General features: G+C 32.1%; 56 protein-coding genes, 6 tRNA genes, 2 pseudogenes and 1 riboswitch. Of the genes and pseudogenes, 49 read left to right on the top strand and 15 right to left on the bottom strand.

The window, feature by feature from the left end; genetic code table 11:
• Window positions 1-251: 251 nt before the first annotated feature.
• Complete coding sequence (murD, locus tag ELQ05_RS07545) at window positions 252-1460, bottom strand: UDP-N-acetylmuramoyl-L-alanine--D-glutamate ligase (protein WP_070316515.1); 1209 nt, start codon at window positions 1458-1460, stop codon at window positions 252-254.
• Entirely contained in the window at window positions 1460-2521 is a 1062-nt protein-coding gene (gene mraY / locus ELQ05_RS07540) for a phospho-N-acetylmuramoyl-pentapeptide-transferase (RefSeq protein WP_134240054.1), read from the bottom strand. The genes murD and mraY overlap by 1 nt, the downstream gene beginning before the upstream one ends.
• Before the next feature lie 79 nt (window positions 2522-2600).
• Here mraY and gpmI point away from each other — a divergent pair, with 79 nt between their 5' ends.
• The 7 genes from gpmI to sdhE all read left to right on the top strand — a co-directional run bounded on the left by gpmI (window position 2601) and on the right by sdhE (window position 9306).
• Window positions 2601-4079, top strand: coding sequence for a 2,3-bisphosphoglycerate-independent phosphoglycerate mutase (gene gpmI / locus ELQ05_RS07535; RefSeq protein WP_070316516.1), 1479 nt, complete (start codon window positions 2601-2603; stop codon window positions 4077-4079).
• Window positions 4063-4161: a hypothetical protein gene (locus ELQ05_RS08515; protein ID WP_032603128.1), complete on the top strand. Its 99-nt coding sequence runs from the start codon at window positions 4063-4065 to the stop codon at window positions 4159-4161. Before gpmI ends, ELQ05_RS08515 begins: the two co-directional genes overlap by 17 nt.
• On the top strand, window positions 4151-4894 hold the full coding sequence (fabG, locus tag ELQ05_RS07525; RefSeq protein ID WP_070316517.1) for a 3-oxoacyl-ACP reductase FabG: 744 nt from the start codon (window positions 4151-4153) through the stop codon (window positions 4892-4894). Before ELQ05_RS08515 ends, fabG begins: the two co-directional genes overlap by 11 nt.
• 6 nt (window positions 4895-4900) lie before the next feature.
• Window positions 4901-5311, top strand: a complete 411-nt coding sequence (locus tag ELQ05_RS07520; protein ID WP_079263854.1) for a pyridoxamine 5'-phosphate oxidase family protein — start codon at window positions 4901-4903, stop codon at window positions 5309-5311.
• A 336-nt stretch (window positions 5312-5647) separates the two neighbouring features.
• Window positions 5648-7483 (top strand): 8-methylmenaquinol:fumarate reductase flavoprotein subunit, encoded by a 1836-nt coding sequence (sdhA, locus tag ELQ05_RS07515; protein ID WP_070316518.1) that lies wholly within the window; start codon window positions 5648-5650, stop codon window positions 7481-7483.
• Window positions 7480-8445, top strand: coding sequence for an 8-methylmenaquinol:fumarate reductase iron-sulfur subunit (gene sdhB, locus ELQ05_RS07510; protein WP_070316519.1), 966 nt, complete (start codon window positions 7480-7482; stop codon window positions 8443-8445). Before sdhA ends, sdhB begins: the two co-directional genes overlap by 4 nt.
• A 3-nt stretch (window positions 8446-8448) precedes the next feature.
• The gene (gene sdhE, locus ELQ05_RS07505) at window positions 8449-9306 is read left to right on the top strand and encodes an 8-methylmenaquinol:fumarate reductase membrane anchor subunit (protein WP_070316520.1); all 858 of its coding nucleotides are present in this window, start codon (window positions 8449-8451) and stop codon (window positions 9304-9306) included.
• A gap of 23 nt (window positions 9307-9329) precedes the next feature.
• On the opposite strand, the gene tenA is transcribed toward sdhE, so the two are convergent.
• A complete protein-coding gene (tenA, locus tag ELQ05_RS07500; RefSeq protein WP_072225850.1) occupies window positions 9330-9998 on the bottom strand; it encodes a thiaminase II in 669 nt (222 codons plus the stop codon).
• A 109-nt stretch (window positions 9999-10107) separates the two neighbouring features.
• On the opposite strand from tenA, the gene acpP reads away from it, so the two are divergent.
• The 5 genes from acpP to ELQ05_RS07475 all read left to right on the top strand — a co-directional run bounded on the left by acpP (window position 10108) and on the right by ELQ05_RS07475 (window position 15406).
• Window positions 10108-10341 (top strand): acyl carrier protein, encoded by a 234-nt coding sequence (acpP, locus tag ELQ05_RS07495; RefSeq protein WP_002854831.1) that lies wholly within the window; start codon window positions 10108-10110, stop codon window positions 10339-10341.
• A gap of 25 nt (window positions 10342-10366) precedes the next feature.
• A complete protein-coding gene (locus tag ELQ05_RS07490; RefSeq protein ID WP_002882383.1) occupies window positions 10367-11581 on the top strand; it encodes a beta-ketoacyl-ACP synthase II in 1215 nt (404 codons plus the stop codon).
• A 1-nt stretch (window position 11582) separates the two neighbouring features.
• On the top strand, window positions 11583-12521 hold the full coding sequence (locus tag ELQ05_RS07485; protein ID WP_002854780.1) for an acetyl-CoA carboxylase carboxyltransferase subunit alpha: 939 nt from the start codon (window positions 11583-11585) through the stop codon (window positions 12519-12521).
• A gap of 133 nt (window positions 12522-12654) precedes the next feature.
• Window positions 12655-14727 (top strand): TonB-dependent receptor domain-containing protein, encoded by a 2073-nt coding sequence (locus ELQ05_RS07480; protein ID WP_096702941.1) that lies wholly within the window; start codon window positions 12655-12657, stop codon window positions 14725-14727.
• Window positions 14728-14809: 82 nt separating this feature from the next.
• A complete protein-coding gene (locus ELQ05_RS07475) occupies window positions 14810-15406 on the top strand; it encodes an NUDIX domain-containing protein (RefSeq protein ID WP_070316522.1) in 597 nt (198 codons plus the stop codon).
• A gap of 31 nt (window positions 15407-15437) precedes the next feature.
• Here the strand turns inward: ELQ05_RS07475 and ELQ05_RS08580 are convergent, their stop codons facing one another.
• From ELQ05_RS08580 to rpmB, 4 genes and pseudogenes are all read right to left on the bottom strand, one after another.
• The gene (locus ELQ05_RS08580) at window positions 15438-15872 is read right to left on the bottom strand and encodes a CZB domain-containing protein (RefSeq protein ID WP_374220062.1); all 435 of its coding nucleotides are present in this window, start codon (window positions 15870-15872) and stop codon (window positions 15438-15440) included.
• 3 nt (window positions 15873-15875) lie between these two features.
• A pseudogene (locus tag ELQ05_RS08575) lies at window positions 15876-16124 on the bottom strand (methyl-accepting chemotaxis protein); the annotation flags it as partial.
• A 420-nt stretch (window positions 16125-16544) separates the two neighbouring features.
• Complete coding sequence (locus tag ELQ05_RS07465; protein WP_002855201.1) at window positions 16545-16760, bottom strand: YdcH family protein; 216 nt, start codon at window positions 16758-16760, stop codon at window positions 16545-16547.
• A 184-nt stretch (window positions 16761-16944) separates the two neighbouring features.
• Complete coding sequence (gene rpmB, locus ELQ05_RS07460; RefSeq protein WP_002854974.1) at window positions 16945-17139, bottom strand: 50S ribosomal protein L28; 195 nt, start codon at window positions 17137-17139, stop codon at window positions 16945-16947.
• A gap of 139 nt (window positions 17140-17278) precedes the next feature.
• On the opposite strand from rpmB, the gene rpe reads away from it, so the two are divergent.
• The 3 genes from rpe (at window position 17279) to thiC (ending at window position 20159) form a co-directional block, all read left to right on the top strand.
• Window positions 17279-17926 carry a ribulose-phosphate 3-epimerase gene (rpe, locus tag ELQ05_RS07455; RefSeq protein ID WP_002859889.1) on the top strand — a complete coding sequence of 216 codons (648 nt, stop codon included), beginning with the start codon at window positions 17279-17281 and terminating at the stop codon, window positions 17924-17926.
• Complete coding sequence (locus ELQ05_RS07450) at window positions 17923-18684, top strand: 3'-5' exonuclease (RefSeq protein WP_070316524.1); 762 nt, start codon at window positions 17923-17925, stop codon at window positions 18682-18684. Before rpe ends, ELQ05_RS07450 begins: the two co-directional genes overlap by 4 nt.
• A 21-nt stretch (window positions 18685-18705) precedes the next feature.
• Window positions 18706-18810: riboswitch (TPP riboswitch) on the top strand.
• 56 nt (window positions 18811-18866) lie between these two features.
• Complete coding sequence (gene thiC / locus ELQ05_RS07445; RefSeq protein WP_070316525.1) at window positions 18867-20159, top strand: phosphomethylpyrimidine synthase ThiC; 1293 nt, start codon at window positions 18867-18869, stop codon at window positions 20157-20159.
• Here thiC and ELQ05_RS07440 read toward each other — a convergent pair.
• The 6 genes from ELQ05_RS07440 to ELQ05_RS07415 are packed head-to-tail and all read right to left on the bottom strand — an operon-like array spanning window position 20151 to window position 24363.
• On the bottom strand, window positions 20151-20669 hold the full coding sequence (locus ELQ05_RS07440) for a hypothetical protein (protein WP_002868197.1): 519 nt from the start codon (window positions 20667-20669) through the stop codon (window positions 20151-20153). The genes thiC and ELQ05_RS07440 overlap by 9 nt on opposite strands.
• Window positions 20659-21186 carry a hypothetical protein gene (locus tag ELQ05_RS07435; RefSeq protein WP_019109158.1) on the bottom strand — a complete coding sequence of 176 codons (528 nt, stop codon included), beginning with the start codon at window positions 21184-21186 and terminating at the stop codon, window positions 20659-20661. The genes ELQ05_RS07440 and ELQ05_RS07435 overlap by 11 nt, the downstream gene beginning before the upstream one ends.
• Entirely contained in the window at window positions 21183-22208 is a 1026-nt protein-coding gene (locus tag ELQ05_RS07430) for a clan AA aspartic protease (RefSeq protein WP_134240053.1), read from the bottom strand. Before ELQ05_RS07430 ends, ELQ05_RS07435 begins: the two co-directional genes overlap by 4 nt.
• Before the next feature lies 1 nt (window position 22209).
• Window positions 22210-22839 (bottom strand): lysophospholipid acyltransferase family protein, encoded by a 630-nt coding sequence (locus tag ELQ05_RS07425; protein WP_002880682.1) that lies wholly within the window; start codon window positions 22837-22839, stop codon window positions 22210-22212.
• Window positions 22823-24124, bottom strand: coding sequence for a tRNA (N6-isopentenyl adenosine(37)-C2)-methylthiotransferase MiaB (gene miaB, locus ELQ05_RS07420; RefSeq protein ID WP_052821683.1), 1302 nt, complete (start codon window positions 24122-24124; stop codon window positions 22823-22825). The genes ELQ05_RS07425 and miaB overlap by 17 nt, the downstream gene beginning before the upstream one ends.
• Window positions 24121-24363 carry an HP0268 family nuclease gene (locus ELQ05_RS07415; RefSeq protein ID WP_002851103.1) on the bottom strand — a complete coding sequence of 81 codons (243 nt, stop codon included), beginning with the start codon at window positions 24361-24363 and terminating at the stop codon, window positions 24121-24123. The genes miaB and ELQ05_RS07415 overlap by 4 nt, the downstream gene beginning before the upstream one ends.
• Window positions 24364-24489: 126 nt before the next feature.
• On the opposite strand from ELQ05_RS07415, the gene nusA reads away from it, so the two are divergent.
• The gene (nusA, locus tag ELQ05_RS07410) at window positions 24490-25578 is read left to right on the top strand and encodes a transcription termination factor NusA (RefSeq protein WP_002859895.1); all 1089 of its coding nucleotides are present in this window, start codon (window positions 24490-24492) and stop codon (window positions 25576-25578) included.
• Between the two features lie 15 nt (window positions 25579-25593).
• Here the strand turns inward: nusA and ELQ05_RS07405 are convergent, their stop codons facing one another.
• Window positions 25594-26781 (bottom strand): MFS transporter, encoded by a 1188-nt coding sequence (locus tag ELQ05_RS07405; RefSeq protein WP_070316527.1) that lies wholly within the window; start codon window positions 26779-26781, stop codon window positions 25594-25596.
• Between the two features lie 73 nt (window positions 26782-26854).
• Here ELQ05_RS07405 and ELQ05_RS07400 point away from each other — a divergent pair, with 73 nt between their 5' ends.
• The 3 genes from ELQ05_RS07400 to recG are packed head-to-tail and all read left to right on the top strand — an operon-like array spanning window position 26855 to window position 30934.
• A complete protein-coding gene (locus ELQ05_RS07400; RefSeq protein WP_070316528.1) occupies window positions 26855-27901 on the top strand; it encodes a dehypoxanthine futalosine cyclase in 1047 nt (348 codons plus the stop codon).
• Window positions 27901-29121 carry a pitrilysin family protein gene (locus tag ELQ05_RS07395; RefSeq protein ID WP_096702947.1) on the top strand — a complete coding sequence of 407 codons (1221 nt, stop codon included), beginning with the start codon at window positions 27901-27903 and terminating at the stop codon, window positions 29119-29121. Before ELQ05_RS07400 ends, ELQ05_RS07395 begins: the two co-directional genes overlap by 1 nt.
• Window positions 29111-30934 carry an ATP-dependent DNA helicase RecG gene (gene recG / locus ELQ05_RS07390; protein ID WP_134240052.1) on the top strand — a complete coding sequence of 608 codons (1824 nt, stop codon included), beginning with the start codon at window positions 29111-29113 and terminating at the stop codon, window positions 30932-30934. The genes ELQ05_RS07395 and recG overlap by 11 nt, the downstream gene beginning before the upstream one ends.
• On the opposite strand, the gene ctb is transcribed toward recG, so the two are convergent.
• On the bottom strand, window positions 30931-31314 hold the full coding sequence (ctb, locus tag ELQ05_RS07385) for a truncated hemoglobin Ctb (protein ID WP_052806201.1): 384 nt from the start codon (window positions 31312-31314) through the stop codon (window positions 30931-30933). The two genes, recG and ctb, sit on opposite strands and share 4 nt — an antisense overlap.
• Window positions 31315-31408: 94 nt before the next feature.
• Here ctb and nssR point away from each other — a divergent pair, with 94 nt between their 5' ends.
• From nssR to mnmH, 30 genes and pseudogenes are all read left to right on the top strand, one after another.
• Complete coding sequence (gene nssR / locus ELQ05_RS07380; RefSeq protein WP_070316531.1) at window positions 31409-32005, top strand: nitrosative stress-sensitive transcriptional regulator NssR; 597 nt, start codon at window positions 31409-31411, stop codon at window positions 32003-32005.
• A gap of 16 nt (window positions 32006-32021) precedes the next feature.
• Window positions 32022-32723 carry an amino acid ABC transporter permease gene (locus ELQ05_RS07375; RefSeq protein WP_002858512.1) on the top strand — a complete coding sequence of 234 codons (702 nt, stop codon included), beginning with the start codon at window positions 32022-32024 and terminating at the stop codon, window positions 32721-32723.
• Entirely contained in the window at window positions 32716-33372 is a 657-nt protein-coding gene (locus ELQ05_RS07370) for an amino acid ABC transporter permease (protein ID WP_070316532.1), read from the top strand. The genes ELQ05_RS07375 and ELQ05_RS07370 overlap by 8 nt, the downstream gene beginning before the upstream one ends.
• A 1-nt stretch (window position 33373) precedes the next feature.
• Window positions 33374-34134 (top strand): annotated as a pseudogene (locus ELQ05_RS07365) (amino acid ABC transporter ATP-binding protein).
• 91 nt (window positions 34135-34225) lie between these two features.
• Window positions 34226-34301, top strand: a tRNA-Thr gene (locus ELQ05_RS07360).
• A 49-nt stretch (window positions 34302-34350) separates the two neighbouring features.
• A tRNA-Tyr gene (locus ELQ05_RS07355) sits at window positions 34351-34436 on the top strand.
• Window positions 34437-34442: 6 nt separating this feature from the next.
• Window positions 34443-34519 (top strand) — tRNA-Gly (locus tag ELQ05_RS07350).
• 104 nt (window positions 34520-34623) lie between these two features.
• A tRNA-Thr gene (locus ELQ05_RS07345) sits at window positions 34624-34698 on the top strand.
• Between the two features lie 68 nt (window positions 34699-34766).
• Window positions 34767-35966, top strand: coding sequence for an elongation factor Tu (gene tuf, locus ELQ05_RS07340; protein WP_002855271.1), 1200 nt, complete (start codon window positions 34767-34769; stop codon window positions 35964-35966).
• A 52-nt stretch (window positions 35967-36018) separates the two neighbouring features.
• Window positions 36019-36177 carry a 50S ribosomal protein L33 gene (rpmG, locus tag ELQ05_RS07335; RefSeq protein ID WP_002793551.1) on the top strand — a complete coding sequence of 53 codons (159 nt, stop codon included), beginning with the start codon at window positions 36019-36021 and terminating at the stop codon, window positions 36175-36177.
• A 12-nt stretch (window positions 36178-36189) separates the two neighbouring features.
• Window positions 36190-36265 (top strand) — tRNA-Trp (locus tag ELQ05_RS07330).
• An 18-nt stretch (window positions 36266-36283) separates the two neighbouring features.
• On the top strand, window positions 36284-36463 hold the full coding sequence (gene secE, locus ELQ05_RS07325; RefSeq protein ID WP_002854985.1) for a preprotein translocase subunit SecE: 180 nt from the start codon (window positions 36284-36286) through the stop codon (window positions 36461-36463).
• A gap of 9 nt (window positions 36464-36472) precedes the next feature.
• Window positions 36473-37006, top strand: a complete 534-nt coding sequence (gene nusG / locus ELQ05_RS07320) for a transcription termination/antitermination protein NusG (protein WP_002851098.1) — start codon at window positions 36473-36475, stop codon at window positions 37004-37006.
• Between the two features lie 25 nt (window positions 37007-37031).
• Window positions 37032-37457, top strand: a complete 426-nt coding sequence (gene rplK, locus ELQ05_RS07315; protein ID WP_002779452.1) for a 50S ribosomal protein L11 — start codon at window positions 37032-37034, stop codon at window positions 37455-37457.
• A gap of 54 nt (window positions 37458-37511) precedes the next feature.
• Window positions 37512-38213: a 50S ribosomal protein L1 gene (gene rplA, locus ELQ05_RS07310; protein WP_002854928.1), complete on the top strand. Its 702-nt coding sequence runs from the start codon at window positions 37512-37514 to the stop codon at window positions 38211-38213.
• A gap of 151 nt (window positions 38214-38364) precedes the next feature.
• Entirely contained in the window at window positions 38365-38844 is a 480-nt protein-coding gene (gene rplJ / locus ELQ05_RS07305; protein ID WP_002858610.1) for a 50S ribosomal protein L10, read from the top strand.
• Window positions 38845-38864: 20 nt separating this feature from the next.
• On the top strand, window positions 38865-39242 hold the full coding sequence (gene rplL / locus ELQ05_RS07300; RefSeq protein ID WP_070316533.1) for a 50S ribosomal protein L7/L12: 378 nt from the start codon (window positions 38865-38867) through the stop codon (window positions 39240-39242).
• Window positions 39243-39350: 108 nt separating this feature from the next.
• A complete protein-coding gene (rpoB, locus tag ELQ05_RS07295) occupies window positions 39351-43487 on the top strand; it encodes a DNA-directed RNA polymerase subunit beta (RefSeq protein WP_072225851.1) in 4137 nt (1378 codons plus the stop codon).
• On the top strand, window positions 43480-48033 hold the full coding sequence (gene rpoC, locus ELQ05_RS07290) for a DNA-directed RNA polymerase subunit beta' (RefSeq protein ID WP_070316534.1): 4554 nt from the start codon (window positions 43480-43482) through the stop codon (window positions 48031-48033). Before rpoB ends, rpoC begins: the two co-directional genes overlap by 8 nt.
• Before the next feature lie 119 nt (window positions 48034-48152).
• Window positions 48153-48539: a 30S ribosomal protein S12 gene (gene rpsL, locus ELQ05_RS07285; protein ID WP_002782934.1), complete on the top strand. Its 387-nt coding sequence runs from the start codon at window positions 48153-48155 to the stop codon at window positions 48537-48539.
• A 69-nt stretch (window positions 48540-48608) separates the two neighbouring features.
• Entirely contained in the window at window positions 48609-49079 is a 471-nt protein-coding gene (gene rpsG, locus ELQ05_RS07280; protein ID WP_002779471.1) for a 30S ribosomal protein S7, read from the top strand.
• 12 nt (window positions 49080-49091) lie between these two features.
• Window positions 49092-51167 carry an elongation factor G gene (fusA, locus tag ELQ05_RS07275; RefSeq protein WP_002779472.1) on the top strand — a complete coding sequence of 692 codons (2076 nt, stop codon included), beginning with the start codon at window positions 49092-49094 and terminating at the stop codon, window positions 51165-51167.
• Between the two features lie 28 nt (window positions 51168-51195).
• Window positions 51196-51272 (top strand) — tRNA-Arg (locus ELQ05_RS07270).
• 17 nt (window positions 51273-51289) lie between these two features.
• Window positions 51290-51439, top strand: a complete 150-nt coding sequence (locus ELQ05_RS07265; protein ID WP_002857548.1) for a hypothetical protein — start codon at window positions 51290-51292, stop codon at window positions 51437-51439.
• 5 nt (window positions 51440-51444) lie between these two features.
• Window positions 51445-52146: a tRNA1(Val) (adenine(37)-N6)-methyltransferase gene (locus tag ELQ05_RS07260; RefSeq protein WP_070316535.1), complete on the top strand. Its 702-nt coding sequence runs from the start codon at window positions 51445-51447 to the stop codon at window positions 52144-52146.
• On the top strand, window positions 52136-52510 hold the full coding sequence (locus ELQ05_RS07255; protein WP_070316536.1) for a YkgJ family cysteine cluster protein: 375 nt from the start codon (window positions 52136-52138) through the stop codon (window positions 52508-52510). Before ELQ05_RS07260 ends, ELQ05_RS07255 begins: the two co-directional genes overlap by 11 nt.
• Entirely contained in the window at window positions 52483-53760 is a 1278-nt protein-coding gene (locus ELQ05_RS07250) for a lipopolysaccharide assembly protein LapB (RefSeq protein WP_002937968.1), read from the top strand. The genes ELQ05_RS07255 and ELQ05_RS07250 overlap by 28 nt, the downstream gene beginning before the upstream one ends.
• Window positions 53757-54533 (top strand): indole-3-glycerol phosphate synthase TrpC, encoded by a 777-nt coding sequence (gene trpC / locus ELQ05_RS07245; RefSeq protein WP_002891821.1) that lies wholly within the window; start codon window positions 53757-53759, stop codon window positions 54531-54533. The genes ELQ05_RS07250 and trpC overlap by 4 nt, the downstream gene beginning before the upstream one ends.
• A 9-nt stretch (window positions 54534-54542) precedes the next feature.
• Window positions 54543-55028: an HIT domain-containing protein gene (locus tag ELQ05_RS07240; RefSeq protein ID WP_070316538.1), complete on the top strand. Its 486-nt coding sequence runs from the start codon at window positions 54543-54545 to the stop codon at window positions 55026-55028.
• Window positions 55018-56022 carry a tRNA 2-selenouridine(34) synthase MnmH gene (gene mnmH / locus ELQ05_RS07235; protein WP_070316539.1) on the top strand — a complete coding sequence of 335 codons (1005 nt, stop codon included), beginning with the start codon at window positions 55018-55020 and terminating at the stop codon, window positions 56020-56022. The genes ELQ05_RS07240 and mnmH overlap by 11 nt, the downstream gene beginning before the upstream one ends.
• Window positions 56023-56490: the final 468 nt, after the last annotated feature.

Here is a 56490-nt window from a genome sequence, read left to right as displayed (position 1 = left end):
GAAGCTAAGCACATCGTGGGTGATGATACTACGCCTTACTGGCAGGGGGAAAGTAGCTCATTGCGGACTTGTTAAATATCTTCATTACTTACTTTATATATAAATCCTATGTTTATTTTTTATTGTTGTTTTAGATGGTGTTTGGAATAGTGTAAAATAAAGATTTACTGTGTGCTTAGGGTTATATTAGAGAATAGGGTGTTTTTAGGGGTTTGGAAGGTTTAATATATTTGTATGAAAAGTAAAATAAATTAAATTTTATTCACACATTCCTTAAAGACTTTTCCACGCTCTGCGTAAGAGTTGAACTGATCTAAACTTGCACAAGCGGGACTTAAAAGAGCTACTTCATTGACTCTTAAGTGATTTGAAATTTCATTTACAGCTTTAGATAAAACTTCACATTTATAGGCTTTCAAATTCGCTTTTTTTGCATAATCAAGCATTTTTTCAGTACTAATACCTATAGCATAGAGTTCTATATCAAATCCTTTCATAAAATCAAATAAATTGCTAAGATCTACACCCTTATCATCTCCCCCTATGATAAGATGGATTTTTTTATCTTTATAGCGACTAAGTGCAGCCATTACAGCACTTTCATTTGTAGCTTTAGTGTCATTTACCCAAAGCCTATTTTGACTGTCTTTAAGCTCTTCGAGTTTATTTTTTTCCATTACAAAGCTATTTAAAAGCTCATAGCTTAAAGCATCAAGTAGAATTTTTTCTATAGCTAAAGCCATGATAGCATCGAGTAAAAAAGGATTTTTAAAGGAAATTTTTTCCGTATCAATGCCAAATTTAACAGCTAGATCTTTTTCATCTTCATAGCTTATTTTATGAGCTTTTGTTGGAGTATTTGCATAAATTTTAGGCAGTATTACTACATCACATTCATTCATTCTTTTTAAAACGCTTAGCTTATCTTGAACATAATTATCAAAACTTCCATGCCAAGAAAGATGATCAGGACTTATAGGTAAAAGTGCATAAATTTCAGGTTTAGCTTTATGAGTGTAGTGTAGGGTAAAAGATGAAGTTTCAAGTATCCAAAGTTTTGCATAAGGATTAAGCTCTGCTAAAGGAGTTCCAACATTTCCACCCATAACAGCACCAATGTGTGATAATAAATGTGTAGCCATTTGAGTGGTAGTGGTTTTGCCATTGGTTCCGCTTATCCAAACGGATTTTGGCATGATATCATAAAAAAAGTCATATTCACTTTGTAAATTTTTTGCTTTTTGAATGAGTTTGTGCTTTGGTGGAAAACCTGGACTAGGAATTTCAATATCGCTTAAATTATCATCAAAATCATTAGGATTTAAAAGTAAATTTCCTAGTGTATCTTTTTTTGTTTCTATAAAATGATCATCATAGATATCAAAAGACCCAAATTTATCTACCAAATTTTCAGCAATAGCGCGTGTGGTTTTTCCATATCCAAAAAGTGAAATTTTCATTATCTTAGCTTTATTGATGCAAGTGCAAGTAAATTTGAAAGTAGGGCTATCATCCAAAAACGCACTATAATTTTATTTTCTACCCAGCCAACTTTTTCAAAATGATGATGAATAGGTGCCATTTTAAATACTCTTTTATTAAAAATTTTAAAACTTCCAACTTGTAAAATTACAGAAACAGTTTCAAGAACAAAAACAAAACCTATGAGTAAAAGTAAAATTTCATTTTTGCTAATGATAGCTAAAAATCCTATGAATCCACCTAAAGCTAAACTTCCACTATCCCCCATAAAAACCTGTGCAGGATAACAGTTGTACCATAAAAATCCCATTAAAGCACCGATTAATGCAGCACAAATAATTACTACTTCACCAAGTCCTTGAATTTTTGGCAAAAGTAAATATTCACTATAATTTAAATTTCCGCTCAAATATAAGAATATCCCTAAAGTAGATAAAGAAAAAATACTTGGAACTGTAGCTAAGCCATCAAGTCCATCGGTTAAATTTACAGCATTAGAGCTAGAAATTAAAACCAAAATCCAAAAAGCAATGGCAAAAATTTCCATATCAAAAAGAGGATGTTTGTAAAAAGGTATAAAAAGTTCTGTGCTAAGTTCTGAACTAAAATATAAAGGTAAGATACAAATAAGTCCTGTGATGATTTGCGCTAAAAGCTTCATTTTTGGGCTAAGTCCTGAATGATTATCTTTTTTTAGAACTTTGCCTAAATCATCTACGAGTCCTATCAAGCAAAAAAGTATCAAACAAAGCAAAGCACTTATAGCAAAAATATTATCAAATTTGATACAAAATAAACTTGCGATTACTGCAGAACTGATGAAAATAAGCCCACCCATGGTTGGAGTATGGCATTTGGTTTTATGAGTTTCTGGGGCATATTCGTAAATAGGTTGACTAGCATTTTTAGCTTTTGCCCAAGTAATAAATTTAGGCATTAAAAATAAAGACAAACATAAAGCGATAAAAAAAGCAAATCCTGCACGCACACTAATATAAGTAAAAAAAGCATAATGACTTAAATCTGAAAGATAATACAAAACCTAGCCTTCTTTTTGGTTTTTAAAAGTTTAATTTTAGTAAAATCTAACCAAAAAAATTCTTATAAAAGAGAGAAAAATGAAGCAAAAATGCGTTTTAATTATTACAGATGGAATAGGGTATAATAAGAATAGTAAGTTTAATGCTTTTGAAGCAGCTAAAAAACCAAGTTATGAAAAGCTTTTTAAGGAAGTCCCAAATTCTTTACTAAAAACGAGTGGTTTAGCTGTAGGTTTGCCAGAAGGGCAGATGGGAAATAGTGAAGTAGGGCATATGTGTATAGGAAGTGGGCGTATTATTTATCAAAATTTAGTGCGTATTAATAAAGCCATTGAAAACAAAGAACTTGAAAAAAATGAGAATTTACAAAAACTTTTAGCAAAATGTAAAAGAGTGCATATTATAGGGCTTTATAGCGATGGCGGGGTGCATTCTATGGATACGCATTTTAAAGCCATGCTTGAAATTTGTGCGAAAAATGGCAATGAAGTTTTTGCTCATGCAATCACTGATGGGCGCGATGTAAGTCCAAAAAGTGGCTTAAATTTCATAAAAGATTTAAAAGAATTTTGTGAAAACTTAGGCGTGCATTTTGCTACGATTTGTGGGCGTTTTTATGCTATGGATAGAGATAAGCGTTGGGATAGGGTAAAAGAGTATTATGAGTGCTTGTTAGGTAAGGCTTATAAAGTGCCAAATTTATTAGAATACCTACAAAAATCTTACGATGAAAATGTTACTGATGAATTTATCAAAGCAGCTCAAAATGAGAATTACAAGGGCATGAGAGAAGAAGATGGCATTATCTTTATCAACTTTAGAAATGATAGAATGAAACAACTTGTTGAAGTGTTAAATTCTAAGGATTTTAAAGAGTTTGAACGCGAAAAAATCTTTGAAAATTTACTTACTATGAGTGTTTATGATGATAAATTTAAACTCCCTGTGCTTTTTGAAAAAGAAAAAATTGAAAATACTTTAGCACAAGTGATTTCTAAAGCAGGGCTTAGTCAGCTTCATACCGCAGAAACCGAAAAATATGCCCATGTAACTTTCTTTTTTAATGGCGGAAAAGAAGAGCTTTTAGAAAATGAAACAAGGGTTTTAATCCCAAGCCCCAAGGTAAAAACTTATGATGAAAAACCCCAAATGAGTGCTTTTGAAGTGTGTGATGCAGTGAAAAAAGGTATAGAAAAGGGTGAGGATTTTATAGTGGTAAATTTTGCAAATGGAGATATGGTTGGACATACAGGTGATTTTAATGCTGCTATAAAGGCTGTTGAAGCGGTGGATACTTGTTTGGGCGAGATTGTAGAATGTGCAAAAAAGCATGATTATGCTTTTATCATTACAAGTGATCATGGAAATTGCGAAGCTATGCAAGATGAAAAAGGAAATTTGCTTACCAATCATACCACTTTTGATGTTTTTGTTTTTGTGCAAGCAAAGGGAGTTTCAAAGATTAAAGATAATATGGGGCTTAGCAATATCGCTGCAAGTGTGCTTAAAATTTTAGACTTAGAAATTCCAAAAGAAATGAATGAGGCTTTGTTTTAGTTTGTTTGCCTTTTTTATAAGAAATTTGTTAAGATTGCAATTTTTAAAATTAAACTTATTAAGGATAGATAATGAAATTTAGCGGAAAAAATGTTTTAATTACCGGAGCAAGTAAGGGAATAGGTGCTTCTATCGCAAAAACTTTAGCGGGTTTTGGACTTAAAGTTTGGATTAATTATCGTTCAAAACCTGAACTCGCAGATGCTTTAAAAGATGAAATTATTGCAAGTGGTGGCGTTGCTGCTGTGATTAAATTTGATGCAAGCAAAGAAGATGAGTTTGAAAATGGTGTAAAAACCATAGTGGAGAGCGATGGAGAGTTAAGTTATCTTGTAAATAACGCAGGCGTTACAAATGATAAACTTGCTTTAAGAATGAAATTAGAGGACTTTAGTGGCGTTGTGGATACGAATTTAAGCTCAGCTTTTTTAGGTTGTAGAGAAGCTTTAAAAACCATGAGTAAAAAACGCTTTGGTGCTGTTGTGAATATCGCTTCTATTGTCGGAGAAATGGGTAATGCTGGACAAGTAAATTATTCTGCTAGTAAAGGTGGAATGATAGCTATGACTAAATCTTTTGCTAAAGAAGGAGCAAGTAGAAATTTACGCTTTAACTGTGTAACTCCAGGTTTTATAAAAAGCGATATGACTGAAGTTTTAAGCGATGAAATCAAACAAGTTTATCAAGATAATATCCCTTTAAAACGCTTTGCAGAACCTGAAGAAGTGGCTAATTGTGTAGCGTTTTTACTTAGTGATTATGCCTCTTATGTGACAGGTGATGTGCTTAAGATCAATGGTGGTTTATATATGTAAGGAAAAATGATGGATTTAAAAGAAATAGCACAATTTTTAGATGATAATGCACCGGCATTTTTAGCCACTTTAGGAACTTGTGGAAATCCTAGAGTGCGTCCTATACAAAGTCCATTGCTTATGGGAGATAAAATTTATTTTTGCACAGCAAACACAAAGGGACTTTTTAAACATATAAAAAATTATAATGGTATTGAATTTTGTTCTTGTGCAAAAGATGGGACTTTTTTAAGACTTAGAGCTAATGCGGTTTTTGAACCAAATTTAGAAGTTAAAAAAATGATGTTTGAAAAATACCCTTATCTTGTAAATCTTTATGAAACTCCACAAAATCCAAAATTTGAAGTTTTTTATCTTGATCATTTAAGCGCTAGAATGCAATTTATGAATGGAGAATTTAAGCTTTTTAAGGCTTAATGATTTGATAATTTTATTAACTATATATTAATTAAGATAAATAATATCTTAATTAATATTAATTTTTTGTTATTTTTTTAAGGTATAATCATTCCATTTAATTTGCAAGGAATAGATTATGATATATTGCAAAAATTTTTTAATATTTATTTTATTATATTCATCTATCTTCTTTGATTGCTTATCTTATGCTTTTTTATATTTATTAAATTATAAATTTGTTTTTAATTCATTTTATATTGAAAAGAGAGTTTGTTTTTGGATTTTTGGCATGCGGTTATGTAAGATTGACTTACATTAAAAATTATTATTAATTTTTTAAATAAGGAGAATGATATGGGTGAATTTTCTAGAAGAGATTTTATAAAAACAGCCTGTATTAGTGTAGGAGCTTTAGTTGCAAGTTCAAGTGGAGTTTATGCCTTAGATGATTCATCTAAGATGGATAAAGATACAAATTTACCTTCTTGTGATGTTTTGGTAATTGGATCAGGTGGAGCAGGTTTGCGTGCTGCAGCCGCAGTGAGAAAAGAAAATCCAAAATTAAGCGTTGTGGTAGCTACAAAGATGATGCCATCGCGTAACGCAACTTGTATGGCAGAGGGTGGAATTAATGGAGTTACTGATTTTTCTAATGGAGATTCCTATAGATTACATGCTTATGATACTATTAAAGGCGGAGCTTATTTGGTAGATCAAGACGCGGCTTTAAAATTTTGCGAATTAGCTGGAAAGGCTATTTTTAATATGGATTTTATAGGAACCTTGTTTTCAAGAAATGAGCAAGGTGGAGTAGCTCAGCGTTTAATGGGAGGAGCTTCTAAGAAACGCTGTAACTATTCTGCAGATAAAACAGGTCATATTTTAATGCATTCTTGTTTAGATGATGCTATTAGTAGTGGTGTGAAATTTTTAATGGATCATGAACTTTTGGATATAGGTGTTGTGGATGGAAAATGCGAGGGTGTCGTTTTAAGAGATATACAAAGCGGTGGAATTTATCCTGTATTATGCAAAGCTTTGGTGATTGCTACAGGGGGATATACAAGGATATTTTATAATAGAACTTCAACTCCTTTTATTGCCACAGGAGATGGCGTGGCAGCTGCTCTTAGAGCAGGACTTGGTTTTGAAGATCCTGAGATGATACAATTTCACCCAACAGGAGTTGCAAATGGCGGAACTCTTATTACAGAAGCGGCGCGCGGTGAAGGGGGATATCTTTTAAATAATCGTGGTGAGCGTTTTATGAAAAATTACCATGAAAAAATGGAGCTTGCACCGCGAGATGTAGTTGCGCGTGCTATAGAAACAGAAATTCGCGAAGGTAGAGGTTATGGTGAGGGACTTGGAGCTTATGTTTTGTGCGATGTACGCCACTTAGGAAAAGAAAAAATTTTAAAAGATTTACCAAAAATTCGTCACACTGCAATGCTTTTTGAAAATATTGATTTAGTAGATGCTCCTGTACCTATCCGTCCAACGGCGCATTATTCTATGGGTGGAATTGAAGTGGCTAAATTTGAAGATATGAGTACTAAAATTGCTGGAATTTATGTAGGTGGAGAAGCTTCTTGTATTTCTATACATGGAGCTAATAGACTAGGGGGAAATTCTTTAGCCGATGCAGTTGTAACAGGGCATTTAGCAGGCATTGGTGCGACAAATTATGCTAAAGATGCAAGTTTTGGAAAAGGAGCAAAAACTCATGAACTTGCTCAAAAATGGCAGGCTAGATTTAAAGAAATTACAAATAATGGCGGAAATGGTCAAGAAATGTATGAATTGCGAGAAGAGCTAGGAAGTCAAAATTGGGATAATATGGGGATTTTTAGAACCCAAGAAAAACTCGATCTTCTAGCAAAAAATTTAGAAGATATACAAGCAAGATATGAAAAAATTCGTATTCCAAATCCTAATGAAGTGATGAATACTGCTTTTACAGATTATGTAGAGCTTGGTAATTTGATTTTACTTTCTCGCTGTGCTTGTTTAGCAGCTAGAAATAGACTTGAAAGTCGTGGGGCTCATACTAGAGAAGATTATCCAAAGCGAGATGATAAAAATTTCTTAAAACATAGCATTGTAAATTTAGAAAATGATGAATTAAAACTTAGTTATAAAGATGTCGTGGTAACTGAGTTTTCACTTGATGGAAGGAGAGTACAATGAAAATTATCATAGATCGTTTTAATGGCAAGGAAAAATATGAACAAAGTTATGATATTGATGATAAGGATATACAAGGAAAAACTCTGCTCTCTCTTTTGCTTTTTATCAAAAAAACAAAAGATATTACTTTAAATTTTACCGCCTCTTGTCAATCTGCAATTTGTGGGGCTTGTGCAGTTCGTGTGAATGGGCATTCTTATCTTGCTTGCGATACTAAAATGCAAGATTTGTTAAAAGAATATGATAATCCTTCAAGTATACGCATTTCTCCGCTTGGAAATTTTAGAGTAATTTCTGATTTAATTGTGGATTGGGAGCCTTCTATAGAAAATTTAAGAAAAATTCGTCCTGCTATGGTGGCAAAAAATGAATTTTCAGCGGAAAAGGGCTGTAAACAAAGTCAAGAAGAATTTGATCGTATTAGCAAGCAATGGGATTGTATTTTATGTGGTAGCTGTGCTTCAGAGTGTAATAAATTAGAAGCAGATAGTAGCGATTATATGCAACCTTTTGTTTTTACTCATGCTTGGCGTGCAGCGGCGGACTCTCGAGGTAAGGATCCTATGTTGCATGTAAAACCCAGCGTAATGAATGGACTTTGGCTTTGTGTTCATTGTCAAGAGTGCGCTGATCGTTGTCCAAAGGGTATAAGTTCAGTAAGTGATATAGCAAATTTAAGAGTGATGGCGATTAAAAAAGGTTTAAATGAAGGCTTAGGGCCTGATCATGCTGAAGCTTTTTATAAAGATTTAGTTGAAGGTTCAGGACGCTTGAATGAAATTTATCTTGCTTTGCGTTCTGAGGGTGTTATAGGTTCTATGGGTAAAACAGATATAGCTTTTAAACTTATGCGTGCAGGAAAAATGAATCCTATGCATGTTTTTGGCGAGGATGAAATAGAAGGGCATAAAGATTTGGTTAAAATGATAAAGGCGGCACAAGAAGCTGCTATTAAGGAGTAAAATATGCAAAAAGAATACGCTTTTTTTCCAGGTTGTGTTTTATCTCAAGCTGCAAAAGAATCTAAAATTTCACTTGAAGCTATTGCACCTATTTTGGGTTGGAAGTTGAATGAAATTAAGGGGTGGAGTTGTTGTGGGGCTTCTCAAGCACAGTGTGTTGATCCTATTGCGACTTTGGTAGCTAATGCAAGAAATATTGCTTTAGCGGAAGAGATGAAAATGCCAATGCTTGCAACTTGTAGTACTTGTATGCTAACTTTAACTAAAGCAAAAAATACTCTTGATAAGGGTGCAAAAGAACGCATCAATACTTTTTTAGCACAAGGTGGAATGAAATATCAAGGTTCAACGCCTATTACAAGTCTTTTGTGGGAGCTTTATGAGGATTTGGATAATTTAAAAAGCAAGGTGAAAAAGCCGCTTTCAAATTTAAAAGTAGCTTTATTTTATGGTTGCCATAGTTTAAGACCTGAAGATACTTTCGGTAAAAAAGAAAGTTCAACCAATCCAAAAAGTTTTGAAAGTGTAGTAGAAGTTTTAGGGGCTAAAATAGTTCTTTTTGAAAAACGCCTTGATTGTTGTGGTTTTCATGCTTCTTATCCTGCAGAAAAATCTGTGAAAAAAATGTCTAGTCAAATTGTCAATAATGCAAGTGAAAATCAAGCTGATTGTGTTGTAACACCTTGTCCACTTTGTCAAATGCAGCTTGATATCTATCAAGAAAGATTTCAAGATTATACTAATTCTAAAGCAAGATTGCCTATTATTCATTTATCACAATTAGTAGGACTTGCATTAGGACTTTCTAAAGAAATGGTTGGTTTGGATTATAATATTATTGATGCAAGTAAAATTGCATAAAAACATGGGCAAAAAGCCCATGTTTAAAGATTTAATTCCATTCTTAAAGAATGCTCCCAAAAAGCCACTTCTAAGCGTGTTACAGTATGAAAAATTTCGCTGAGTTTTTGGAATTTTTGTGCACTAACACTTGAAGTATAAGAATTAACAAAATCTTCAAATTCTTTAGCTTCATTTTGAAAATTTTCACTTCCATAGGTCAAAATCCATTCCTTGTAAGGATGATCTTTTAAATTTTCATTTTTTAAACGATTTATAATTTCAGCACCTATTTTTGCATAGCCTATAGCGCAAGCACTAAGAGCAACTAACATATCTAAAAAATCTCCATTTTCACCTACGCTTAACATATAACGCGAATAGGCTATATTGACTAAACTTTCATCTTTTGCATCGAGTTCATCTGCATTAATGCCAAGAGATAAAATTGCACGATGAAGCTCCATTTCTCCTTCAACTATATAATTTTGAAATTTCATAGCAAAACGAAGTTCTTTTGCGGTATTTGAGTTAAGTGCTAATCTTGCATAACATTTTGCGTAATTAAGCAAATAAATATAATCTTGCTTGAGATAAAAAAGAAAATTTTCTTGCTTTAGGCTTTTATCTTCCAATTTTTTAACAAAATCATGATGTAGATAAGCATTCCAAATTTTTTGATTTTCTTTGATTAAATTAGAGAAAAGCATCATTTTTCCTTTATGTTTTAATATTTTATTTTCAAGTATAATGAAAAACTATAAATATTTTAAGCTTTTTATAGTAAAATACGCTTTATTTTAATTTTTTGAAGGAGAACAAATGGCAACATTTGATGATGTAAAAGCAGTAGTAGTAGAGCAATTAAGTATTGATGCAGATGCAGTTAAAATGGAATCAAAAATTATTGAAGATTTAGGTGCTGATTCTTTAGATGTTGTAGAGCTTATTATGGCTTTAGAAGAAAAATTTGAAGTAGAAATTCCAGATAGTGATGCTGAAAAATTAATTAAAATTGAAGATGTTGTAAATTATATTGACAATCTAAAAAAATAATTTTTTTCTTGCAAGGAGCTTATTCTTGAAAAGAGTTGTAGTTACAGGTATTGGTATGATCAATGCCCTTGGTTTAGATAAAGAAAGTTCATTTAAAGCAATTTGCAATGGAGAAAGCGGAGTAAATAAAATTACTCTTTTTGATGCCACAGACTTTCCTGTTCAAATTGCAGCTGAAGTTAAAAATTTTGATCCATTAGAGGTTGTTGATGGCAAAGAAGTAAAAAAAATTGACCGTTTCATACAACTTGGAATTAAAGCAGCAAGAGAAGCAATGCAGGATGCTGGATTTAGTGAAGAATTAGACAAAGAAGAATTTGGCATTGTTTCGGCTGCTGGTATCGGAGGTTTGCCTAACATAGAAAAAAATTCCATTATTTGTTCCGAGCGAGGTCCGCGTAAAATTTCCCCTTTTTTCATACCTTCAGCACTTGTAAATATGTTAGGAGGTTTGATTTCTATAGAGCATGGACTTAAAGGGCCAAATATTTCTTGTGTTACAGCTTGTGCAGCAGGAACTCATGCTATAGGAGAAGCTTATAAAAGTATAGCTTTGGGAAATGCTAAAAAGATGTTAGTCATAGGTGCAGAAGCTGCGATTTGTCCTGTGGGTATAGGTGGTTTTGCTTCAATGAAAGCTTTATCAACTAGAAATGAAGATCCACAGCATGCTTCAAGACCATTTGACAAAGAAAGAGATGGTTTTGTCATGGGAGAAGGTGCTGGAGCTTTAGTTTTTGAGGAATATGAAGAGGCTAAAAAACGCGGTGCTACAATTTATGCTGAATTAATTGGATTTGGAGAAAGTGCAGATGCGCATCATATTACTTCACCAACTTTAGATGGGCCTTTAAGAGCTATGAAAAAAGCTTTAAATATGGCAGGGAATCCAAAGGTAGATTATATCAATGCACATGGAACTTCAACCCCTGTAAATGACAAAAATGAAACAGCAGCAATTAAAGAGCTTTTTGGCAATAATATCCCGCTTATAAGTTCCACCAAGGGACAAACAGGCCATTGCTTGGGTGCTGCAGGTGCAATTGAAGCGGTTGTTAGTGTTATGGCTTTAAGAGATGGGGTGGTTCCACCTACAATCAATCAGCTTGTAAAAGATGATGAATGTGATCTTGATTATGTTCCAAATATATCAAGAAAAGTAGATTTAAAAGTGGTGATGAGTAATTCTTTTGGTTTTGGTGGCACAAATGGCTGTGTTGTATTTAAAAAAGTAGATTAATATGGCTTCTTATTTAGATTTTGAAAAAAATATTCAGCAAATTGATGAGGACATTATCAATGCTCAGATTAAAGGAGATACTGAAGCTGTATCGATTTTAAAGAAAAATCTTGAAAAAGAAATTTCTAAAACTTATAAGAATTTAAGCGATTTTCAACGTTTGCAATTAGCGCGTCATCCAGATCGCCCTTATGCTCTTGACTATATTGAACTTATTTTAAATGACGCTCACGAAATACATGGTGATCGTGCCTTTAGAGATGATCCTGCTATTGTTTGTTTTATGGGTTATTTAGGAGAGAAAAAAATAATTGTAATTGGTGAGCAAAAAGGACGTGGAACAAAAGATAAAATCGCTAGAAATTTTGGGATGCCACATCCTGAAGGATATCGTAAAGCCTTAAGAGTAGCAAGACTTGCAGAGAAATTTCAAATTCCTATTTTATTTTTAATAGATACTCCAGGTGCTTATCCTGGAATAGGTGCTGAAGAAAGAGGGCAAAGTGAAGCTATCGCTAGAAATTTATATGAATTAAGTGATTTGAAAATACCGACCATTGCTATAGTTATCGGAGAAGGTGGTAGTGGCGGGGCGTTAGCTATAGGGGTTGCAGATAGACTTGCAATGATGAAAAATTCTGTTTTTTCAGTAATTTCTCCTGAAGGTTGTGCTGCAATACTTTGGAATGATCCTGCAAAAAGTGAAGCTGCAACCAAGGCTATGAAGGTAACCGCTGATGATTTAAAATCTCAAGGTTTAATTGATGATGTTATAGATGAGCCTACAAATGGTGCACATCGTAATAAAGAAGCTGCAGCAGTAGCTATTGCTGATTATGTAAAAAAATCTCTAAATGAACTTGAAAATATTGATGTACGAGAACTTTCTGCAAATCGTATGCAGAAAATTTTAAAGCTTGGAGCCTATCAAGAGGCTTAGGCTTTTACTTCGCTTTTTTAAATAATTTTATTATTTATAATTGTTATCAAAATTAAGTTAATTAAAAGTATTCTTTTTTTATACTTCAAAAATGATTTTAAATATCAAAATAATTATTTTTAAAGGAATTAATTTGACTCAAATTAAAAATATAAAATTTAAAAAAAGTTTACTGTGTTTTTTGATTTTATCTGGAGCTTTGTTAAAAGCAGAAGAAAAATATCAACTTAATGATGTTGTGGTTAGTGCTAGTGGTTTTGAACAAGATTTGGTTGATGCGCCTGCTAGTATTTCTATCATTACAAAAGAAGAGCTTGAAAAAAAACCAATTAAGGATATAGGGGAAGCTATAGGAGATATTCCAGGTGTAGATGTGACTATGAATAAAACAGGCACTTATGATTTTAGCATACGAGGTTTTGGTAGTTCTTATACTCTAGTTTTAATTGATGGAAAACGTCAAAGTGTTGCAAATGGGTTTTATGATAATGGTTTTAGTGGCAGTGAGTCAGGATATCTACCACCTTTGTCTATGATAGAGCGTATTGAGGTTATACGTGGTCCAGCTTCTACACTTTATGGCAGTGATGCTGTAGGTGGTGTGATAAATATTATCACTAAGAAAAATCCTGATAAGACTGAGGCAAATATAGAATTTAACACTCTTTTACAACAGCACTCTAATCACTATGGCAATGCTGGGGGATTTAATGCTTATGTGGCAACTCCTTTGATTGAAGATACATTATCAATTTCTGCAAGGTTGAAGTATTATGATAAGGCAACTTCTGATTTAAAATGGCCTACACCAGTTTGGAATAGTAGTCAACAAAGACCTGATAATTATCAAATTGCTAGTCATAGTCCAGGTGCTTTTACTAGTTTAGGTTTTGGTTCTAGGCTTAATTGGACAGTAAATGATAAAAATAATATATATTTTGATATAGAACGATATATTAATGAAATTTCAGTGAATTCTACAAGTAGTAGGGCTATTAAAAGTGAAAGACAACTTTTTAAGGATAATATTGTTTTAAATCATGATGGTAACTATGATTTTAGTTCAACTAACTCATATTTACAATATGGTAGCACTAAGGATAAGGAGCTGCATAGCCAAATTTGGGTAGGAGAAGGTAAGGTTGTTTTACCTTGGAATTTAGGTCAGTACGGTAATTTAGTAAATACCTTTGGTGCAAGGATTGATTATGAGGTGTTAAAAAATGATCAAGCAAGCGCAGGTAGTCAAATAAGAGGTAAAAATCTTGATCAAACCACGGTTGCGCTTTATGGGGAAAATGAGTATTTTATAACAGATGATTTGATTTTTACTACAGGTTTGCGTTATATTTATAGCGATTTGTTTGATTCTGAATTTACGCCTAGGGTTTATTTGGTTTATCACTTAAATGATAATATAGCCTTTAAAGGAGGTGTTTCAAAAGGCTATAAAACTCCTGCTGCTAAGGAGTTGACAAATGGATATTATAATTATGCCAATGGTAATGCTTATTTTGGAAACCCTGACTTAAAACCAGAAGAAAGTATAAATTATGAATTGGGTGTTGATTTTAGGATATTTGATTTTGCACATTATTCTATCACAGGATTTATTACTGATTTTACAAATCAAATCAGTAGTGAAGATTTAACAGGTATGCAAAATGGTATTAATTGTAGCAATGGCACTGTTTGTACGCGTCCTATTAATCTTGGAAAAACACAGACTAAAGGTATAGAATTTGCATTTAATACCAAAACTTACAATGGCTTTAGCCTAAATTCAAGTTATACTTTTATGGATAATCGCTACAAAGATGGTCAAAAAAATTGGTTTGGTGGTGATAGAATAGAAAATTTACCAAGGCATATGGCAATGTTAAAATTAAACTATGAGCGAGGTAAATTTAGTTCCTATATAAAAACACGAGCAAGACTTGATACTATAGCTAAAGCAAAAGGTGGCGGTAATGGTAGTCTGCCATGGCAAAAATATAAGCCTTTTTATATAGTGGATTTAGGGATAAATTATAAAATTAATAAGCAATCTAGCTTAAGTTTTGCAGTGCAAAATCTTTTTGATAAAAATTTCTTCGATCCTCAAGTTACTAAATGGGATGGGGCTAATCCTGCTGGATATGCAAATCGTTATCAAGACTATACAGAAGGAAGGAGTTTTTGGTTGAGTTATAAATATGAATTTTAATTTTTTAAGGCTTTAATCACCTTTATATTTTCAAAAAAGCAAAAATAAAGTACAATGTGAAAAATAAATAAAAGGTTTTATTATGGCATTTAAAAATTTAAAAGAACTTTCTTTTGAAAAATCAAATTATATTAAGCCTAAGAGATTTGCTTATGAAAGTAATGGTAAGTTTTGTACTTGGGATTTTATAGAATCTAAAGATAGTGTTTCAGTGCTTTTGTATCATAAAGAATTAGAAAGTTTTATTTTTGTACGCCAATTTCGCATACCACTTTGGTATCATCAAATGCATGATAAAGATTATGTAAAAGATGATAATATGGGCTATACTATAGAGCTTTGTTCAGGACTTGTAGATAAAAAATTATCTTTAGAGGAAATAGCAAAAGAAGAATGTATAGAAGAACTAGGATATGCTCCTAAAAATTTAGAAAAAATAGGAGATTTTTATACAGGGTTTGGTTCAGGTGTAAGCAAGCAAAGTTTTTATTTCGCAGAAGTTGATGAAAAAGATAAAATTTCTTCTGGAGGTGGAGTTGATGATGAAGAGATTGAAGCTGTTTATGTTAAGGTGCAGGATTTTGAAAAAAAATGTAAAAATATGATAAGAACGCCTTTGCTTGATTTTGCTTATATGTGGTTTTTAAAGGAAAAGAGGGGAAAATTAAAGATTATTTAGGTTAAACCTTAAAAAGGTTCAACCTAGGATTTTAATGAACTGACTCATCAAGCATTTCTTTAAATACATTGAAAAGATCAAGCGATGCATTTTCGGCAACTTCACATTTATTAATTATGCTGTGTTGAGTAATATCTTTGCTAATATCTTCTGTATTTGCTATTGTTATGGCATTATTCATATTTTCATGAACTTTTTCATGTGGCTCGTTAATTTTTAAGAAGCTTTTATTTTGCCCAAATCTTTCTTTTCCTGTGCTAGCAAGCCATTTTCCTAAGCGACAAGATGTGTGATCAGCTAATTGCTTTCCTGATTTGGAAAAAATTTCTTTATAACCATTTAATTTAAAAGCTATATGATCTAGTTTTGCTAAAGATACGAAAGCTTCTGAAGCGATACCAACTGCATTTGAATTAGTAGAATGCGCTTCATTTACTAAGTGAGTAAATTTTTCGGAAAAGCTCATAATATGAGCATTAGAATCTATGGAAATTTTTTCAACTTGCTCACTTTGAGTATACATTTCATTCGCATTTTGCTTTAGAAGGTTGATATTCATTTCAACTTCTGTGGTTGCTTTTTGTGTTTTTTCAGCTAGTTTTCTTACTTCATCAGCAACAACAGCAAAACCACGTCCATGTTCACCTGCGCGTGCAGCTTCTATAGCAGCGTTAAGAGCTAAAAGATTGGTTTGATCGGAAACATCTTTAATTAGATTGATTACATTAGTAATTTCATCTACACTTCTATGTAAGGTTCCTGCAGCATCTCTTGTTTTATTGGCTGATTCTGTAATATCTCCTAAGGAAGCATTGATAGAATTAGCAATATGGTTAAGTTCATCCATTTCAGCAAGAGAAGTTTTAGAATAGCTAGAGATAACTTCTGCCTTATTTACATTTTCTAGCATATCGCCTTGAACAATAGTAATATTTTTTAAAACTCCGGTTAATAAAACATTTAAAAGATCTGTTTTAAGTTTAGACTCTAAAGCCTCTTGTTCTAATGATGTAATTTTATTTTTTAATTCTAAATTTTCCGATTGAAATTTTTCAATTTTATGTGCAAGATTTTTATTTTCTTCTTCAAGTTTTTGAAGATCAGAATGGTTTATTTTACTTCCAAACATTGTTTTGCCTTATTTTTTATAATTTGCTAGATATTGGCTAAGTTCATCTTTTACATGAAGCTTTTCTTTTTTTAAGGTTGAAATTTCCATGCTGCTAAGAGAAGTTCTACCTTCTTCTGCATCTTTAATCATGTCATCAAGTTCATTATGACGATCAAATAGTTTATCAAAATGAGCATCTTTACCTTTTAGCTCTGACATTAATTCTCTATATTCATGTAGCATAAACTCTCCTTGTATTAGTGAAATTTAAAATTCATTTAACAAGGTATTTTACACTATTAAAAGATATTTTTGGCTTAAAAAATAATAAAATTAATAATAATTTTTAAATGTGTGTTATATAAGTGATTTATTAAAGTTTATTTTTAAATTGGAAATTTTAAAATTGAGGAATAAATCCTCAAAATTATTTAGAATTTTGTTTTTTTAGAGTTCTTAGAGTAGAAGCTGCAATTCTCATTTTTCTCGTGGTGCCATCTTCTAAAGTTACACGAACTGTTCTGAGATTAGGTAAAAAGCGTCTTTTTGTTTTATTGTTAGCATGGCTGACATTATTACCCACCATTGGACCCTTGCCTGTGATTTGACATACTCTTGCCATTTTCTTGTCCTTATGAAAATTTTTAAATGGAGATTTTATCAAAATTAAGCTTAAAATATTCCATAATTTATAGTTTTTTTAATATATAAGTCGATAAAATATTATTTATCACATTTATATATACTTTAAGGTTTTGATCATGTATGTAGCTCCAAGTTTATTGTCTGCAAATTTTTTGAAATTAGAAGAAGAAGTTAAAGCTATTGAAGCTGCAGGTGCAGATCTTTTACATATTGATGTAATGGATGGACACTTTGTTCCAAATTTGACTTTTGGACCTTGCGTGATCGAAAAAATTTCAACTATTAGTAAGTTGCCATTAGATGTGCATTTGATGGTTAAAGATGTAAGTAAATTTATAGATCTTTTTATCCCTTTGAAACCAAAATTCATTTCTTTTCATATGGAAAGCGAAGTTCATCCTATAAGACTTTGTGAATATATAAGAAGTCAAGGAATCCATCCTGCTATTGTTTTAAATCCGCACACTCCTATTGATTCTATTAAACACATGCTAGAATTTGTAGATATGGTACTTTTAATGAGTGTTAATCCTGGATTTGGTGGACAAAAATTTTTACCTTTGGTGCATGAAAAAATCAAAGAATTGCGCCAAATGATTGATAAAAAAAATGCTAAAGTTTTTATAGAGGTTGATGGTGGTGTTAATGGTTTAAATGCTAGCGATTTAGAAGAATCCGGAGCTGATATTTTGGTGGCTGGAAGTTATATTTTTTCTTCTAATGATTATAAAACTGCAATTTCATCTTTAAAGCTTGAATTTTGAGTTTACAGCAAATTGATCAGATTATTTCTATATTAAATAAGCAAAGCAAGCCTTATGATTGGGTGATGCAAGAGTTTGCCAAAGTTGAAGAATTAAAAAATTTTGATTTAGATTTGGAAACTTTTGAGCTTTTGGGTTTGGGTTTAACTTTGAATAAAGATAATATTTTTACCCTTAAAACACGCACAACAAAAATTAAAGATGAAATTTTTTGCATAGTAGATATAGAAAGTACTGGCGGTGTAAGTAAGGGGGAAATTTTAGAAATTGGAGCAGTAAAAATTCAAAATTCTAAAGAAATTGGACACTTTCAAAGTTTTGTTAAAGTAAAAGAAATTCCAGAAAATATAACCGAACTTACGGGTATTACTTATGAGATGGTGGAAAATGCTCCAAGTTTAGCAAAGGTTTTAAGTGATTTTAGGCTTTTTTTAAAAGACAGTATTTTTGTAGCGCATAATGTGCGTTTTGATTATAGTTTTATTTCTAAGGCTTTAAATGAGTGTGGTTTTGGCATTTTGCTTAATCGTCGTATTTGCACTATAGAATTTGCACAATGTTGTATAGAAAGTCCAAAATATAAACTAGAGGTTTTGAAAGAATTTCTGGGCGTGGAAAATACGCATCATAGGGCCTTAGATGATGCTTTAGCAGCTGCTGAAATTTTTAAATATTGCCTTGGAAAACTTCCTTATCATATAAAAACTACAGAAGAACTTATAAATTTTACAAAGACTGCACGCATAAAGCAAAAATAAATATTTAAAGTGTATAATTAAAACATAAATGACGGGAGCTTGTGTAACAGGCTGAGAGTAAGCTAAAAGCTTAGACCGAACCGGATCTGGATAATGCCAGCGTCGGGAAGATTTATAAATTTCAATACTTTAAAAATTTATACTCACCCTTCATTTATCCAAATTTTTTAAAGGATAAATTTATGAAAACTCAAATGAATTATGCCAAACAAGGTGTTTTTACTAAAGAAATGCAGATTGTTGCACAAAAAGAAAATTTAAGTAAAGATTTTTTGCTTGAAAATATTGCTTGCGGTAAAATTATTATCCCTGCAAATATTAATCATAAAAGTCTTGATCCAAATGGTATAGGTTTTGGACTGCGTACTAAGGTTAATGTAAATTTAGGAGTTTCAAATGATTGCGTTGATTATAGCGAGGAAATGAAAAAAGTAGAGCTCGCTCATAAATTTGACATAGAAGCGATTATGGACTTAAGCAATTATGGCAAAACAAGTCGTTTTAGAGACGAGCTTGTTAATGTTTCAAAAGCTATGATAGGAACAGTTCCTGTATATGATGCGGTAGGATTTTTAGAAAAAGATTTAAAACAAATTGGTGCTAAAGACTTTTTAGATGTTGTATATCATCATGCTAAAAGTGGGGTTGATTTTATGACAATTCATGCAGGTATTAATTCTCGCGCAGCGCATATTTTTAAACAAAGTAAAAGACTTACAAATATAGTTTCAAGAGGAGGCTCTGTGCTTTATGCTTGGATGATGATGAAAGATGCCGAAAATCCTTTTTTTGAGTATTATGATGATTTGCTTGACATTTGTTTAAAATACGATGTAACTTTATCTTTGGGCGATGCTTTGCGTCCTGGCTCTACTCACGATGCAAGTGATGGGGCGCAAATTTCAGAGCTTATAGAATTATCGCTTCTTACCCAAAGGGCTTGGGATGTTGGGGTTCAAGTAATGATAGAAGGTCCAGGGCATATGGCTATTAATGAAATAGAGGCAAATATGCAATTAGAAAAGCGTTTATGCAAAGGAGCGCCTTTTTATGTCTTAGGACCTTTGGTAGCAGATATTGGCGCAGGGTATGATCATATTAGTGGTGCTATTGGAGGAGCTGTGGCTGCAGCTAGCGGTGCTGATATGCTGTGCTATGTAACACCTGCTGAACACTTAAGACTTCCAAATTTAGAAGATGTTAGAGAGGGTATAGTTGCGACTAAAATTGCAGCTCATACAGGAGATATAGCCAAACTTCCAAAAGAAAGAGCAAGGGATGATGAGATGAGTAAGGCTAGACAAGAGATGGATTGGGAGAAAATGTTTAAGCTTGCTATTGATGGAGAAAAGGCTAAAAAAATGTTTAATGAGCGTCGCCCTGATGATTTAAACTCATGTTCCATGTGTGGAAAAATGTGTGCAATGAATACTATGAATCAGATTTTAAAAGGTGAAGATGTGAGTTTAGCTTGAATAAACTTTGAGAGTAAGATCTATAGAGATGCCTTGCTCTCCTGCTTTAAGATTAAGCGGATAATCAAGCTTGATTAAGTTATTATAGTTTTTTAGAGCATCAATAAAATCATAAAGCCTTCTAGGATTGTTCATTGTCGCTTTAATGGCTAAGCGGTTTTTTAGATATTTTTCTTGTTTTTCGGGCTTAGTTTCTTGAATTTTTACATTTTGAAAATATTTTTGTAAAAAAATATCAAAATTTCCTATATTAAAATTTTGCTCAAATTGCTCTAAACTTTTGTTGTTTTCGCTTCTTAGGGTTGATATTTTATCTTCACTAAAGTCAAATTTTGATTTAGCGGCTTTTAAGATGGCAAGTTGTGAGTTTTCTCTAAGATTTGCTTGTTTGTAATTTTTTAATGTCGGCAAAAGTAAAAATAAGATCAAGGCTGTGCAAACGCTTATAAAACTTAACGCGCAAATGATAAGCTTTAATAAATCAATTTCTTCTAGGCTTTTATCTTTCATCTGTAACTCCTGGAATTTGTTTACTAATACTAACAAAACGATACCACCCATTATCTAAGCGATAATAGGTTGTATAGCTTTGATCAAAGATGCTTTTTAAAGGGGTTTCTAAAAGTAGAGTAAACATTTCTCTTGTAGGAGTGACTCCGATAAGTTTTAAGGAATATTCGTCTTGTTCAACACTTTCAAGAGTAATATTATCAGTTTTTACAATAATATCAAATAGATTTCTTAAGCTTTCTTTAACAATTTGATTTTGAGTGTTAAAATTTTTCGCTATTTGGCTTTGATCAAATAAAATTTCATAAAGCATTTCATTTTGCTTAGTTTGATTTTGAAGCACTATAACTTGTTGTTTTTCATCATCGATAGAGCTATTGATTAATGCAATTTTTATTGTATATGTAAAATATACTAGCAAGATAAATAATATACTAAAACCAAAAAGTCCTAGCCAAATTTTATCAAAGAGTGTGAAAATAGGTTTTTTTCTTGGCTGTATGAAGCTATAAGTCATTTAAGCTCCTTTCGCATCAACTCTATCATAAGATCTAAGGTGTTGATTTGTTTCGTTTTTATCTCTAAAAAAGTTTCACTTTCTAAAAAATCAATAGCACTTATGTTAATATCTGATTCGCTATATAATAAAATACCATTGATAAATACCGCAGCATATTTATCATCATTGTAAAATTTTTCAATGCTCGTAATAATATAACGACAAAGTTCCATATCGTTGCTAAATTGATTTAATTCATCAAGATTAAAATTATCATTATTATCCAAAGTTTCAAGATTAAAATTATCATTATTATCCAAAGTTTCAAGATTAAAATTATCATTATTATCCAAAGTTTCAAGATTATTTTCTTGATCAAGTAGGTCAAATTTATTATTTAAGGCTTCATTGAAGTTATCTAAGGTAACTTCAGTATCATCGTTGTTGTTTTCAATTTCTTGATTATCTTCTGATGGAAGTTCAAGCTCTAAACCTAATTCTTGCTCAAATATTTTAAAATCACCGTATAAAATAGTATTGCCTTTAGCAACAATAATTGCCAAAAGATGTCCTTGTTTAAATCCATAAAGTAAAATTTGATCATCAGGCTGTTTTTCTTTTTGTGTATTGTAGTAAAGAAGGGCAAAAGGGGAATATAAAAAATCTAAACCTCTATATTCTTCAAAAAGCTCGCTATAATATTCCACATGTTCGGTAGCCGTATAAACAAGGGCATTATTAAACAAAATATGCTGTAAGCTGATTTTTCCTATATTAAAGTGCTCACAATCTTGAATATTTGTACTAGGTATTAATCCTTGTTCTTTGGCATCCAAAAATAAAGCAGTATGGTAAAATAAGAAATGCTTGCTTAAATTTTTTATGTATTCTAATAAATTTTCGCTTTTATCAAAAGTTTTTTCATTGCTACTGATTAGTTTATTTCCTCTATAAATAGAAGCTTTTACAATATTTTTTTTATCTTCTAAAATAATACTAATAAAAAGTTGTGGAAATATTTTTTTAAGTAAAAATAACATTTCATTCCTTAAATTGATCAGCTAAGCTAATTTTATCAAATTGTTCCATTAGAAATTCTTTAGCTTTTTCTTTATCTAAAGATAAAATATCCAAAGGTTCACTTAGACTATAAGTAATCTTACTAAAAGGTTTTGGCAAGATCATCTTATCCCAACTTTTAAATTCCCAAAAACGATTTGCTTCATAGTTTAAAATTCTTATCTTTAGTTCTTTTTTTTGAGCCAAAATGATAGAACCATCTGAAATACTATGATAAGGCCCTCGTGGACCATCGGGCGTGATAACTATATCGTCATTTTGTTCTAAAACTTTAAATGCAGCTCTAAGTGCACTGCTAGCACCCCTTGAAGTGCTTCCTCTTACAGTATCAAGACCGAAAAGCTTGATGATTTTTGCAATTTGTTCTCCATCTTTATGGTGGGAGATCATGACATAGGCTTTTTTATTTTTTTGTCTATAATGTCTAAACGCAAAAGGCATGAGTGCTAATTTTCCATGCCAAAAAAGTATCACACCAGCTTTACGGTCAACTTTTTCACCTTTATAGTGCTTTTTGCAGCTTAAAAAAATAAGCCATTGCAAGATGAAAATTATATATGTTAAGCAATGGATTTTAAACGATTTCCCCATATAAAACCATACGCTTTGCATTAGTTATTTTTACTTCTTTAAATTGCCCTAAAAGTTCTTCGCTACCTTCAACTTGAACTAAAAAATTATTATCTGTTCTTCCAGCAATGCTATTGCCTGCTCTTAATTCTTCAAATAAAACTTTAAAAGTTTTATTTTCTTGTTTTTTTACAATTTCATCTAAAATTTCACTATGACGATTTTGTAAGGTGCTAAGTCTTCTTGAAGCTGTTTCTTCATCGATTTGATTAGGCATAGTTGCAGCTTTTGTTAAAGGGCGTTTGGAGTATTTAAAAGAAAAAATTTGTTCAAAACGCACTTTTTCCAAAACATCCATAGTTTCTTCAAAATCTTTTTCACTTTCCCCTGGAAAAGCTACAATAATGTCTGTAGAAATGCTAACATTTGGACAAAGTTCTCTAAGTTTTAAAGCTCTATTTAAATACCATTCTTTAGTATAGCCACGCTTCATAGCTTTTAAAATTTCACTTGAGCCGCTTTGTAAAGGCATGTGCATGGATTTGCAAACTTTTGGATTATTGGCAAAAACTTCTAAAAATTTATCATCCATATGCAAAGGATGTGGACTTGTAAAGCGAATGCGCTCCAAACCTTCTATAGTGCTAAGTTCTTCTAAAAGATCTGAAAAGTCCATTTTTTTATGTTCGTTTCTAAATCTTTTGCCGTAGTTATTGACATTTTGTCCTAGCAAGAAAATCTCTTTAGCGCCTTTTTCAACGGCTTTTTGAGCTTCTTTGTAGATGATGTTAAAAGGTATGGAAATTTCATCTCCTCTAGTATGTGGCACTATACAATAAGTGCAGTGTTTATCACAACCTATGGAGATATTAATATAGGATTTATAAATACTATTTCGAAAATCTGCAAAAGCAAATTCACTTTCATCATAGTTTATGTCCACGCCCATAAATTTTGGAGTTTTTATAGCTTGAGTGATTTTGGAAATATTTCTTGCCCCTAGAACAAAATCCACATAAGGAGCACGTTTGAAAATTTCATTTCCTAAATGTGATGCAGTGCATCCACAAACTCCTATTTTAGCACCTTCTTTTTTAACTTTTTCAAAGCCACCCACTTCTGAGAAAAGTTTATGCACAGGTTTTTCACGCACTGAACAGGTATTAATAAGAATAAGATCTGCTTCTTTGATATCTTCTGTTAGTGCGTAATTTTCTTTTTGTGTTAATTCTGCGATCATATGCTCAGAATCTCTGACATTCATCGCACAACCTAAAGTTTGGATAAAAAGTTTTTTAGCACTCAAAGAATATGTACCTCATACATAAAATCATTATCATCAAGTCCGTATTTTACGGTTCTATGATAAATGCTTACTCCTTTTTTTTCAAAATGATTTACAAGGGCAATGAGTTGTTTGTGTGTATTATCTTTATCAAAATAAAAAAACTTTTGTCCTTCTTTTTCTATAGCCTCTTCGATTTTTTCTAGGCTAATATTTTTAGGTTTTTCATTAATCAAAGTTCTTGCCAATTTTAATTCCATAGCTAAATCCTTAAGAATTTTCATTTTAATCTATAATTTTAGCAAATTTTACTTTTAATTAAACTTATTAAGGATATAATTTTTATCTACATTTTTAAATTTCCCACAAAAAAGGTTTTATAAAATATGGAAAAGATAGCAGATATTATCGAATCTATTGCTAATGAAAAAAATTTAAACTTAGAGAATGTAAGAGAAAAGGTAGCTACCGCTTTAATCAATACTGCAAAAAGAATTTATGGACAAGAATATGAGTTTTTTGTGGATCCTAAAAATTTAAATCTTTATCAAAAAATCACCATAGTAGCAGATAATGACGAGAGATTGCAAAATAAAAGTGAGAGTTTTATCGCGTTAAGTAAGGCAAAATCAGAAGCTCCAGATGTTGAAATAGGAGATGAATTAACCTATGAATGTTCTTTGGAAAATTTAGGAAGAACTGCGGTAAATACCTTGCATAAAGAACTTGAATATCATATACAAAAATTATTAGAACAAACTATTTTTGAAAAATATAAAAACAAAGTAGGGCAAATGGTTTTTGGTACAGTTGTTAGAGTGGATAATGAAGAAAATACTTTTATTGAAATAGATGAATTAAGAGCTTTTTTACCAAGAAAAAATCGCATTAAAGGGGAAAAGTTTAAAATAGGTGATGTGGTAAAAGCTGTGATACGCCGTGTTTATACAGATAAGGGTATTAAAATCGAGCTTAGTCGTACAAGTCCTAAATTTTTAGAATGTTTACTTGAAGCTGAGGTTCCAGAAATCAAAGATGGTTATGTCAATATTATAGGATGTGCTAGAATTCCGGGTGAAAGAGCAAAAATCATTCTTCAGGCCAATGGAGCAAATATCGATCCTGTAGGCGCTACAGTAGGTGTTAAAGGTGTAAGAATTAATGCAGTAAGCAAAGAGCTTCATAATGAAAATATTGATTGTATAGAATTTACAAATGAGAGTGAAATTTTAATTTCTCGTGCCTTGGCTCCTGCTATTGTAAATTCTGTAAAAATTGAAGATAAAAAAGCTATTGTAAGTTTAAATAGCGAACAAAAAAGTAAAGCTATAGGAAAAAATGGTATTAATATTCGCCTTGCTTCTATGTTAAGTGGTTATGAAATAGAGCTCAATGAATTAAGTTCATCGCAGCTAAATAATGCCATCAGCAATGAAGAAGCAATGAAAAATCTTCAGGATTTGTTTAAAATTTAAAATATTTGTGAATTTTCACAAATATTTTTTATAAAACCACCTCCAATAAAATGCCGCAAAGATAAAAATCATACCTAATAAACCTGTAATCAGTTCTAAACTCAAGCCTATTTCAAATAAAAAGCCCATAAGCATTGAAATAATAGCACTAAAACTAAGATAAATCATATCTGTATAAGCGATTACCCTACCATGATATTCTTTGTCAGCATTTTTTTGTATCATGGTGTAGGTATAAGCCCAAAGCGCTGAGGTAAAAAAACCTGCACCAATTAAACCTAAAAAAGAAATATAAAAATTAAATTGAGTTAAAGCCCAAAGTATAATACCAAAACCTTGACCAAGATACATGTAAAATAAATTTTTATCATTAATAAATTTGCTTAAAATCATGGGTCCTATAGCTAAAGAACAAGCACGTACCGCATTTAAAAACCCTATTACTAAAGCAGCGGATAAAACTTCTTTATATTGATGTTGTGCTAAAAGCGTAACCAAGGTTTCATAAGCAGTTAAACCTATAAAAGCATGAAGTAAAATAAGATGAAAAATTATTTTATTATTTAAAACATAGAAAAATCCTTCTTTTATCATGGTAAAAAAGCGACTTTGTGTTTTTTGATGAAAATCAGGAATGCTTAATCTTACTAAAAAAGAAATGCCTATGAGTATAAGTATACAGTCAAATAAAAAAGCGGTTTTAACTCCTAGAAAATAAATAAAAATTCCCGCACTTGCCATACCTGCTGTATAAGAAATCGCCCAAATGACACTGTGCATTTCATTAGCGAGTTTAAGTTCTTGAGGGGTTAAAATTTTGGCCAATAAACTCATTTCAGCTTGAAAATAAATCGAAGCAACACAAAGTCTTATGAAAATTAAAATAAATAAAAGCCAAAGCATGCTAAGACTTGTGACAAAAATAAGACAAAAAATAGAAATTAATTCTATGCTAATCATACTGAGTAAAAGTTTTTTAGGTTTATTTTTCTCTACTATGACGCCATTAATAGGAGCAAGTAAAACTCCAGGTAAAAAAGCAAGCATAGCACTTGTAGCTGTTGCCCAAGTAGGAGCATTAAGCTCAACCAAAAGGGTAAAAACTCCTGTTTGAGAAAACCATGCTCCAAAATATACTATAAACTGAACCGAAGCTAATATTCTGATATTTTTATTATTTTTTAATAGTTCAATGTAATTCATAAGCGAAACTATAGCATAATTTATATTTTAAATGCTATAATTATTTTAATTATGTAAAAAACAAGGAAAAATTTTGAAAAGACTGGATAAAAAAGAAGCTTTAGATTTATTAGATCATGCGAGTTTAACTGAACTTGGAGAAATGGCTTATAAAAGAAAATTAGAACTTCATCCTGAAAAAATTACCACTTTTGTTGTGGATAGAAATATTAATTATACCAATGTTTGTTGTATTGATTGTTCTTTTTGTGCTTTTTATCGCCATCATAAAGAAGATGATGCTTATATTTTAAGTTTTGAAGAGATAGGCAAGAAGATAGAGGAGCTTGAAGCTATTGGGGGTACACAAATTCTTTTTCAAGGCGGGGTGCACCCAAAATTAAAAATAGAATGGTATGAAGAATTAGTTTCTTGGATAAAAGAACATTATCCAAATATCACTGTGCATGGTTTTTCAGCAGTTGAAATCGCTTATATTGCAAAAGCATCTAAAATTTCAATCACTGAAGTGTTAAAAAGATTACAAGCTAAGGGTTTATTTTCTATACCAGGAGCGGGAGCTGAGGTGCTAAGTGATAGGGTGCGTGATATTATCGCACCCAATAAATGCGATACAGCTACTTGGTTAGAAGTACATCGCCAAGCTCATAAAATCGGTATGAAAAGTACAGCTACCATGATGTTTGGAACGGTTGAAAATGATGAAGAAATCATCGATCATTTTGAACATTTAAGAAAATTACAAGATGAAACAGGTGGTTTTAGAGCTTTTATTTTATGGAGCTTTCAAAGTGATAATACTGCTTTAATCCAAAAACATCCAGAGATTATGAAACAAAGTTCTAACAAGTATTTAAGACTTTTAGCTTTAGCAAGACTTTATTTAGATAATTTTAAAAATTTACAAAGTTCTTGGGTGACTCAAGGCTCACTTATAGGCCAGCTTGCTTTAAAATTTGGGGCCAATGATTTAGGCTCAACTATGATGGAAGAAAATGTAGTAAGTGCTGCAGGAGCAAGTTATAGAATGAATCAAGATGAGATGATAAGGCTGATTAGAAGTTTAGGCGAAAATCCAGCTAAACGCAATACCGCTTATGAAATTTTAGAAAGGTTTTAATGCAGTATTTAGAGAGTAGGGGTGTTAAAATCCCTTTTATTTTTGAAAAAAATTCTGATTTTCCCATTGTTGTTTTAAAGCTTGTTTTTAGAAATTGCGCTAGAAGTTATGATGAAATAGCAGGTTTAGCTAAGATGTTTTCACGTATTTTAAATGAAGGCGTGGATGATAAATTTTTTAAGGATTTAGAATTTAGAGCGATAAATTTAGAGGCAAGTAGTGGTTTTGAAAGCTTGGAAATCAATCTTTCTTGCTTGAAAGAAAATTTTGATTTTGCTTTAAAGAGTTTAGAAAAATTGCTTTTAAAACCAAGAATAGAAGAAAAAACTTTGCAAAAATTAAAAATCAATGCCTTAGGTGAGCTCGCGAGTAAAAATAGTGATTTTGATTATTTAGCAAAAAATTTACTCAATACTCAAATTTTTAAATGTAAAGAATTTCAAAGTCCAAATGATGGGGATGAAAAAAGTATAGAAACTTTGTCTTTAAAAGATTTGCAAAATTTTTATAAAAATTTTATCCATCTTAGTGATTTGGTTGTGATTTTAGGAGGAGATTTAGAAGAAAAACAAGCCAAGGAAGATCTTTTAAAACTCTTATCAAAACTTCAAATAGGTAAGAAAAATACTCCAAAAAAATATGAGTTAAGCAAAGACATCAAAGATGAAATTTTGCTACGCCCAGAAAGTGAACAAGCTTATATTTATTTTGCTACACCTTTTTTTGCTGATTTTAAAGATAAGGATTTATATCTTGCAAAAATTGCATTATTTGTTCTAGGGCAAGGAGGATTTGGTTCAAGGATTATGGAAGAAATTCGCGTTAAAAGAGGTCTTGCATACTCAGCTTATGCTATGCTTGATATGAATATGTCTTTTTCTAGAGTTTTTGGATATTTACAAACTAAAAATGAAAGCGCTAAAGAAGCTAAAAAAATCGTAAAAGAGCTTTTTGAAGATTTTATAAAAAATGGCATGACTCAAAATGAACTTGATCAAGCTAAAAATTTTCTCATAGGATCAACTCCTTTGCGTTATGAAAGCTTAAGCAAGCGTTTATCTATGACCTTTAATGAATTTTATCAAGGTTTAAAATTAGGATATTATAAAGAAGAGTTAAAACTTATGGAAAAGGTTAAACTTGAAACCATCAATGCTTATATTAAAAAACATCAAGAGCTTTTAAATATAAGTTTTGCAAGCATACAAAATGAAAATTAAAGAAAGTGATTTTGAATTTTTTAAAAAATTAAAAATTAGAAGTGCTATTGATTTAGCCCTTCTTTTACCTAAAAAAATTGAAAATTTAAATCCAAGTAAAAATCCCAAAGAAAATGAAATTTGCACCCAAAAAATCACTATAAAAAGCGTTAGTTCAAGAAAAAATCAACTTTTTGGTTTAGGTTTTTGTGAAGAATGGCAAGAAAATATTTCTTTTGTGTTTTTTCATCCTAGAGCTTGGCATTTTAGGATTTGTAAGGTAGGAAAAGAGCTTATTTTTAATGCCAAGCTCTCGCGTTTTAATCACGCTTGGCAATTTAACAATCCTAAAATTTTAACTTCTTTTGAGGGTTTTAGTCCAAAGTATCAAATTTTAGGTTTAAAAGATGCAAAAATTGCTGCTTTTATACATAAATATCTTAATTATGAAAATTTAAAAGAAAGTGGCATAGAGGATAAATATATACATTTTCTTTTAAATTTACATACTTATGATGAAAAAAGTTTTTTTATGTTTGAAAATTTGCAAAATTTTAGCAAAGATTTAAAATATATAGAAATATATAATTTTTTAAAGCGTTTAAAAGCTAAAAAAACGCATTTTAAAGCTCATCAAATCAATGTTTTTAATATAGCTAATTGGCTTAAAGATTTGCCTTTTTCTCTTACTAAAGATCAGCTTAACGCCTTAAAAGATATAGAAAAAGATTTGCATTCAAAAGAAGCCAAAAGGCGTGTGATTATGGGTGATGTGGGGTGTGGTAAAACCTTGGTTTTACTCGGTGCGGCTTTGATGGTTTATCCTAAGCAAGCTATTTTAATGGCACCTACTAGTATTTTAGCGTATCAGCTTTATGAAGAGGCTAAGAAATTTTTACCTGATTTTATGAATATTTTGTTTATTAAAGGGGGTAAAAAAGAAAAAGATTTAGAACAAAATATCCAAAAAGCAAATCTTATCATAGGCACTCACGCTTTAATTCATTTAGAAAGTCATAATGCCGTGCTTGTAATGATAGATGAACAACATCGTTTTGGATCAGCTCAGCGTGAAAAAATTCATTCTTTAAATAAACAAGAATTTGCCCCTCATTTTATACAGTTTTCGGCTACGCCTATTCCAAGAACTTTAAGCATGATACAATCTGAACTTTTAAATTTTAGCTTTATTAAACAAATGCCTTTTAAAAAAGATATTACAACTTATTGCATACAAAATGAAGGTTTTTCTAAGCTTAGCGAGAAGATCAAGGAAGAAATTTCTAAAAATCATCAAATTATCATTATTTATCCCTTAGTGAGTGCTAGTGATAAGATTCCTTATCTTTCTTTAGAGCAGGCCAAAGAATATTGGCAGAGTCATTATGAAAAAGTTTTTGTAACTCATGGAAAAGATAAACAAAAAGATGAAATTTTAGAGCGTTTTAGAGATGAGGGAAATATTTTACTAAGCACTACAGTGGTGGAAGTAGGTATTTCTTTGCCAAGATTGAGTATGATAGTGATTGTGGGGGCGGAACGTTTAGGACTTGCTACCTTACATCAACTTCGTGGCCGTGTAGGTCGTGTAGGGCTTAAAAGTACTTGCTATCTTTATACTAAACTTAAAGAAATTCCGAGTCGTTTAAAAGAATTTGCTAGCACTTTAGATGGGTTTAAAATAGCAGAGCTTGATCTTAAAAATCGTTTGAGTGGAGATTTGCTCGATGGTTTTATGCAACATGGAAATGAGTTTAAATTTTTTGATTTTTCTAAGGATGAGGAGATTTTACAAAAGGTAAAAAAAGATTTGGCAAAAAAATTGCCAAATTAATGTCCACCATACTTATAAAGCATATTTTGAAAATGTGAAGCTATCATTTGTGCACGCTGTAAAATAACTGCTTTCATTTCTTCATTATAAACCATATTTAAACTTTCTTCAAAAAGTCCTAGCCAAACTTCAAAAAATTCTTGAGGAAAAGGAGGTAAATCTAGATGTTTTTTTAAGGGTTGCCCATTATAATCACCTTCGCCTAAAAGCATGCCTGCCCAAAAATTTCCTATTTTTGCTTTATGTTCTTCCCATTCTTCATCGTTTGTTCCAATAGCATTGTTAAAAATAGGCCCTAAATCCTTATCTTTTCTAATTTTTTCATAAAATATTTCCATGAGTTTTGCTATGCTTTCTTGATTAATTGTTTCAAATTTCATATAAGCCTTTCTTAAATGTTAATTTTATGGCGTTAATATAGCAAAAATAAGATAAATTAAATTTAACATAAGTTAAGAATGGAAAATGTATATAATGAAAGACTATTTAGAACTTTTATCTAGTGTAGGAAAATTAAAAAAATTTCAAAAAAATAGTATTTTATTTTATGAAGGCGAAGAGGCTAAAAATTTTTTTATTTTACTCAAGGGAAAAATACGCATTTATAAAAGTACATCAAGTGATAAAGAAATTACTTTGCATTATTTTAATCCTCCAAATTTTATAGCAGAAATGCCTGCTTTTAAAAAATTAAATTATCCTGCTAATGCTGTCTTTGAAGAAGATGGAGAAATTTTGGAAATTGATTTTATTAATTTTCAAAATTTATGCAGTGAAAATAAAGAATTTAATTTTTTACTTATCAGCTCACTTTTTGATAAAATCAAAATTTTAGAAAAGAAATTATCTCAAAATGCATTAGATTTAAGGACGAGATTATTAAAGTATCTTTTGGAAAATGAAAAAAATTTAGATACAATTTCACAAAAACAAATTGCAATTGATTTAAATGTTAGAGCACAATCTTTATCTCGAGTGTTAAAAGAACTTAAAATTTCAGAACTTATTGATACAAAAAAAGGTAGAATTGAAATTTTAAATAAAGATATGATCATGAAAGAACTTTGGTAAAAATTTAAGGTAGAGAATGGATTTTGATTTTATATTAGCTCAAGCTCCTGCTTTTTTAACGGCTGCTTGGCTTACGATAAAACTAAGCTTTTTTGGAATTATTTTTTCTTTGATAATAGGTTTGTTTTGTATTTTAATGAGTTATTTTAAAATAAAAATTTTAGAAAATATTTGCAAGCTTTATATAGAGTTTTCAAGAAATACGCCTTTATTAATTCAACTTTTTTTCTTATATTATGCTTTACCTAAATTTAATATACATTTAGAGCAAATTCCACCGCTTGATTTGATTTGCTTAAGCGTAGAAGAAACTTTAAGGCCTTCTTTTGCTTGTGCTATAGTAGGACTTAGTTTTTTAGGAGGTTCTTATATGGCTGAAAGTTTAAGAGCGGGATTTGAAGCCATAAGAAAACAGCAGTTTGAAGCGGGACTTTCTTTGGGTTTTTCAAAATTTGGAAATTTGCGTTATGTGATTTTGCCGCAAGCTTTGGCTATTTCTATGCCAAGTATTAGTGCTAATATTATATTTTTAATCAAAGAAACTTCAGTTGTTAGCATTATTGCCTTGCCAGATTTGGTGAATTTAATGAAGAGTTTAAATTCCTTAACCTATAAGACAGATGAGCTATTGTTTTTGTTGTTTATGGGATATTTATGCATTATTTTGCCTTTGTCTTTTATTTTGCTAAAGTTTGAAAAAAGGTTGCTTCATGCTTGAATTTTTAAATACTGATACGCTTTTAAGACTCTGGCAAGGGCTTTTTGTCACTCTTGAAATTTCATTTATCAGCATTATTATTACTTCGATAGGTGGGTTGTTTTTGGGAATTTTAATGAGTTTTAAAAATACCTATATCTATGCTTTTTGTCGTTTAGGTTTAGAATTTGTGCGTGTTATGCCACTTTTGGTATGGCTTTTTGTGGTGTATTTTGGTTTTCCTAGATGGTTTGGGTGGGATTTGAGTTCTGTAAGTGCAGCTATTATTGTTTTTAGCATTTGGGGTTGTTTTGAGATGATGGATTTGGTGCGTGTTTCCTTGCAGAGTATTCCAAAACATCAGTATGAAAGTGCATCATCTTTAGGTTTAAATACGGTGCAAAGTTTTGTTTATATTATTATTCCACAAGCTATGCGTCGTTTAACTCCTATGAGCATGAATTTACTTACTCGCATGATTAAAAGTACAACCTTTGCTTATTTAATCGGTGCGGTAGAGCTTGTAAAAGTAGGGCAACAAATTATAGAATTTCATAATAGAAATGATTTTGCACCTTTTGTTATTTATGGTTTGATTTTTTTTATCTTTTTTATACTTTGTTATCCCATCACTTTATATTCAAGAAAATTAGAGAAAAAATGGAGCTAAAATGAGCATACTAAAAATAGAAAATTTACAAAAGTATTATGGTTCGCATCACGCCTTAAAAGATATTAATTTAGAAGTTAAGGCTAAAGAAGTTGTGGTGATTTTAGGTCCTAGCGGATGTGGAAAATCTACGCTTTTGCGTTGTATTAATGGGCTTGAAGAGATTGCAAGTGGTAATATTTATATTGATAATGAGAAAATAGATAAAGATTTTAAAGAATGGCCAAGAATGCGTCAAAAAGTTGGTATGGTTTTTCAATCTTATGAGCTTTTTGAGCATTTAAGTGTTGAAGAAAATATACTTTTAGGGCCTATGAAAGTGCAAAAAAGAAAGAAAGATGAGGTTTTAAAAGAGGCTAAAATTTGGCTTGAAAAGGTGGGGCTTTTGCATAAAATTCATGCTTATCCAAGAGAGCTTAGCGGAGGACAAAAGCAAAGAATTGCCATAGTAAGAAGTTTATGTATGAATCCTGAGTTAATGCTTTTTGATGAGGTTACAGCAGCACTGGATCCTGAGATTGTTAGAGAAGTTTTAGAAGTGATGTTAAATCTTGCAAAAGAGGGTATGACTATGCTTATTGTTACCCATGAAATGGGTTTTGCTAAAGCTGTAGCAGATAAAATCATTTTTATGGATGAAGGAAAAATCATCGAAGAAAATGATCCTAAAAGTTTTTTTGAAAATCCAAAAAGCGAAAGAGCAAAGAAATTTTTAAATTTGTTTGATTATCATAAATAGATAAAAATAATATTGGTTTATGATAATAAACTTTACAAGACTAAAATTTTATAGAAAAACTAAAAAAGTCTTGACAAAAATTTTTTTTTGAGTTATAATCTCACTTTTATTTTTGCTGGTTTAGCTCAGTTGGTAGAGCAGCTGCCTTGTAAGCAGCAGGTCGGGGGTTCAAGTCCCTTAACCAGCTCCATTTATTTTAGCAGTGTTTGACCAGAATATTGAAAAAGCAATATTTTTATGGTGAGTTACTCAAGTGGCCAACGAGGGCAGACTGTAAATCTGCTGGCTTTCGCCTTCCGTGGTTCGAATCCACGACTCACCACCATGCTTTGCGGGAGTAGCTCAGTTGGCTAGAGCATCAGCCTTCCAAGCTGAGGGTCGCGGGTTCGAGTCCCGTTTCCCGCTCCAATAATTTAAAAGAACTGGGAGCTGTATTTTAAAACCTTTAACTTACAGTATATATCCCATTTAAGAGTTTTTGTTGTCTGTTATTGTGTATAATTTTTCTGAGCGCTCGTATGGCTCAGAGGTAGAGCACTCCCTTGGTAAGGGAGAGGTCGCGGGTTCAATTCCCGCTATGAGCTCCATGAATTGAAAAAATTATATAGATATAAGACTTGCTTTGCTCAATTTATTTTTTATACGGAGGAAAAAAATGGCTAAAGAAAAATTTTCACGTAATAAGCCACACGTAAATATTGGTACTATTGGTCACGTTGACCATGGTAAAACTACTTTAACAGCTGCTATTTCTGCTGTTCTTTCTAGAAGAGGTTTAGCAGAGCTTAAAGATTATGATAATATCGATAATGCTCCAGAAGAAAAAGAGCGTGGTATTACTATTGCTACTTCTCATATTGAATATGAAACAGACAATCGTCACTATGCACACGTTGACTGCCCAGGTCACGCAGATTATGTTAAAAACATGATTACAGGTGCTGCACAAATGGATGGAGCGATCTTGGTTGTTTCTGCTGCAGATGGTCCTATGCCACAAACTAGAGAACATATTCTTCTTTCTCGTCAAGTAGGCGTTCCATATATTGTTGTTTTTATGAATAAAGCAGATATGGTTGATGATGCTGAACTTTTAGAGTTAGTTGAAATGGAAATTAGAGAATTATTAAGCTCTTATGATTTCCCAGGCGATGATACACCTATTATTTCTGGTTCTGCTTTAAAAGCTCTTGAAGAAGCTAAAGCTGGACAAGATGGTGAATGGTCAGCAAAAATTATGGATCTTATGGCTGCAGTTGATAGCTATATTCCAACTCCAACTCGTGATACTGAAAAAGACTTCTTGATGCCAATTGAAGATGTTTTCTCAATTTCAGGTCGTGGTACTGTTGTTACAGGTAGAATTGAAAAAGGTGTTGTAAAAGTAGGTGATACTATCGAAATCGTTGGTATTAAAGATACTCAAACAACAACTGTAACAGGTGTTGAAATGTTCAGAAAAGAAATGGATCAAGGCGAAGCAGGAGATAACGTAGGTGTTCTTCTTCGTGGTACTAAAAAAGAAGAAGTTATCCGTGGTATGGTTCTTGCTAAACCAAAATCAATTACTCCACACACTGACTTCGAAGCTGAAGTTTATATCTTGAATAAAGATGAAGGTGGTAGACATACTCCATTCTTTAACAACTATAGACCACAGTTTTATGTAAGAACAACTGATGTTACAGGTTCGATTAAATTAGCTGATGGTGTTGAAATGGTTATGCCAGGTGAAAATGTGAGAATTACTGTAAGCTTGATCGCTCCAGTAGCACTTGAAGAAGGAACTCGTTTTGCTATTCGTGAAGGTGGTAAAACTGTTGGTTCAGGTGTTGTTTCTAAAATTATTAAATAATTTAATAAAGCCAAGTTAAAAGCTTGGCTTTAATTTTTTAAGGAAAATTAAAATGAGAATTAAAGTTGGTTTAAAGTGTGAAGAATGTGGTGATATTAATTATAGCACCTATAAAAATAGTAAAAATACTACTGAAAAATTAGAATTAAAAAAATATTGCCCAAGATTAAAAAAACATACACTTCACAAAGAAGTTAAGCTAAAAAGTTAAGCTTGCGCCCTTAGGGCAATAGCTCCAACGGTAGAGCGCCGGATTCCAAATCCGATGGTTGGGGGTTCGAATCCCTCTTGCCCTGCCATAATTAAGGTTTAAATAAATGGAAAAATTAATAACTTATTTTAAATTATCAAAAGCCGAATTAAGGAAAGTAATTTTTCCTTTAAAAGAACAGGTAAGAAATGCCTATATTACAGTTTTTGTGGTTGTTGCGGTGATTTCTTTGTTTTTGGCGTTAGTGGATTGGCTTATGTCCTCTATTGTTTCTGCGATCGTATAAGGAGAGTAAATGAGTACTCATAAATGGTATGCAATTCAAACTTATGCTGGCAGTGAAATGGCAGTTAAAAGAGCCATTGAAAATTTAGTAAAAGATAACGGAATTGAAGAACAACTTAAAGAAATTGTTGTTCCAACTGAAGATGTTATTGAATTTAAGAATGGAAAGGAGAAGATTAGCGAAAGAAGTTTGTATTCAGGATACGTTTTTGCACTTCTTGATTTAAATACAGAGCTTTGGCATCGCATTCAATCTCTTCCAAAGGTTGGTCGTTTTATTGGAGAATCCAAAAAGCCAACCCCTTTAACAGAAAAAGATATTAATTTGATTTTGGAAAAAGTTCACAATCGTGCAGCGCCTAAACCAAAAATTTCTTTTGAAGAAGGGGAAAATGTGAGAATCACAGAAGGGCCATTTGCAAACTTTACTGCAATTGTAGAAGAGTATGATATGGTTCGTGGTTTATTAAAATTAAATGTTTCTATTTTTGGACGCTCAACTCCAGTGGAGATCTTATATTCTCAAGTTGAGAAAATAATTTAATTTATATCAAGTAAGGAGATTTGTTATGGCTAAAAAAGTCGTAGGCGAAATTAAATTGCAAATTGCTGCCACAAAAGCAAACCCATCACCACCTGTTGGCCCTGCTTTGGGTCAGCAAGGTGTTAATATTATGGAGTTTTGTAAGGCTTTTAATGAAAGAACAAAAGATATGGCAGGTTTTAATATCCCTGTTGTTATCACTGTTTATGCAGATAAAAGTTTTACTTTTATTACAAAACAACCGCCAGCTACGGATTTGATCAAAAAAGCAGCTGGAATTTCTAAAGGTACGGATAATCCACTTAAAAATAAGGTTGGCAAATTAACTCGTGCTCAAGTTTTAGAAATAGTAGATAAGAAAATTGCAGATTTAAATACTAAAGATAGAGATCAAGCTGCTAAAATTATTGCAGGTTCAGCTCGTTCTATGGGTGTTGAAATCGTAGATTAATCCTTTCACCGCCAAGGTAAAAGGCGGTAGCACTTTAAAATGCGGAGAAAATAAATGGCTAAGATAGCAAAAAGATTAAAAGAATTATCACAAAAAATTGATTCAAATAAAGAGTATGCTTTAAGCGATGCAATTGATACAATAAAGACTTTAAAGTCTGCTAAATTTGATGAGACTGTAGAAATTGCTTTAAAACTCAATGTTGATCCAAGACATGCAGATCAAATGGTAAGAGGATCTGTTGTTTTACCTGCTGGAACGGGTAAAAAAGTTCGTGTTGCTGTAATTGCAAAAGACGCAAAAGCTGATGAAGCGAAAAATGCTGGTGCAGATATTGTGGGTAGCGATGATTTAGTAGAAGAAATTCAAAAAGGTAATATGAATTTTGATGTTTTGATTGCTACTCCAAATTTAATGGGACTTGTTGGTAAAGTTGGTAGAATTTTAGGCCCAAAAGGTTTAATGCCAAATCCTAAAACCGGAACAGTGACTATGGATGTTGCTCAAGCAGTTAATAATGCAAAAAGTGGTCAGGTAAATTTCCGTGTTGATAAGCAAGGAAATATCCATGCAGGTCTTGGTAAAGTAAGTTTTTCCAAAGAACAATTATGGGACAATGTTAGCACTTTTGTAAAGGCAATCAACAAACATAAACCTGCCGCAGCTAAAGGTAGATATATTAAAAATGCGGCTTTATCTTTGACAATGAGCCCTTCTGTAAAGCTTGAAACACAAGAATTGCTTGATATGAAATAAGAGTTGCTTTTTTGCAACTCTTTTGTTTTAAAATAAACATTTGAAAAAATTTTTGATTTTTTGAGATGTTTATTTTAGATTGAAGATAGTCGAGGCGTAAGCTTAATTGGATTTCCACTCTACTTGAAATCTCAATCGGAAAGGAGAAAATGTGACTAGAAGCGAAAAAGTTGAGATTATTGCTAAACTTGAAGAAGGTTTTAAAGCTAGTGAAGCTATTGTAGTTTGTAATTACAGAGGTCTTAGCACAAAAAAACTAGAAGAGCTTAGAAATAATGCAAGAGAAAACAATGTAAAAGTTCAAATTGTTAAAAATACTTTGGCTAACATTGCTCTTAACAATTCCGGTAAAACAGGTCTAGTTCTTAAAGATACAAATATTTATCTTTGGGGCGAAGATCAGCTAAGTGTTTCAAAAGTAGCTGCTAAATTTGAAGAAAATAACGATAAATTTGAAATCAAAACAGCTCATATTGAAGGCGAAGTTGCAGATGTTGCTAAGGTTAAAGCTCTTGCTAAAATGCCTTCACGCAATGAGTTGCTTGCTATGCTTTTGCAAGTTTGGAATGCGCCAATTACCAATTTCACAATAGGTTTAAATGCGCTTAAAAATAAAAAAGAATCTGAATAAATTAAATAAAAGGATAAAAAATGGCAATTTCTAAAGAAGATGTATTAGAATATATTTCAAATTTAAGTGTTCTTGAGTTATCAGAACTTGTAAAAGAATTTGAAGAAAAATTTGGTGTGTCTGCTGCTCCTGTAATGGTGACTGGTGGTGCTGCAGCTGGTGGTGCTGCAGCTGCTGCTGAAGAAAAAACTGAATTTGATATCGTTTTAACTGATGGCGGTGCTAAAAAGATTGAAGTTATTAAAATCGTTCGTGCTCTTACAGGCCTTGGTCTTAAAGAAGCAAAAGATGCAGTTGAGCAAACTCCTTCAACTCTAAAAGAAGGTGTGGCTAAAGCTGAAGCTGAGGAAGCTAAAAAACAACTTGAAGAAGCTGGTGCTAAAGTAGAACTTAAGTAATTTTAAGCTTTAAAGTTAGAAGAAGATTTGCCAAGGCAAGTCTTCTTTTTTTATTTTTACCTAATTTTTAGGTCTTCTTTTTTAAATTTACAAAATTTACCATGAGGTATGTGCGATATGTTAGATAATAAATTAGGAAATCGTTTAAGAGTAGACTTCTCAAACATTTCAAAACAAATAGAAATCCCAAATCTTCTACAATTACAAAAAAAGAGTTTTGATTATTTTTTAAATCTTGATAATGGTGAAAGTGGTATAGAAAAAGTTTTTAAATCAATTTTTCCTATTCATGATCCGCAAAATAGATTGAGTCTTGAATATGTTAGTAGTGAAATAGGCAAGCCAAAATATACCATTCGCGAATGCATGGAAAGAGGTTTGACTTATTCTGTAAATTTAAAAATGAAAATCCGTCTTACTCTGCATGAAAAAGATGAAAAAACAGGGGAAAAAGTTGGAGTAAAAGATATTAAAGAACAAGAAATTTATATCCGCGAAATTCCTTTAATGACAGATCGTGTATCTTTTATCATTAATGGGGTTGAGAGGGTGGTTGTAAATCAATTACATAGAAGCCCTGGTGTTATTTTTAAAGAAGAAGAAAGTTCAACGGTTGCAAATAAGCTTGTTTATACAGCACAAATTATTCCTGATCGTGGTTCGTGGCTTTATTTTGAATACGATGCCAAAGATGTTCTGTATGTAAGAATCAATAAGCGTAGAAAAGTTCCTGTAACTATGCTTTTTAGAGCTTTAGGGTATAAAAAACAAGATATTATTAAGTTGTTTTATCCTATTCAGACTATACATGTGAAAAAAGATAAATTTTTAACAGAATTTAATCCAAATGATTTTATGGATAGAATAGAATATGATATTAAAGATGAAAAAGGAAAAATCGTTCATCAAGCTGGAAAAAGACTTACAAAGAAAAAAGCAGAACAGCTTATTAAAGACGGTTTAAAATGGATAGAATATCCTGTAGAAATTTTACTTAATCGTTATTTAGCAAATCCTATTATTGATAAAGAAAGTGGAGAGGTTTTATTTGATTCTTTAACTTTGTTAGATGAGAGTAAGCTTGCTAAGATTAAAGAGCAAAAAAGTTTTGATATAGCAAATGACTTGGCTAATGGCGTTGATGCAGCGATTATTAACTCCTTTGCTCAAGATGGAGAAACTCTAAAACTTCTTAAACAAAGTGAAAATATCGATGATGAAAATGATTTAGCTGCGATTAGAATTTACAAAGTTATGCGCCCAGGTGAACCTGTGGTAAAAGATGCAGCGAAGGCTTTTGTAAATGATTTATTCTTCAATCCTGAAAGATACGATCTTACCAAGGTAGGTCGTATGAAAATGAACCATAAGTTAGGTCTTGAAGTGCCTGAGTATGTTACTGTTTTGACTAATGAAGATATTATTAAAACTGCAAAATATTTAATTAAAGTAAAAAATGGTAAAGGACATATTGATGATAGAGATCATTTGGGAAATCGTCGTATCCGTTCTATAGGTGAACTTTTAGCCAATGAGCTTCATTTAGGTCTTGCAAAAATGCAAAAGGCGATCAGAGATAAATTTACTTCTTTAAATGCGGATCTTGATAAAGTAATGCCTTATGATTTAATCAATCCTAAAATGATTACTACAACTATCATTGAATTTTTTACAGGAGGTCAGCTTTCGCAATTTATGGATCAAACCAACCCTTTAAGTGAGGTTACTCATAAGCGTCGTTTGTCAGCGCTTGGTGAAGGTGGGCTTGTAAAAGAAAGAGCAGGTTTTGAAGTGCGTGATGTTCACGCGACACATTATGGTAGAATTTGCCCAGTTGAAACACCTGAAGGTCAAAATATTGGTTTGATTAACACTCTTTCTACTTATGCAAAAGTAAATGAACTTGGCTTTGTTGAAGCGCCATATAGAAAAGTTGTAAATGGTAAAGTGACTAATGAAGTTGTTTATCTTACAGCAACACAAGAAGAAGGCTTATTTATCGCACCAGCTTCAACTAAGGTTGATGCTAAAGGCAATATAGTAGAAGAATTTGTTGAGGCTAGACAAGATGGTGAAACTATACTTGCAAGACGCGAAGAAGTGCAATTAATCGATCTTTGCTCAGGTATGGTTGTTGGGGTTGCGGCTTCTTTGATTCCGTTTTTAGAGCACGATGATGCAAACAGGGCACTAATGGGTTCAAACATGCAACGTCAAGCTGTGCCACTTCTTACTGCTTCAGCTCCGATAGTAGGAACAGGTATGGAACAAATTATTGCGCGTGATGCTTGGGAAGCTGTTAAAGCAAAGCGTGGCGGTGTGGTTGAGAAAGTGGATAATAAAAGTATTTTCATTTTAGGTGAAGATGATAAAGGTCCATTTATTGACCATTATACTATGGAGAAAAATTTAAGAACCAATCAAAATACAAATTATATTCAACATCCTATTGTTAAAAAAGGTGATATAGTAAAAGCAGGACAAATTATCGCAGATGGTCCTTCTATGGATCAAGGCGAACTTGCTATAGGTAAAAATGCTTTAATCGCTTTTATGCCTTGGAATGGTTATAACTATGAGGATGCTATAGTTGTAAGTGAGAGAATTATTCGTGAAGATACCTTTACAAGCGTGCACATTTATGAAAAAGAAATTGAAGCAAGAGAACTAAAAGACGGTATAGAAGAAATTACCAAAGATATTCCAAATGTAAAAGAAGAAGATGTTGCGCATCTTGATGAGAGCGGTATTGCAAAAATTGGTACCCATATCAAACCAGGTATGATTTTGGTGGGTAAGGTTTCTCCAAAAGGTGAGGTTAAACCAACTCCTGAAGAAAGACTTTTAAGAGCGATTTTTGGAGAAAAAGCAGGACATGTTGTGAATAAATCCCTTTATGCAACCGCTTCTTTAGAGGGTGTTGTTGTGGATGTTAAAATTTTCACTAAAAAAGGCTATGAAAAAGATGATCGTGCAATAAAATCTTATGATAAGGAAAAAATGGCTTTAGAAAAAGAACATCATGATAGACTTTTGATGATGGATAGAGAAGAAATGCTTCGTGTTTGCGCTCTTCTTTCGAAAGCCCCTTTAAATAGCGATCAAAAAATTGGAGATAAAAATTATAAAAAAGGACAAACCGCAGATATTAGCGAACTTGAAAAAATCAATCGTTTTACTTTAACAACTTTGATTAAAGCTTATTCTAAAGAGATTCAAAAAGAATACGATGATTTAAAAAATCATTTCCAAAATGAGAAGAAAAAATTAAAAGCAGAACACGATGAAAAGCTTGAAATTTTAGAAAAAGATGATATTTTACCAAGTGGGGTAATTAAGCTTGTTAAAGTTTATATTGCTACAAAGAGAAAGCTTAAAGTCGGTGATAAAATGGCAGGGCGCCATGGAAACAAAGGTATAGTCTCAACCATAGTTCCTGAAGTGGATATGCCTTATTTACCAAATGGTAAAAGTGTGGATATTGCACTTAATCCACTTGGCGTTCCAAGTCGTATGAATATAGGCCAAATTTTAGAAAGCCATTTGGGTTTAATTGGACTTAGACTTGGGGATCAAATTCAAGAAATTTTTGACAGAAAGCAAAAAGATTTTCTTAAAGAATTAAGAGCAAAAATGCTTGAAATTTGTTCTATTCCAAGACTTGCAAGCGAAAAAGAATTTATTAAAAGCTTAAGCGATGAAGAGCTTTTAAACTATGCTAGAGACTGGAGTAAAGGAGTTAAATTTGCTACTCCTGTTTTTGAAGGTGTAAATATAGAAGAATTTAGCAAGCTTTTTGAAATGGCCAAGATAGATATGGACGGCAAAACAGAACTTTATGATGGACGTACGGGTGAGAAAATCGCAGAGCGTGTTCATGTGGGATGTATGTATATGCTAAAACTCCACCACTTAGTTGATGAGAAAGTTCACGCAAGAAGTACAGGACCTTACAGCTTAGTTACCCAACAACCTGTGGGTGGTAAAGCACTCTTTGGGGGACAAAGATTTGGGGAGATGGAAGTTTGGGCACTTGAAGCTTATGGAGCAGCTCATACTTTAAGAGAAATGTTAACTATCAAATCAGACGATGTAGAAGGTAGATTTAGTGCTTATAAAGCATTGACAAAAGGTGAAAATGTTCCAGCAACAGGAATTCCTGAAACATTTTTTGTATTAACCAATGAGCTTAAATCTCTTGCTCTAGATGTTGAGATTTTTGATAAGGATGAAGATAATGAGTAAATTTAAAGTAATAGAAATCAAAGAAGATGCAAGACCTAGGGATTTTGAAGCGTTTCAACTAAGACTTGCAAGTCCTGAAAAAATCAAATCATGGTCTTATGGAGAAGTAAAAAAACCAGAAACTATCAATTATAGAACCTTAAAGCCTGAAAGAGATGGGCTTTTTTGCGCAAAGATTTTTGGACCTATAAGAGATTATGAATGTCTTTGTGGTAAGTATAAAAAAATGCGTTTTAAAGGCGTTAAGTGCGAAAAATGTGGTGTTGAAGTAGCAAATTCAAAAGTGCGTCGTTCTAGAATGGGACATATCGAGCTTGTAACTCCTGTGGCTCATATTTGGTATGTTAATTCTCTTCCAAGTCGTATAGGAACGCTTTTGGGTGTTAAGATGAAAGATCTTGAGCGTGTGCTTTATTATGAAGCTTATATCGTTGAAAACCCAGGCGATGCTTTCTATGATAATGAAAGCACCAAAAAAGTAGAATATTGTGATGTTTTAAACGAAGAGCAATATCAAAATTTAATGCAACGCTATGAAAATAGTGGCTTTAAAGCAAGAATGGGTGGAGAAGTTGTTCGTGATTTACTTGCAAATTTAGATCTTGTAGCACTTTTAAATCAGCTTAAAGAAGAAATGGCGGCTACAAATTCAGAGGCTAAGAAAAAAACTATCATTAAACGCTTAAAAGTTGTAGAAAATTTCTTAAATTCAAATTTAAATGCCAATACCGATAGCGATGAAGCCGTACCAAATCGTCCTGAATGGATGATGATTACAAATCTTCCAGTTTTACCGCCAGATTTGCGTCCTTTAGTGGCTTTAGATGGTGGGAAATTTGCAGTTTCTGATGTGAATGACTTATATCGTCGCGTTATCAATAGAAATACACGTCTTAAAAAACTTATAGAACTTGATGCACCGGAAATCATTATAAGAAATGAAAAAAGAATGCTTCAAGAGGCTGTTGATGCACTTTTTGACAACGGTCGTCGTGCTAATGCTGTAAAGGGAGCAAATAAACGCCCATTGAAATCTTTAAGTGAAATTATTAAAGGTAAACAAGGACGTTTCAGACAAAACTTATTAGGTAAGAGGGTGGATTTCTCAGGTCGTAGTGTTATTGTTGTGGGTCCAAAACTTAGAATGGATCAATGTGGTTTACCTAAAAAAATGGCTTTAGAGCTCTTTAAGCCACATCTTTTAGCTAAGCTTGAAGAAAAAGGTTATGCAACCACAGTAAAACAAGCTAAAAAAATGATAGAAAACAAAACCAATGAAGTTTGGGAATGTTTAGAAGAGGTAGTAAAAGGGCATCCTGTTATGCTAAACCGTGCGCCTACTTTACATAAACTTTCTATTCAAGCTTTTCATCCTGTTTTAGTGGAAGGTAAGGCTATACAACTTCATCCTTTAGTTTGTGCAGCATTTAACGCAGACTTTGATGGGGATCAAATGGCGGTGCATGTGCCACTTTCTCAAGAGGCTATTGCAGAATGTAAAGTGCTCATGCTTTCATCAATGAATATTCTTTTGCCAGCAAGTGGTAAGTCTGTAACCGTTCCATCGCAAGATATGGTTTTAGGAATTTATTATCTTTCATTGGAAAAAGCCGGTGCTAAAGGTTCGCATAAAATTTGCACAGGCATTGATGAAGTGATGATGGCACTTGAAAGCAAGTGTTTGGATATTCATGCGAGTATACAAACTATGGTAGATGGTAGAAAGATTACCACTACAGCAGGAAGATTGATTATTAAATCCATTTTACCTCATTTTGTGCCTGAAAATAGCTGGAATAAAGTTTTAAAGAAAAAAGACATTGCCGCGCTTGTGGATTATGTTTATAAACAAGGTGGTTTAGAGATTACAGCAAGTTTCTTGGATAGACTTAAAAATTTAGGTTTTGAGTATGCAACTAAAGCAGGTATTTCAATTTCGATTGCAGATATTATTGTTCCTAATGACAAGCAAAAAGCTATCGATGAAGCAAAAAAACAAGTAAGAGAAATTCAAAATTCTTATAATCTTGGTTTGATTACTTCAGGGGAAAGATACAATAAAATCATTGATATTTGGAAAAGTACAAACAATGTCCTTTCAAAAGAGATGATGAAGCTTGTAGAAAAAGATAAAGAAGGCTTTAACTCTATTTATATGATGGCAGATTCTGGTGCTAGGGGTAGTGCGGCTCAAATTTCTCAGCTTGCTGCAATGAGAGGACTTATGACTAAACCTGATGGTTCTATTATCGAAACTCCTATTATTTCGAATTTCCGTGAAGGGCTAAATGTTCTTGAATACTTTATTTCAACTCACGGTGCTAGAAAAGGTCTTGCAGATACCGCTCTTAAAACAGCAAATGCGGGTTATTTGACAAGAAAACTTATCGATGTTGCACAAAATGTAAAAATTACCATTGAAGATTGTGGAACGCATGAGGGTGTTGAAATCAATGAAATTACCGCAGATAGCTCTATTATAGAAACTTTAGAAGAAAGAATTTTAGGCAGGGTTTTAGCTGAAGATGTGATCGATCCTATTACAAATTCTGTGCTTTTTGCAGAAGGTACTTTAATGGATGAGGAAAAAGCAAAAATTCTTGGAGAAAGCGGTATAAAAAGTGTCAATATCCGCACTCCTATTACCTGCAAAGCTAAAAAAGGAATTTGTGCAAAATGTTATGGTATCAATCTTGGTGAAGGTAAATTGGTAAAACCAGGCGAAGCAGTAGGAATTATTTCCGCTCAATCTATCGGTGAACCAGGAACGCAGCTAACTCTAAGAACTTTCCACAGCGGGGGAACTGCAAGTACGGATTTACAAGATAGACAAGTAAGCGCACAAAAAGAAGGTTTTATAAGATTTTATAATCTTAAAACTTATAAAAACAAAGAAGGTAAAAATATCGTAGCAAATCGTAGAAATGCGGCGATTTTACTTGTGGAGCCAAAAATCAAAACTCCATTTAAAGGTGTGATTAATATAGAAAATATTCATGAAGATGTGATTGTTTCTATTAAAGATAAAAAACAAGAAGTAAAATACATACTAAGAAAATACGATCTTGCTAAACCAAATGAATTAGCAGGTGTAAGTGGCAGTATAGATGGAAAACTTTATTTGCCATATCAAAGCGGTATGCAAGTAGAAGAAAATGAAAGTATCGTAGAAGTGATTAAAGAGGGTTGGAATGTGCCAAATCGTATTCCTTTTGCGAGTGAAATTTTAGTAGAAGATGGTGAGCCTGTAGTGCAAAATATCAAAGCAGGCGAAAAAGGAACGCTTAAATTTTATATCCTTAAAGGCGATGGTTTAGATAGAGTAAAAAATGTTAAAAAAGGCGATATTGTTAAAGAAAAAGGATTCTTTGTAGTGATTGCTGATGAAAATGATAGAGAAGCAAAAAGACACTATATACCAAGAGAATCTAAGATAGAATTTAACGATAGTGAAAAAATCGATGATGCAAATACTATCATTGCAAGTGCTCCTAAAAAAGAAAGAAAAGTGATTGCAGAATGGGATGCTTATAATAATACTATCATTGCAGAAATTGATGGTGTTGTAAGCTTTGAGGATATTGAAGCAGGTTATAGTGCTGATGAGCAAATTGATGAAGCTACAGGTAAGCGTTCTTTAGTGATTAATGAATATTTACCAAGCGGAGTTAGACCGACTTTGGTAATTGCAGGAAAAGGTGATAAGGCTGTGCGTTATCAGCTTGAACCAAAAACCGTTATTTTTGTTCATGATGGTGATAAAATCGCTCAAGCAGATATTTTAGCAAAAACTCCAAAAGCAGCAGCTAAATCAAAAGATATTACAGGAGGTCTTCCAAGAGTTTCTGAACTTTTTGAAGCAAGAAAACCAAAAAATGCGGCTGTGATTGCAGAAATTGATGGTGTTGTTCGTTTTGATAAACCTTTGCGTTCTAAAGAAAGAATTATTATCCAAGCAGAAGATGGTACAAGTGCTGAGTATTTAATCGATAAATCAAAACACATTCAAGTAAGAGATGGCGAGTTTATCCACGCAGGTGAAAAACTTACAGATGGAGTTGTTTCAAGTCATGATGTGCTTAAAATTTTAGGTGAAAAAGCCTTGCATTATTATTTGATTTCTGAAATTCAACAAGTTTATCGCGGACAAGGTGTTGTGATTTCTGATAAACATATAGAAGTTATCGTTTCTCAAATGCTAAGACAAGTAAAAGTTGTAGATAGTGGACATACGAAATTTATCGAGGGTGATTTGGTTTCAAGACGTAAATTCCGTGAAGAAAACGAAAGAATCATTAGAATGGGTGGAGAACCTGCTATTGCTGAGCCTGTGCTTTTAGGTGTAACAAGAGCAGCGATTGGAAGCGATAGTGTTATTTCTGCAGCTTCATTCCAAGAAACTACTAAAGTTCTAACCGAAGCAAGTATAGCGGGTAAATTTGACTACTTAGAAGATTTAAAAGAAAATGTTATTCTAGGTAGAATGATACCTGTTGGAACAGGGCTTTATGGTGAACAAAATTTAAAACTTAAAGAACAAGAATAAAACTCTATTTTATAGCCCTTCTGGGCTATATTTCTTCATTTTCAATCTTTTTAACTAAAATATAAGCAAAATTTAGATATCATCCAAATTTTATTACATTTTTAAAGAAAGGAATTATTGTGCCTACCATAAATCAATTGGTTAGAAAAGAGCGCAAAAAAGTTTTAGAAAAATCTAAATCTCCAGCGCTTAAAAATTGTCCACAAAGAAGGGGAGTTTGCACTAGGGTTTATACTACAACACCTAAAAAACCAAACTCAGCGTTAAGAAAAGTTGCCAAAGTAAGACTTACTAGTGGCTTTGAAGTGATCAGCTATATCGGCGGTGAAGGTCATAACTTGCAAGAACACAGCATTGTTTTAGTGCGTGGTGGTAGGGTAAAAGACTTACCAGGGGTTAAATATCACATCGTTCGTGGTGCTCTTGATACAGCAGGTGTTGCAAAAAGAACAGTTTCTCGTTCTAAATATGGTGCTAAACGCCCTAAAGCAGGCGCTGCAAAATAATCATTCATACAGACAAATCCGTTAGATTTGATTTTGTTTGAGTAAAATTTAAAATTTGAAGGAAAAATAATGAGAAGAAGAAAAGCTCCGGTAAGAGAAGTCTTGCCTGATCCGATTTATGGTAATAAAGTAATCACAAAATTTATTAATTCTTTAATGTATGATGGTAAAAAAAGCACAGCTACAACAATTATGTATGGTGCTTTGGAAGCTATTGATAAAAAAGGTGGCGAGAAAAAAGGTATTGATATTTTTAATGATGCGATTGAAAATATTAAGCCTTTATTAGAAGTGAAATCTCGTCGTGTAGGTGGTGCAACCTATCAAGTTCCAGTAGAAGTTCGCCCTGCTAGACAACAAGCTTTGGCGATTCGTTGGATTATTTCTTTTGCAAGAAAAAGAAGCGAAAGAACTATGATTGATAAACTTGCAGCTGAGCTTTTAGATGCAGCAAATAGCAAAGGTGCTTCATTTAAGAAGAAAGAAGATACTTATAAAATGGCTGAAGCAAATAAAGCATTTGCTCACTATCGTTGGTAAGAAGGAGTGTGTATGTCAAGAAGTACTCCTTTAAAAAAAGTTAGAAATATCGGTATTGCTGCTCACATCGATGCGGGTAAAACGACTACATCTGAAAGAATTCTTTTCTTTACTGGTATGAGTCATAAAATCGGTGAAGTTCATGATGGTGCTGCAACTATGGACTGGATGGAACAAGAGAAAGAGCGTGGGATTACTATCACTTCTGCGGCTACAACTTGTTTTTGGAAAGATCATCAAATCAATCTTATTGACACTCCAGGCCACGTGGATTTTACAATTGAAGTTGAAAGATCTATGCGTGTTCTTGATGGTGCTGTTGCGGTATTTTGTTCAGTGGGTGGGGTGCAGCCTCAAAGTGAAACAGTTTGGAGACAAGCAAATAAATATGGTGTTCCAAGAATAGTATTTGTAAATAAAATGGATAGAATCGGTGCAAATTTTTATAATGTAGAAGATCAAATTCGCAACCGTTTAAAAGCTAATCCAGTTCCACTTCAAATTCCAATTGGTGCTGAGGATAATTTTAAAGGCGTAATCGATCTTGTAACTATGAAAGCTTTAGTTTGGGAAGATGATACTAAGCCAACGGATTATGTAGAAAAAGAAATTCCAGCTGAACTTAAAGAAAAGGCAGAAGAATATCGCACAAAAATGATAGAAGCAGTTTCTGAAACTTCAGATGAGTTGATGGAAAAATATTTAGGCGGAGAAGAATTAAGCCTTGAAGAGATCAAAACAGGGATTAAAGCAGGATGTTTAAGTCTTTCCATCGTTCCTATGCTTTGCGGTACAGCGTTTAAAAATAAAGGGGTTCAACCTTTACTTGATGCTGTTGTGGCTTATTTGCCAGCTCCTGATGAAGTGGCAAATATCAAGGGTGAATATGAAGATGGCACAGAAGTTTCTGTAAAATCAACTGATGATGGCGAGTTTGCAGGACTTGCATTTAAAATCATGACAGATCCATTTGTAGGACAACTTACTTTCGTGCGTGTTTATCGCGGTTGTTTAGAAAGCGGTTCTTATGCATATAACTCAACTAAAGATAAAAAAGAAAGAATTGGCCGTTTGTTAAAAATGCACTCTAACAAAAGAGAAGAGATTAAAGTGCTTTACGCAGGCGAAATTGGTGCTGTTGTAGGACTTAAAGATACTTTAACAGGGGATACTCTTGCAAGTGAAAAAGATAAGGTAATCCTTGAAAGAATGGATTTTCCAGATCCAGTTATTTCTGTTGCAGTTGAGCCAAAAACTAAAGCTGATCAAGAAAAAATGTCTATTGCTTTAAATAAATTAGCACAAGAAGATCCAAGTTTTAGAGTTTCTACAGATGAAGAAAGTGGTCAAACTATCATTTCAGGTATGGGTGAGTTACACCTTGAAATTATCGTTGATAGAATGCTTCGTGAATTTAAAGTTGAAGCTGAAGTAGGTCAACCACAAGTTGCTTATCGCGAAACTATTAGAAAAACTGTTGAACAAGAATACAAATACGCTAAACAATCAGGTGGTCGTGGTCAGTATGGACATGTATTCTTACGCCTTGAACCGCTTGAGCCAGGTAGTGGATATGAATTTGTTAATGATATTAAAGGTGGGGTAATTCCAAAAGAATACATTCCTGCAGTTGATAAAGGTGTTCAAGAAGCATTGCAAAATGGTGTTTTAGCAGGTTATCCTGTGGAAGATGTTAAAGTAACTGTTTATGATGGAAGTTATCACGAGGTGGATTCATCTGAGATGGCATTTAAACTTGCTGCTTCTATGGGCTTTAAAGAAGGTGCTAGAAAAGCAGGTGCTGTGATCTTAGAGCCTATGATGAAAGTTGAAGTAGAAACTCCTGAAGATTACATGGGTGATGTTATTGGAGATCTTAACAAACGCCGTGGTCAAGTAAATAGCATGGATGAGCGTGGTGGAAATAAAATCATCACAGCATTTTGTCCTTTGGCTGAAATGTTTGGTTATTCTACTGATCTTAGAAGTCAAACTCAAGGTCGTGCGACTTATTCTATGGAATTTGATCACTATGATGAAGTTCCTAAAAATGTTGCGGATGAAATCATCAAAAAAAGAAACGGTTAAATTTTTAGCGGGATTTTTCCCGCTTTCTGTCCTCGTAGCTCAGCAGGATAGAGCGCAAAATTCCTAATTTTGAGGCCGTGAGTTCGAATCTCGCCGTGGACACCATTTTATGAGGTGTTATTATGATAAAAATTGCTTTTTTTATAACTTTTGTAATTTCTTTTTTGACAGCACAAAGCCCAGTAAATTTTAAAGAAGATAATAATATAACAAAAGAACAAAATATATTTAAAGAACAACCTCCAAAACGCATTAAAATTCCAACGCATTAAAATATATGTCAGATTTGATTACGCTAGCACAATTATCACAAGGGTATCGTTATAATAGTGATTCTTTAATTTTAGCTAATTTTATTTTAAAACAAGGAATTAAAGGCGCTGTTTTTGATGTAGGTGCGGGCTGTGGTATCATAGGTATTTTACTTAAAAAAAATATTGCAAATTTAAGTTTATCTTTGATTGATATTCAAAAAGAAAATATAAAATTGATTGAAAAAAATTTAAAATCCAACCAAATACAAGGCGATATTTTTCATGATGATTTCAATCAATTTCAAAGCATAAAAAAATTTGACTTCATAGTTTGCAATCCTCCATTTTATAGACAAGGAGCTTACAAGAGTGAAGATCGGCATAAAGCTATAAGTAAATTTCAGGAATTTTTACCCTTGCATAGCTTTTTAACTAAAGCAAATTCTATGCTTAAGCCAAATGGTACTTTGTATTTTTGCTATGAAGCTTTAGCTTTAGATGAAATTTGTTTTATTTTAAAAGATATGAAAATAAAAATAACAAAGCTTTGCTTTGTACATACACATCAAAACAAAAAAGCAAGACTTGTTTTGATACAGGTAAAAAAAGGTTCAAAATCGCCTTGTGAGATTTTACCTCCTTTTTTTGTATATGAAAATGAAATTTTAAGCAAACAAATGCAAGAAATTCACTTAAGATTTAGGTTAAAAAGTTATGATATTTGATAAAAATTTTTCTTATGCTTTTGATGAAAATGCTTGTGAGAAATGCGGTGGAAAGTGTTGCACTGGAGAAAGTGGCAATATTTTTGCAAGCAAGGAAGAATTAGAAGCATTAAGAAAGCATTTAAATTTAGAAAGCAAAGAATTTGCTGAAAAATACTTGAGAAAAGTGGGCTTTAAAATGAGTTTTAAGGAAGTCGAATTTGAAGATGGCTTTGCTTGCATTTTTTTTGATGCTCAAAAAAGAAATTGCAGTATCTACGATTTTCGTCCAAAACAATGCAGAACTTTTCCATTTTGGGAATATTTTAAAACACATCAAAAGGAATTAGAAAAAGAATGTATAGGTATTTGTTATTTGTCTTAGCAGCCTTTTTTTTGGCAGCTTGTGGAAGTTCAAAAATCAATGTTGTTTATCCTGATTATACAAAATATAAAAGCAATGATTTTGATTTAAGGGTTATGAAGGCTTATAATTATGAGTATTATAAACAATACAAAGAAGCCAGAGATGAATTTTTAAGTCTTTATCAAGATTATAATAATACTAATTTTTTAGAAAATGCATTTTTACTTACTTTAGCAAACAATCTTGACAAGCAAGCAGAGTTAAATAATCTAGCAAAGCCTTATTTAAATCAAAATGACAATCTTAAGCGACTTAGTGCTCTTTATGCTTTAAATTCAAATGATATCAACAATGCTCAAAAACTTATGAAAGAGCTTTTAACAAAAAAGGATAGTGATCCTAGAAATTTAGAGCTTTACGGGGATATTTTGGTTAAAAAAAATGATTTAAAAAATGCTACAAAATACTATAGATCTGCTTATAATCAAGTGCAAAATGAAGAAATTTTATTTAAACTCATAGGAATTTATGCGATTTTGAATGATACTTTAAATATTAAAAATGTTTTAGAATTTTCAAGAAAAACCAATGGTTGCACTCTCAAAACTTGCGTCTTGCTTGCTAAAATTTATTTTGATGAAAAAAATATCGAAGCTTTAAAAAGTATATATAAAGAGCTTTATCAACTTACCAAAAATAAAAGTTTTGCATTGGCTTTGGTTGAGCTTTTAAATTCTCAAGGCAAAACAGAAGAAGCTTTAAAAATTTCTTTGCAGTATGATTTAGATGATGATATTAAACTCGCTTTGTATCAGAATTTAAAACGCTTTGATGATGCTAAAAAAATGAGTTTAGCTCTTTATCATAAAACAAAAAATAAAGAATATCTTCTACGAGCGGCAGTTTTTGAATTTGAAGCTGCAAATGAAGCTAAAAAAATCACTCCAAAAGTAATTGATTCTGTAAAAGAAAAATTCGAACAGGCTATCGATAAAGATAGCAATGCTTTGTATTTAAACTACTATGGATATTTGCTTATAGATTATGATTTAGATGTTAAAAAAGGTATAGAGCTTGTGAAACTTGCCTTAGAAAAAGATCCGCAGAATTTGTATTATTTAGATTCTTTAGCTTGGGGGTATTATAAACTAGGCGATTGTAAGCAAGCATGGGAAATTTTAAAACAAACATTAGATGATAAAGAATTTGCAAATTCTGATGAGAGTAAAGCTCATATAAAAGCGATAAAGGCGTGTGTAAAACCATGATATTGGATAAAATTTTTGAAAAAACAAAAGAAGATTTAAAAGAACGCAAACTAAAACTTCCTTATGATATGTTAGGGCGTTCTTTAGCTTCAAATCCTTTCTTTCCAAAAGATGTGATTAAAGCTTTAAAAAGAGTAGAAAAAGAAGTTAAAATCATAGCAGAAGTAAAAAAAGCAAGTCCTAGCAAGGGAGTCATTAGAGAAGACTTTGATCCTTTGAGTATCGCTTTAAATTATGAGAAGAACAAAGCTGCGGCGATTTCTGTTTTGACTGAGCCACATTTTTTTAAAGGTTCTTTAGAATACTTAAGTCTTATACGCCGTTATACACAAATTCCTTTACTTAGAAAAGATTTTATCTTTGATGAGTATCAAATTTTAGAAGCTTTGGTTTATGGGGCAGATTTTGTATTGCTGATCGCTAAAATGCTAAGCATGAAAGAGCTTAAAAAACTGCTTGAGTTTGCAAGACATTTAGGTCTTGAGGCTTTGGTTGAAATTCATGATAAAGAGGATTTGAGTAAGGCTATTTTTGCTGGAGCGGATATTATCGGTATCAATCATCGTAATTTAGAGGATTTTACTATGGATATGAGTTTGTGCGAAAAACTTATCCCACAAATCCCAAATTCAAAAATCATCATCGCAGAAAGCGGTTTAGAAAATAAAGAATTTTTAGAGCATTTACAAAATTTAGGCGTTGATGCTTTTTTAATCGGCGAATATTTTATGCGTGAAGAAGATGAAGGAAAGGCTTTAAAAGCTTTGCTTTAAGGAGGGAAAATGCAGTATTTGTATGCACCATGGCGGAGTGAGTATTTTGAAAAAGAAAAAAGCATTTGTCCATTTTGTGATTGTGCTAATAAGATTAAAAGTGATGAAGATTTAGGCGTGATTTTTAGAGCAAAGCATTGTTTTGGAGTGATGAACCGCTATCCTTATTCTGCGGGGCATTTTATGGTGATTCCTTATATACATGAAGAGCATATAGAAAATTTAAGCGATGAAATTTGGCAAGAAATGAGCCATTTTGTGCGTTTGGGAGTGAAAATTTTAAAAGAGCAAATTCATGCAAATGGGGTCAATATCGGTATGAATTTAAGCAAAGATGCGGGAGCTGGCATAGCTTTTCATTGTCATTATCATCTAGTGCCACGCTGGGCAGGAGATACAAATTTTATCACAACCATAGGAGAAACTAGGGTTTGTGGCACTAATATCGAGCAAGTTTATCAAAAACTTGTTTTGGCTTTTAAAAATGCTCAGTGAAGTTGAATTTACAGAATTTCAAAAAGAAAATTTCTCTCTTTTAATCGATGCAAGAAGCCCTAGAGAATTTTTGCATTCTCATTTGATAGGAGCTTTAAATTTTTATGCACTCAATGATGAAGAATATCAAGAAATAGGAACAATTTATAAGAAAAATCAAGCTTTAGCTAAGGCTAGGGGTGCGAGTTATATTTGTCAAAATACCGCTAAGCATATATTAGAAATCACCCAAAATTTTCGCATAGGAGAAAAGGTGGGGATTTATTGTTCTCGTGGGGGTTTGCGTTCAAAGTCTATCGCAGTGATTTTAAGTGAGCTTGGCTTTAGAGTGGTGCGTTTAAAAGGTGGCTTTAAAGCTTATAGAACTTTTGTAACGCATTATTTTGAAAATGAAATAAATTTTGATTTTTTTACTCTTTGCGGCAATACAGGCTGTGGAAAAACAGAGCTTTTAGAGCAACTTCCACAAGCTATAAATTTGGAAAAAATAGCAAATCATTTAGGCTCGTCTTTTGGTGATATTTTAGGAAAACAACCTACGCAAAAAGCTTTTGAAGCAGAACTTTTTCACAATATGCAAAATTTAGAAAATTTTGCTTTCATAGAAAGCGAAAGTCGCAAAATAGGGGATATCATCTTACCTTTGAAATTTTATGAAAAAATGCAAAAGGCTTTTAAAATTTATTGTTTTTGTTCTTTGGAAAATCGCATTAAAAGAATACAAAAAATTTATCAAGAGAAAATGACTCTTTTAAAATTTCAACAATGTGTGCAAAAAATTAGCCCTTATATCAGCTTAAATTTACGCCAAGATTTGCTTCAAAGTTATGAGAGAAAAGAATGGCAAAAGCTTATTGTTATGCTTTTGGAGTATTATGATAAAACTTATAAAAAACCAGATAAGATTGATCTTGAGTTAAATACTGATGATATTTTAAAAGCTAAAGAAGAAATTTTAAGATATTTTAAGCTAAAAAACTACATTTTAATTTAATTTTTTTATCACTTTGCAAAAAAATTATACTATTTTCTTTAAAAAAATAAAAAAAATCACAAATTTCTTTTTTATTTTTGAAATTGTTATTTTTTAATTTCTCAAAGTATTGTAAATTAGGCTTTTAGATATTGTTTTTTCATTTACCCTAAATTTTTATATAAAAGTAATATTTATTACATAAATCATTTTATTTAGGGCTTTTAAATGTAGTTTTTATAGTATTTAAAAGCCAATCATGTATTTATTTTTTTGTTTAAAATATGGATATTATATTTCAATGGGAATAAAATAATAAATTTTAATTTAATTTATAATTAAGCTAAATTTAATTAGAATTGCACTCGTTTTTTGCGATGTTATAAAACATTGTTATTTTAATTTTATTTTCCAAGGACATCTATGCCAGCTATTAAGCTTTTTAACTTCACGGGGGGGGGGTATAGAGAATTTTGGTTTAGACTTTCT

It is taken from the genome of Campylobacter sp. US53, assembly GCF_004378995.1.
In the GTDB taxonomy this organism is placed as follows: domain Bacteria; phylum Campylobacterota; class Campylobacteria; order Campylobacterales; family Campylobacteraceae; genus Campylobacter_D; species Campylobacter_D jejuni.
Note: the sequence above shows the minus strand (reverse complement) of the source record. Positions and strands in the feature narration are given on the sequence as shown.

Excerpts from the sequence above, each read along its gene's own strand:
- murD (WP_070316515.1), bottom strand. The coding sequence starts at position 1,460 with ATGAAAATTTCACTTTTTGGATATGGAAAAACCACACGCGCTATTGCT.
- gpmI (WP_070316516.1), top strand. The coding sequence starts at position 2,601 with ATGAAGCAAAAATGCGTTTTAATTATTACAGATGGAATAGGGTATAAT.
- ELQ05_RS08515 (WP_032603128.1), top strand. The coding sequence starts at position 4,063 with ATGAGGCTTTGTTTTAGTTTGTTTGCCTTTTTTATAAGAAATTTGTTA.
- fabG (WP_070316517.1), top strand. The coding sequence starts at position 4,151 with ATGAAATTTAGCGGAAAAAATGTTTTAATTACCGGAGCAAGTAAGGGA.
- ELQ05_RS07520 (WP_079263854.1), top strand. The coding sequence starts at position 4,901 with ATGATGGATTTAAAAGAAATAGCACAATTTTTAGATGATAATGCACCG.
- sdhA (WP_070316518.1), top strand. The coding sequence starts at position 5,648 with ATGGGTGAATTTTCTAGAAGAGATTTTATAAAAACAGCCTGTATTAGT.
- sdhB (WP_070316519.1), top strand. The coding sequence starts at position 7,480 with ATGAAAATTATCATAGATCGTTTTAATGGCAAGGAAAAATATGAACAA.
- sdhE (WP_070316520.1), top strand. The coding sequence starts at position 8,449 with ATGCAAAAAGAATACGCTTTTTTTCCAGGTTGTGTTTTATCTCAAGCT.
- tenA (WP_072225850.1), bottom strand. The coding sequence starts at position 9,998 with ATGATGCTTTTCTCTAATTTAATCAAAGAAAATCAAAAAATTTGGAAT.
- acpP (WP_002854831.1), top strand. The coding sequence starts at position 10,108 with ATGGCAACATTTGATGATGTAAAAGCAGTAGTAGTAGAGCAATTAAGT.
- ELQ05_RS07485 (WP_002854780.1), top strand. The coding sequence starts at position 11,583 with ATGGCTTCTTATTTAGATTTTGAAAAAAATATTCAGCAAATTGATGAG.
- ELQ05_RS07475 (WP_070316522.1), top strand. The coding sequence starts at position 14,810 with ATGGCATTTAAAAATTTAAAAGAACTTTCTTTTGAAAAATCAAATTAT.
- ELQ05_RS08580 (WP_374220062.1), bottom strand. The coding sequence starts at position 15,872 with ATGAGCTTTTCCGAAAAATTTACTCACTTAGTAAATGAAGCGCATTCT.
- ELQ05_RS07465 (WP_002855201.1), bottom strand. The coding sequence starts at position 16,760 with ATGCTACATGAATATAGAGAATTAATGTCAGAGCTAAAAGGTAAAGAT.
- rpmB (WP_002854974.1), bottom strand. The coding sequence starts at position 17,139 with ATGGCAAGAGTATGTCAAATCACAGGCAAGGGTCCAATGGTGGGTAAT.
- rpe (WP_002859889.1), top strand. The coding sequence starts at position 17,279 with ATGTATGTAGCTCCAAGTTTATTGTCTGCAAATTTTTTGAAATTAGAA.
- thiC (WP_070316525.1), top strand. The coding sequence starts at position 18,867 with ATGAAAACTCAAATGAATTATGCCAAACAAGGTGTTTTTACTAAAGAA.
- ELQ05_RS07440 (WP_002868197.1), bottom strand. The coding sequence starts at position 20,669 with ATGAAAGATAAAAGCCTAGAAGAAATTGATTTATTAAAGCTTATCATT.
- ELQ05_RS07435 (WP_019109158.1), bottom strand. The coding sequence starts at position 21,186 with ATGACTTATAGCTTCATACAGCCAAGAAAAAAACCTATTTTCACACTC.
- ELQ05_RS07430 (WP_134240053.1), bottom strand. The coding sequence starts at position 22,208 with ATGTTATTTTTACTTAAAAAAATATTTCCACAACTTTTTATTAGTATT.
- ELQ05_RS07425 (WP_002880682.1), bottom strand. The coding sequence starts at position 22,839 with ATGGGGAAATCGTTTAAAATCCATTGCTTAACATATATAATTTTCATC.
- ELQ05_RS07415 (WP_002851103.1), bottom strand. The coding sequence starts at position 24,363 with ATGGAATTAAAATTGGCAAGAACTTTGATTAATGAAAAACCTAAAAAT.
- nusA (WP_002859895.1), top strand. The coding sequence starts at position 24,490 with ATGGAAAAGATAGCAGATATTATCGAATCTATTGCTAATGAAAAAAAT.
- ELQ05_RS07405 (WP_070316527.1), bottom strand. The coding sequence starts at position 26,781 with ATGAATTACATTGAACTATTAAAAAATAATAAAAATATCAGAATATTA.
- ELQ05_RS07395 (WP_096702947.1), top strand. The coding sequence starts at position 27,901 with ATGCAGTATTTAGAGAGTAGGGGTGTTAAAATCCCTTTTATTTTTGAA.
- recG (WP_134240052.1), top strand. The coding sequence starts at position 29,111 with ATGAAAATTAAAGAAAGTGATTTTGAATTTTTTAAAAAATTAAAAATT.
- ctb (WP_052806201.1), bottom strand. The coding sequence starts at position 31,314 with ATGAAATTTGAAACAATTAATCAAGAAAGCATAGCAAAACTCATGGAA.
- nssR (WP_070316531.1), top strand. The coding sequence starts at position 31,409 with ATGAAAGACTATTTAGAACTTTTATCTAGTGTAGGAAAATTAAAAAAA.
- ELQ05_RS07375 (WP_002858512.1), top strand. The coding sequence starts at position 32,022 with ATGGATTTTGATTTTATATTAGCTCAAGCTCCTGCTTTTTTAACGGCT.
- ELQ05_RS07370 (WP_070316532.1), top strand. The coding sequence starts at position 32,716 with ATGCTTGAATTTTTAAATACTGATACGCTTTTAAGACTCTGGCAAGGG.
- tuf (WP_002855271.1), top strand. The coding sequence starts at position 34,767 with ATGGCTAAAGAAAAATTTTCACGTAATAAGCCACACGTAAATATTGGT.
- rpmG (WP_002793551.1), top strand. The coding sequence starts at position 36,019 with ATGAGAATTAAAGTTGGTTTAAAGTGTGAAGAATGTGGTGATATTAAT.
- secE (WP_002854985.1), top strand. The coding sequence starts at position 36,284 with ATGGAAAAATTAATAACTTATTTTAAATTATCAAAAGCCGAATTAAGG.
- nusG (WP_002851098.1), top strand. The coding sequence starts at position 36,473 with ATGAGTACTCATAAATGGTATGCAATTCAAACTTATGCTGGCAGTGAA.
- rplK (WP_002779452.1), top strand. The coding sequence starts at position 37,032 with ATGGCTAAAAAAGTCGTAGGCGAAATTAAATTGCAAATTGCTGCCACA.
- rplA (WP_002854928.1), top strand. The coding sequence starts at position 37,512 with ATGGCTAAGATAGCAAAAAGATTAAAAGAATTATCACAAAAAATTGAT.
- rplL (WP_070316533.1), top strand. The coding sequence starts at position 38,865 with ATGGCAATTTCTAAAGAAGATGTATTAGAATATATTTCAAATTTAAGT.
- rpoB (WP_072225851.1), top strand. The coding sequence starts at position 39,351 with ATGTGCGATATGTTAGATAATAAATTAGGAAATCGTTTAAGAGTAGAC.
- rpoC (WP_070316534.1), top strand. The coding sequence starts at position 43,480 with ATGAGTAAATTTAAAGTAATAGAAATCAAAGAAGATGCAAGACCTAGG.
- rpsG (WP_002779471.1), top strand. The coding sequence starts at position 48,609 with ATGAGAAGAAGAAAAGCTCCGGTAAGAGAAGTCTTGCCTGATCCGATT.
- fusA (WP_002779472.1), top strand. The coding sequence starts at position 49,092 with ATGTCAAGAAGTACTCCTTTAAAAAAAGTTAGAAATATCGGTATTGCT.
- ELQ05_RS07265 (WP_002857548.1), top strand. The coding sequence starts at position 51,290 with ATGATAAAAATTGCTTTTTTTATAACTTTTGTAATTTCTTTTTTGACA.
- ELQ05_RS07260 (WP_070316535.1), top strand. The coding sequence starts at position 51,445 with ATGTCAGATTTGATTACGCTAGCACAATTATCACAAGGGTATCGTTAT.
- ELQ05_RS07255 (WP_070316536.1), top strand. The coding sequence starts at position 52,136 with ATGATATTTGATAAAAATTTTTCTTATGCTTTTGATGAAAATGCTTGT.
- ELQ05_RS07250 (WP_002937968.1), top strand. The coding sequence starts at position 52,483 with ATGTATAGGTATTTGTTATTTGTCTTAGCAGCCTTTTTTTTGGCAGCT.
- trpC (WP_002891821.1), top strand. The coding sequence starts at position 53,757 with ATGATATTGGATAAAATTTTTGAAAAAACAAAAGAAGATTTAAAAGAA.
- ELQ05_RS07240 (WP_070316538.1), top strand. The coding sequence starts at position 54,543 with ATGCAGTATTTGTATGCACCATGGCGGAGTGAGTATTTTGAAAAAGAA.
- mnmH (WP_070316539.1), top strand. The coding sequence starts at position 55,018 with ATGCTCAGTGAAGTTGAATTTACAGAATTTCAAAAAGAAAATTTCTCT.